This window comes from Caulobacter sp. GW821-FHT11A05 (genome assembly GCF_058809015.1).
This window is the reverse complement of sequence record NZ_JBXASF010000001.1, coordinates 503,763-561,433: the sequence shown is the minus strand read 5'-3', so window position 1 is coordinate 561,433 and position 57,671 is coordinate 503,763. Positions and strand designations below refer to the sequence as shown.

Genomic DNA, 57,671 nt, shown 5'->3' with positions numbered 1-57,671 from the left:
CAGCCTGGGCGATGTCGGCTGGATGGACGAGGAGGGCTTCCTCTACCTGACCGACCGCAAGAGCTTCATGATCATCTCCGGCGGGGTGAACATCTATCCGCAGGAGATCGAGAACCTGCTGGTCACCCACCCCAAGGTCACCGACGCGGCCGTGGTCGGCGGGCCGCACGAGGAGATGGGCGAGCAGGTCATCGCCGTCATCCAGCCGGCCACCGGCAAGGGCGATCCGGAGCTGGCGGCCGAACTGCTGGCCTTCTGCCGCGCCAACCTGTCCCATGTGAAGACGCCGCGGGTCATCGATTTCATGGAGGAGCTGCCGCGCCACCCGACCGGCAAGCTCTACAAGCGGCTGATCCGCGACGCCTACTGGGGCAAGACGGACGGCAAGATCGTCTGAACTGTACAGAGGCGTCAAATCGGCGGCCTATGCACAGCGTGAGTAGCTTTTGCGGATGCTGTCGTGACGCGTGAGGAAGCGCACAGTCTGGTCATGGGGGTGCTGTCGCACCCGGAGCTCGACCGCATCCAGGGTCACCCGCGCTTTGGCGAGGTCTCGCTGCGGGCCATGGACGGCTGGGGGCCGCACGCCGAGGACAGCCAGTCGATGACCCGCACCCTGCGAGACATCGGCCATTACATGGCCGGCGTCTGGGCCATCCAGCTGACCCAGGCGCCGGGCGGCCTGACCCACGCCTCGCTGTCGGAGATCGTCGCCCCGATGGGCATGGGCAGCCGCACGCGGGTGCACGCCATGCTGGCCTATCTGCAGTTCATCGGCCTGATCCGCCCGGCCCCGAAGAGCGGCGACGGCCGCCTGCGCCACTACGAACCGACCGCCGGCCTGACCACCCTGTTCCGCGCCCGCTTCCGCCGCGAACTGACCATCCTCTCCGACCTGGATCCCGAGATGACGCAAATCCTGGCCCGTTGGGACGAGCCGGGCGTGTTCGAGGGCCTCGTCAGCGCCCATGGCCGGTTCATGAACGCCGGCTTCATGACCTACGACCCGGAAGCCTCGAACCTGGATGTCTTCTCCCACCGCAACGCCGGCCTGATCATTCTCGGCCAGCTGATGGCCGCGGCCCATCGGCCCGGCGATCCGTTTCCACCGCCCGGGCCCATCGCGCTGAACATCTCCGAGATCGCCCGCAAGTCGGGGGTCTCGCGGGCCCATGTGCGGGGGGTGCTGAAGGCCGGCGAGGCCAAGGGCTTCCTGATTTCCAGGCCGGACGGCGTCACGGCCTTCTCGCCAGAGTTGCTTCACAATATTGAACACCTCATGGCTTCCTATGCACTGAGCATGGGATGGTGTGCCCGGGAAGCCATAAGAAGTGACCCGATTTGAGGGGTGTAACTTTTTTGAACGATTTCGGCTTTTCTTGAAGAATAACCCGGTTACGGTGCCGGATTAACGACGTTCGTCTGAGGGGGCGGGCCTGACTATTCCCTTGCGGAAAGCGCCGTGCGTCCCTCCCAAGTAGAGTTGGAATTCGCGTGAGTGTTGAACTTGGCCGGGAGAGCGCCGGCGAGATGGCCGCGCTGGTCTTCGACGTCCTGGCGCAGGACAGGCTCGATGCGATGATCGCCCACCCCGACTTCGGCGCGGTCAGTCTGGTGCTGATGGACAACTGGGCCCCGCACGCCGAGGACGACGCCTCGATGACCCGCACCCTGCGCGATGTCGGCCACTACATGGCCGGCATCTGGGCCCTGGCCCTGCACGGGTCGCCCGAAGGCCTCAGCCACGCCACCCTCAGCCGCCTCGTCGAACCGCTGGGCTTCGGCAGCCGCACCCGCGTCCACGCCATGCTGGTCTATCTGCAGGTCATTGGCCTGGTCCGTCCGACGGCGGCGCAGGGCGATGGCCGCCTCAAGCGCTACGCCCCGACGCCGGCCCTGGAGGCGCTGTTCCGCGCCCGCTTCCACCGCGAGCTTGGCCTCTGCGCGCCGCTGGTCCCCGAGGTCGAGGCCGTGCTGGCCCGCTGGCAGGAGCCCGGAGTCTTCGAGGCCTTCATGGCCGCCACCGGCCGCTTTATGGCCGGCAGCTTCCTGGCCTACGACCGCAAGGCCCCCAACCTGGACGGCATCTCCCAGCGCAACGCCGGCTTGACCGTGCTCGGCCAGCTGGTGGTTCTGGCCGACGCCGGCTTCCCGCCCCCCGGCCCCATAGAGGTCAACCTCAGCGAACTGGCCAAACGCAGCGGCGTCTCGCGCCAGCACGCCCGCAACATCCTGAAGGTCGGCGAGCAGGCGGCCTTCTGGCGGACTCAGGCCGACGGCCGGCTGGTGTTCAGCGAGGCGTTCGACCTGCAGATCCGCGTGCTGCTGGCCTCCTATGTCCTGCACCTGGCCTGGTGCGCCCGCGACGCCCTGGCGGCGGTCGATGTTCAGGTCCGCGCTGCCGGCGCGCTCTGACGCGTCGCCGACGGAGCGGTCGACGGTTCCTCCGAGATGATCCTGGCTTCCAGCCGGGCGGCGGCCTCCGAGATGACCCGGACGCGGCTGGGCGTCAGGTTGGCTCGCTGGGCGCGTTCCCTCGCCGCGTCCAACGCCCTCGGCGTCGGACCATGCAGGTCGAGCATGTAGGCGACCTCTTCGAGGACGGCCTTTTCAAACTGCCGCTTGCGGGTTCGACCAAACATCCGCGCCGCCCCTCCCGTCGGCGGAGCAGCTCGGTTATCCGGTCCGGCCGCCGGGCGGCAGTGGAAAAAATTTGAACGATCAGCCCTCGTCGATGCTGATCACCCGGCGCACGTCATCGCCGATCAGGCCGATGGCCGAGGGATTGCGCACGCCCGGCAGGGCGACGACGTCGAACAGCTCGCGCACCACCCCTTCGATCCGCACCCATTCGACGGTGTCGCCGCTCTCGGTGTCGATCACCAGGATGCCGCAGCGGGCGACCGCGTCGCGGCTGGCCAGGGCCGCGTCGAGCGGCAGGCCCTGGAAGGTGCGGTTCTCACGGGCCTGCGACAGGCCGACCAGGGCGTATTTGCCCATGAAGCTGAGGCCCCGGGCGTAGCCGGGACAGAAGGCCACCGACTTGAAGGCCTTGGTGTCGGGATCGATGAAGCCCAGCTCGCCGGCCCCGGAGTTGAGCACCCACAGCTTGCCGTCATGGACGCGCGGCGAGTGGGGCATCGACAGCCCCTCGACCACCCGCTGGTTGGTGGTGACGTCCATGATCATGCCGCCGTCCGAGCGGCGGTCGCGCCAGCCGTCCGAGACGTCGGAGGCCGAGACCATGGTCACGTAATGCGGACGGCCGTTCTCCATGGCCAGGCCGTTCATGTGGCAGCGGTCTTCCGGCGCCAGCTTGGTGATGAAGGGCGGCTGCCAGAGCGGCTTGAAGCTGTAGCCCTCGCTGATGGTGGCCAGGCAGGAGAACAGGGTGTTGACGAAGACGATATTGCCGTCGGCGTCGAAGGCGATGTCATGGGCGTCGACGTCGCCGGTGATCCAGCTGACGCGCGGGGTGTAGACCGCGTCGTGCGGGCCGCTCATCTGGCCGGGCGGCAGGACGTTGTCGAAGCGGTAGATCTGGTAGTGGGTGGCCAGGGCCAGCTTGCGGGCGTCCGGGCTGGCGGCCAGGCCCATGCAGCGGGCGAAGGTGCGCTCGAACACGGCGATGCGGCCGGGCTCCTTGATGCCGAGCAGGAAGATCTTCCCCGCCTGATAGGTGGTGAAGGCGATCGACGAGCCCATCCGCGCCAGCCAGTCGGGGAAGCCCCGCGAGGTGGTCAGGGCAAAGGCTTCCTGGGGCGGAGCGGCGGCGGGCGTCGTCGTGGCGTCGGTCATGGCCGCACACTTGGCACAGCCGACAGAGGCTGACGAGTGGAAGAATTCGGTACGATCGATCAGAGCAGCCAGCCGGCGGAATCTCCGGTGACGTCGCCGTTGACCTTCATCTGGTAGTCGGCCTTGCCGTCGCCGGTGACGTCCAGCTTCAGGGTGGTGATGCCGCCGGCGAAGCTGAGGGTCATCTCGCCTGCGTGCTTGCCGAAGGCGCCGACCAGGGTGAAGGCGTCGTCCGCCCCGCCGGCGATGGCGTCGATGCCGGACAGGTCGATCAAGTCGCTCTCGGCGGTCGAGAAGTCGTAGACCTGATCGGTTTCCAGTCCGCCGCCGAGGGCGTGGGCGACCACGAAGGTGTCGGCGCCCAACCCGCCGCGCAGAAGGTCGCCGCCCAGGCCGCCAATGATCACATCGTCGCCGTCGTTGCCGTTGAGGGTGTCGTTGCCGGTCAGTCCAGACAGGGTGTTGGCGCCGCTGCCGCCCTGGATGTTGTTGGCCAGGCTGTTGCCCACGCCGTCGATGTCGCCGCCCAGCAGCTCGAGTCCTTCGAGGTTGTCGGCCAGCACCCAGCCGTCCAGGCCGGTGCGGACGATGTCGTAGCCCTCGCCCGGCGCCTCGATCGTCTGATCGCCCGCGTCGTCGACGATGTAGACGTCGTTCTCGCCGCCACCGGTCATGACGTCGGCCCCGGCCCCGCCGTCGAGGTAGTCGTTGCCCGCCCCGCCCGTCAGCACGTCGATCCCGCCGCCGCCATCGAACCGGTCATTGCCCAGGCCGCCGAGCAGGTCATCCGCCCCGAGCCCGCCGAACAGCTTGTCGGCCCCGTCGCCGGCGCTCAGGTCGTCGTCGCCTTCGTCGCCCTGCAGCCAGTCATTGCCCGCCCCGCCAATCAGGTCGTCAGCCCCGGTCCCGCCGTACAGCAGGTCGTTGGCGTCGCCCCCGTCCAGGGCGTCCGCGCCGCCCAGCCCGCTGAGCACGTCCTTGCCGCCCATCCCGCTCAGGCTGTCGCCCCCGCCCCCGCCCCGCTCTGTCTCGTCGGTCCCGTCGCCGATGAAGCTGACCAGGCCCGAGTGGCCGAAGATCACATAGGCCGAACCGGTCTGGCTGCCGAGCGGGTCGGTGCGCGGGGCGCCGACGATCAGGTCATCGTAGCCGTCATCGTTGACGTCTCCCGCCGAGGACACCGAGGCCCCGGTGAAGTCGCTGGCCGCCACCCCGGCGATCTTGAACCCGCCGGCCCCATCCAGGCTGGAAAGGTCGAGGCTGGCCTGGAAATCGCCATCGAGGGCGGTGTCCTTGCCGAACACCACATAGCTCGCCCCGGCGCCGTCGGCGTTTCGGGCGCCGATGATCAGGTCACCCACGCCGTCGCCATTCACGTCGCCGGCCGAGGCGACCGAAATGCCGGCATAGTCGCTCGCGGCTGCCCCGCTGATCCGAAACCCGTTGATTCCGTTCAGGCCGTTCAGGTTGCCCGCCAGGTTCCCGTTGGCGGCCGTGTCCTTGCCGAACACCACATAGGCGGCGCCGGAATTGACGCCGTTCACGTCGGCGAAGGGAGCCCCGATGATCAGGTCGTCTATACCGTCGCCGTTGATGTCCCCCGCCGAAGCGACCGACCATCCACTGTGGTCGCCCCCCGCCGCGCCCCGGATCGCAAAACCGTTGGCGCCGCTGAGGTCGAGGGTGGCCCCGAAGGCGCCATCGGTGGCCGTATCCTTGCCGAACACCACAAAGCTGACGCCGTTGTCCCCGCTGCCCATGTCGGAATCCCTGGCCCCGATGATCAGGTCGTCGATCCCGTCGCCATTGACGTCCCCCGCCGAGGCGACCGAATAGCCGGCCAGGCCGGCCGTCAGCACGCCGTTAATCTTGAAACCGTTCGCGCCGTCCAGGGTGGAGAGGTCGAGATTGGCCAGGAAGTCTCCGTCGGCGGCCGTATCCCTGCCGAACACCACATAGGCGGCGCCGGTGCTTGTTCCGTTCGGGTCCGCGGCCCAGGCGCCGACGATCAGGTCATCGATGCCGTCGCCATTGATGTCCCCCGCGGAAGCCACTGAGGCGCCGAAGAGATCGACGGCGGTCTGGCCGGTGATCTTGAAGCCGTTGGTTCCATCAAGGGCGGCGACGGAAAGGTTTGCCGCGAAGGCGCCGTCGACGGCGGTGTCCTTGCCGAACACGATATAGGCGGAGCCGGGCTGGCCGCTTCCATAAGGCGCGCCGATGATCAGGTCGCCGACCCCATCACCGTTGACGTCTCCCGCCGAGGCGACGGACCAGCCGCTGTTGCCGAGGCTGATATCGCCGTTGATCTGAAAGCCGTTGGCTCCGTTCAGCATGGAAAGATCGAAGCTTAGCGGGAAGCCGGCCGCCGTGCCGAAGACCACATAGCTGGCCCCGCCGTTGCTGCTGACAGCATCGTTCGCCTTGGCCCCGACAACGAAATCGTCGATGCCATCGCCGTTCACATCGCCCGCTGCGGCGACCGAGAAGCCAAAGAAATCAGCCGCCGCCTCGCCGTTGATTGTGAACCCTTCGGAGCCGTCCGCGCTGAGCGCGGCAATGTCCACAACTGCTGCAAATCCGGCCACGGCGATATCCCCCCAAGGGCGCCGACGCGCCGTTCGGGGCGGACGTTGGCGGCGGGGTTCATTTCAATCAAATTCCGTTTTGCCCTTCTGATATACGCTGGACGTATGGATCGCCTGGACCCCCATTCCCTCGAAGTCTTCCAGGCCGTCGTCGAGACCGGCTCGGCCACCCTGGCGGCGCGCCGGCTGAACCTGACCCAGCCGACCATCACCCGCGCCGTCGCCCAGCTGGAGCAGGCCACCGGCCTGGTGCTGTTCGAACGCGGCCGGTTCGGCATGCGGCCGACGGCCGAGGGGACGCTGTTCGCCGAGGAGGTTCGCCGCAGCTTCTCGGGCCTGGATCGGGTCGCCGCCTCGGCCCGGGCCATCCGCCAGGGCGTTCGCGGGCGGATCGTCGTCGGCGCCATCCCGATCTATGCCGACGGCTTCGTGGCGCGCGCCATCGGCCGGCTGGTGGAAGGCGCCAGCGATGTGGACGCCCGTGTCGAGATCGATCCGCCGCAGGACATCCTGCGCAAGGTGCTCCATGGCCAGGCCGACCTCAGCGTCCTGGCCGGCGCCTTCGCCGATCACCCCGAACTCGAGGTCCATGTCCTCGGCCAGCGGCGGCTGATGGCGCTGATGCGCGCCGACCATCCGCTGGCCGGCCGCAACGAGGTCGGGGTGGCGGAACTGGCGGAGACCGACCTGGTGCTGCTGGCCGATCCCAACCCGCACCGCGCCCTGGTCATGCAGGTGTTCGCCAGCGCCGGCCTGCCCATCCGGCCACGCCTCGAGGCGGTCACCCAGCGGGGCGCCGCCCGGTTCGCCCTGTCGTCGGGCGCCGTCGCCCTGGTCGACCAGGAACTGGCGGCGGAGCTGGTTCGCCTGGAGCCCGGCGTGCGGGCCGCGACCTTTACCGCGGCGCCGCCCTGGGACGTGGTGGCCATCCGCTCCCGCGACCGGACCCCGACCCTGCTGGGCGAGGCGGCTCTGGCGCGGCTGAAGGAGGCGGCGGCCCAGGTCGGCGAGCTCTAAAGGAGTCCCTTCAGGCGGCCGCCACCCTTGCCGCGCGGGCGGCGGCCATGTCGGTCATCACCCGGGCCGTGTGCTCGTCGGCGGCGAAGAAGGTTTCCAGCACCAGCTCCGACAGGGTGACGTCGACCGCCGTGCCGAACAGGGTGGTGGTCGACAGGAAGCTGAGCGGTCCCTGCTCGCTGGCCATGCGCAGGGGGATGGCGACACCGCCGTAGTCGGCGCCATGGGCCCGGCCGACGGCGGCCGGCGGGGCGGGATAGCTGGAGAGCTCGGCCAGCAGCTCGGCCAGTTTCGGATCGGCGCTGATGGCTAGGTCGCGGCGCAGGCGCTCCAGGATATGGGCCCGCCATTCGACCAGGTTGAGGATGCGCGGCGCGAGCCCCCCGGGGTGCAGGCTGGCCCGCAGGACGTTGATCGGCGGCGTCAACAGTTCGGGCGCCAAGCCGGTCATCAGGTGCTGGGCCGCGTCGTTGGCGGCCAGCAGCTGCCAGTGGCGGTCGACCAGCAGGGCCGGATGCGGCGCGTGGCCGGCCAGGATCAGGTCGACCGCGCGGCGGGCGGCGGCCAGGCCCGGGTCGTCCAGCGATCGCTGCGGGAAGACGGCGGCGAAACCAGCGGCGGTCAGGAGCTGGTTGCGCTCGCGCAGCGGCAGCTCCAGCCGTTCGGCCAGGTTCAGCACCATCTCGCGGCTGGGGCGCGAGCGGCCGGTCTCCAGAAAACTCATGTGGCGCGGCGAGATTTCGGCCTCGAGGGCCAGGTCCATCTGGGTCATGCGCCGCCGGCCGCGCCAGTCGCGGACGAGATCGCCGAAGGTTTGAGAAGTGCTCATGCGACGGACCCTAACCGGCTTGCCGCCGCCTCTCCATTACCCGCGCGGTAATCGACCGGCCCCGGCGCGCCGCCGATGCTTCGACCCATTGGCGCAATCCCGCGCCGCAGGAGACCGGTCATGACCGACGCCACCCACCTCACCGACCGCTACATCGCCAGCTGGAACGCCACCGACCCGGAGGACCGCCGCGACCTGATCGCCGGCGCCTGGACCGAGGACGGCGCCTATCTCGACCCGGTGATGGCCGGGACCGGCCACGAGGGCATCGACACCATGCTGGCCGGAGTCCAGGCCCGCTTCCCGGGCTTCAGGCTCAGCCGCACCTCGCCGGTCGACGCCCACAACGACCGCATCCGCTTTTCCTGGGCCCTGGGTCCCGAGGACGGTCCGTCGGTGATCGAGGGGATCGACATCGGCGTGGTGTCCGGCGACGGGCGCCTGGCCTCGATCACCGGCTTCCTGGACAAGGTCCCGGGCTGACCGTGAAGCGGCCGGCGTCTTGAGGCCGTCCTTCAAGCGTGGCACACCCTCAAACAACTGTTCAACAAAAGGGGCATGCGCCATGATGGAAGTGGATTTCAAGGACGTCGGCACGCTGGTCGGCCAGGAGGTCGGGGTCAGCGACTGGGTCGAGATCACCCAGGAGCGGGTCAACCAGTTCGCCGAGGCGACCGGCGACCACCAGTGGATCCACGTCGACGTCGAGCGCGCCAACCGCGAGATCGGCGGCCCGATCGCCCACGGCTACCTGACCCTGTCGCTGATCCCCTTCCTCGGCGCCGGCCTGATGAAGGTCAATGGCGTCACCCGCGGCATCAACTACGGTTCCGACAAGGTGCGCTTCACCAACATGGTCCGCGTCGGCAAGCGGGTGCGCATGCGCCAGAAGCTGCTCAGCGCCGAGCCCAAGTCGGGCGGCATCCAGATGAAGAACGAATGCACCATCGAGATCGAGGGTGAAGAGCGTCCGGCCTGCGTGGCCGAGACCATCTCGGTGATCTACGGCGGCTGATCGCCGGATCATCCCTGTACGGAGAATGGCCGCTTCCTTCCGGGAGCGGCCATTTTTCTTTCTGACTCTACCGCCGGTTAAGAATTGCGACAGTCTGTCGCAGATAACTCAACCGGAAGGCGGGAAAGGGTTTGCGCCAAATCCGGCGACCGTCGTTACCCGAACAGGGTTAACCACCCTTGATAGTTGTATCGTAGCACATGCCGCTCAACCTTCGCGGTGGGAGGGGGCTGACCTGGATCAGCCCAGGGCAGCCCCTGTTCATTCAGGAGTGGTGGCATGCCTATCACCTACAGCGTCCAGTCCGGGGCGACGTTTCCGACCCCGAGCGACGACCGCCGCGTCATCGTCGGGGACTTCGACAACGACGGCGACAGCGACCTGATCGTCCAGTCGAGCGCCAACGGCAGCGGCTTTCTCTACTTCCGCAGCAATGGCGACGGGACCTTCACCAACATCGTCGGCGCGGCTTCGCCGATCCATGGCCTGGTCCTGCCCAACCACAACGGCGCCAACTACCACGCCGCGGATTTCGACGGTGACGGCGATCTCGACCTGTGGGCGGCCGTGTCCGGGACCAACGGCAGCTATTTCCGCAACAACAACGGCGATTTCGTCTCGCAGCCGGCCCTCTCGTTCCCGGACCTGGCCGACACGACCGGCTATGCGGTCGGCGACTTCGACGGCGACGGCGACGCCGACATCCTAGGTCAGACGCCCGGCATCTTCGGGCTGCTGGGCAGCTTCGTCTATTGGCAGTCCAACGGCGACGGGACCTTCACCGAGCTCGCCCAGGCCGACTCGCCGTTCCAGGGCCTGACCCTGGCCGACCTCAGCGACCAGTCCGCCCATGTCGCCGACTTCGACGGCGACGGCGACCAGGACGTCTGGGTCTCCTCCTCCCTGTCGGTCGGCAACTATTTTGAAAACAACGGCGACGGGACCTTCAGCGCCCTGGTGAAGCTGGGCCTGGTGATCCCGCAGGCCGGCTCGCGGGTGACGGTCGGCGACTTCGACAGCGACGGCGACGCCGACATCCTGGCCCAGCTGGGCGTCAACGGCAGCCCGTTCGTCTATGTGCGCAGCAACGGCGACGGCACCTTCACGACCGAAACGGACCTGGCCCAGACCCCCTTCGCCGGCCTGACCCTGCCCGATAATGTCAATGGCACCTTCCATGTCGGCGACTTCGACGGCGACCGCGATGTCGACCTGTGGGCCGCCAACGGCGGGGTCAACGGGACCTACTTCATGCAGGACGGCGCCCCGCCGGCCCTGGCCGACGTGGTCATGGCCTCCGTGGCCAGCGACGCCAAACTGGCCCTGACCTTCACCGAAGCGGTGACCAAGGGCGACGGCGACATCTATCTGGTCAGCCTGCCCAGCGGGGCGGTGGTGGCCACACTGGCGGTCGGCAGCGCCGAGGTCACCGGCGGCGGAACCGACTGGCTGATCGACTTCAACGCGGCCCTCAACCCGGGCGGTCTCTACGCCATCCGCTTCCAGACCGGCGCCTTCGTCGACGTCGACGGCGCGGTGACCATGTCCGGCGACGGCGGCGAGGGCTCCACCGTCCTGGTGCCGGCCGAGGCCCATAACGACGCGGTGGTCATCCGCGAGGACCTGACCCTCAACGGCAACGTCAAGATCGACAACGGCTCCGGCGCCGACGAGGGGGTGACGGCGATCACCGCCGTCAACGGCCAGGCCGCCCATGTCGGCTCGCAGATCGTCCTGGCCTCCGGCGCCCTGTTGAAGGTCAACGCCAACGGGACCTTCACCTACAATCCCAATGGCCAGTTCACGGCCCTGGCGGCCTCGCCGTCAGGGGCCACCAACACCAAGACGACCGACAGCTTCACCTATGCCGTCAACGGCGGCGACACCGCGACGGTCGTCGTCACCATCGTCGGTCGCGACAACGCCGACGTGGCCGTCGGCAGCGCCGGGGCCGACGCCATCAAGGCGGGCGTGATGAACGACGTCGTCGACGGCCTCGACGGCTCCGACACCCTCTGGGGCCAGGACGGCGACGACACGCTGAACGGCAGCGCGGGCGGCGACAAGCTGTACGGCGGGACCGGCAACGACGTCGCCAACGGCGGCGACGGCAACGACCAGATCTGCGGCGACGACGGCGACGACCTGCTCAACGGCCAGGGCGGCAACGACACCATCACCGGCGGGGCCGGCGGCGACATCATGAACGGCGGCGTTGGCAACGACGTCTACATCGTCACCGACGCCGGCGACCTGGCCAACGAGGCGGCCGGCGAAGGCTACGACATCGTCCGCTCCTGGATCGCCGACTACGCGCTGAGCGCCAACGTCGAATCCCTGCAGCTACAGGGGACCGGCGACCTCAACGGGACCGGCAACAGCCTGGGCAACATCATCCAGGGCAACCTGGGGGCCAATGTGCTGGACGGCGGCCTGGGCGTCGACACCATCAGCGGCGGCGGCGGGGCTGACACCCTGATCGGCGGGCTGGGCAACGACATCCTGTGCGGCGGCGGCGGCGGCGACCGGTTCGTCGTCCGCGAGGAGTCAGTCCGCAGGCCGGTGCTGGAGATCGACACCATCAACGACCTGATCTTCAGCCACGGGGACCGGGTCGACCTCTCCGCCATCGACGCCAATCGCCAGGTGGACGGCGACCAGGCCTTCACCTTCGTCAGCACGGTGACCACCGGGCTGGCCCAGGCCACCCTGACCTACGACGCCACCTCGGGTTTCACCCTGCTGCGGCTGTTCGTCGACGGCGCCGGCGGCGACGATTACCAGCTGCGGATCGCCGGCAACGTCGCCGGCTCCACGGGTCAGGTCCTGGTCGGCGGCGAATCCGCCGGGACGGGAGGCTGGATCCTGTAACGGTTTGCCCGAGGCCGGTGTCGCCCCCCCGAACTGTAACACCGCCTCGGTCATCGGAGCCCTTCCGCGCCAGCGTTCCCCGGGCGCGGAAGGGCTTCTCGATCTTCAGGCCGCCTGGGCCTGCCCCAGCGGCGGCGGGCGCAGGCAGAAGCTGTAGTCGCCGTCGTAGGGCGTCGGGTGCCAGGCGGCGGCCAGGGCCGGATCGACGTCCGGCGCGAAACGGGCGTGGCAGTGGCCATGGGTCACCTGCCGCTGGGCGCCAGGCAGGTCGGCCAGGATGGCATCGAGGGCCGGCGAGACGGTCTGCAGCCGCACGCGGGCCGCGCCCAGGCCCTTGGCGTTGTCGACCAGGGTGCGGACCAGGGCCGGGACAGCCGCCGCCTCATGCTCGGCCGGGGCGATCAGGTCGACGATGTCGAGGCAGGGCTGGTCGATCTCGGTCTGTTTGGCGAAATAGGCCAGCAGATAGCCGGCCAGCCGACCGTCATGTTCGTAGCCCAGCAGGACCGGTCGCCGGGTCAGGTCGGGATCGGCCAGCCGCCAGCGCAGGCTGGCGCTGTCGCGGGCGGCCAGCAGCCGGCCGTCTTCCTGCAGCCGGGCCCACAGGCCGTCGAAGCGGCCGTCGACCTCCTGCTCGAACAGCACCCGGACGCCCGGCCGCAGCCGGGTGACCGCGCCATGGCGCAGGCGCTCGCTGATGAACCGCTCGCCCCGGGCCCGCACCCCGTCGAAGCCGCGCAGGTTGCTGACCTTCCACAGCAGCCGCTCGCCGATGACGCCGGGCAGGTCGACCCACCAGCTGTACTTCACATTGTGGGTGGCGCTCGGCCAGGCCTCCAGCGCGTAGTGCCGGTAGTGGCCGGCCGAGACGGCGTTGGCGTTGAACAGATAGATGGCGAAGCGGCCCGGCTGCTCGGCCAGGGCCCGCAGCACCATGCGGCCGGCCCCCTTGGCGCGGGGATGGGCCAGGAAGGTGTGGCCGGTGGCGCCGCGGACCTGTTGTGTGCCGAAATGGAACCGCTGCACGAAGTTGCCAAGGAAGGCCGAGACCTCACCGTCCTTCTCGCAGACCCAGCCCGCAGGACCCGCGTCATCGCCCTCACGCGCCCCGGGCGGCCCTTGGGCCAGCCAGGCCCAGCCGGCCGGGCTGCGCTGCGGCCACCAGGCCCAGTCGCACAGCGCGTTGACGGCCGGCACATCGCCGGCTTCGAAAGGTCGAAGGTCGTAGGTCACCATTGCTCCAGATCGGGGCGGCAGAACGCCTTACACCGCTCTGGAGCAATGGCCGTGCCGGAATAGTGACCCTATGGTAACCGGCGCGTTAACCTCAGCTCTTGAAGCTCTTCTCTTCGCCGTGGCGGGCTTCGAAGGCGCGGATTTCCGCCTCGGCCTTGTCCTTGGCGTAGCCATAGCGTTCCTGGATCTTGCCCAGCAGCTGGTCGCGCTTGCCGGCGACCTCGGTCAGGTCGTCATCGGTCAGCTTGCCCCACTGCTCCTTGGCCTGGCCGGCGATCTGCTTCCACGAACCTTCGATACGGTCCCACATGGGATGTTCCTTTCGCGCTTGCACGCTTGGCCGGCGATGATCGCCGGCCGGATCATGAAAACCCCTTCATGTTGCGGTCCGTTCCGTTGACCGGGCGCGACGGGTCGGGCCAAGGTCGCGCCACATGCCGGATGCCCGGCCCTTCCACGCCCCCTATCCCCGCCTCAAGGGTGTCTCCATATGAACCGTCGTGAAGTCCTGGCGGCCAGCGCCGCCGCCGCAGCCCTCCTTCCAGGTCAGGTCATGTCCGCAATCAAGTCGAAACCCGTGCCGCCCGTCGTCAAGAAGGAGCCGAAGGTCATCGAACAGCTCGGCCGCAAGCGGACCGACAACTACGCCTGGATGAAGGACGACAACTGGCAGCAGGTCCTGCGAGACCCGACCATCGTCAAGGCGGACGTGAAGGAGCACCTGACCGCCGAGAACGCCTACACCAAGGCCATGCTGTCCTCGACCGAGGACCTGCAGACCAGGATGTTCGAGGAGATGAAGGGCCGCATCAAGGAGGATGACGCGAGCGTCCCCGCCGGCGACGGGCCCTGGGAATACTACACCCGCTTCAACAAGGGCGGTCAGCATCCGCTCTACTGCCGCCGGCCGCGCGGTAAATCCGACGGCGAGCAGGTCCTGCTCGACGCCGACAAGCTGGCCGAGGGCAAGGCCTTCTCCGACGTCGGCGCCACGGCCCACACCAGCGACCACAAGCTGTTCGCCTATGCCGAGGACAGCCAGGGCTCGGAGTTCTTCAAGATCTTCGTCAAGGACCTGGAGACCGGCCAGCTGGTCGGCGAGCCCATCGAGGCGGGCTATGGCGACCTGACCTTCTCGCCCGACGGCGCCTGGCTGTTCTGGACCAACCGCGACAAGGAAGGCCGCCCCGACAAGATCTTCCGTCGCCCGGCGCGCGGCGGCGAGACCAGCCTGGTCTACCAGGAGGCCGACGACGGCATGTTCATGGGCGTCGGCACGACGTCTTCGGACGCCTTCATCTCCATCGGCATCGGCAACCAGGAGACCAGCGAGCTGCGGCTGATCCCGGCCGACAAGCCGACCAGCGAGCCCGTGGTCTTCGCGGCCCGCCAGACCGGCGTCCTCTATGACGTCGAGCACTGGGACGGAAAGTTCGTCATCCGCACCAACGCCGGCGGCGCGGTCGACTTCAAGCTCTGCACCGCCGAGCCCGGCAAGACCGAAGCCAAGGACTGGAAGGACTGGATCGCCCACCGCCCCGGCAACTTCATCGTCGGCATCGGCGCCTTCAAGGATCACCTGGTCCGCATCGAGCGGGTCAACGCCAACAACTCCATCTTCATCACCAGGCGGTCCGACAGGTCCGAGCACGCTATCGCCGTCGACGAGAAGGCCTATGTGCTGGGCATCGAGGGCGGCTTCGAGTTCGACACCCCGGTGATGCGCTACACCTACACCTCGCCGACCACGCCCCGGCAGTGGTTCGACTACGACATGGAGACGCGCGCCCGCACCCTGCGCAAGACCCAGGAGATCCCCTCCGGTCATGATCCGGCCAAGTACGTCGTCGACCGCGTCTACGCCAAGGCCAGCGACGGCGCGCAGGTGCCGATCACCGTCCTGCGCCGCAAGGACGTGAAGCTGGACGGCAAGGCGCCACTGCTGGTCTACGGCTACGGTTCCTACGGCATCCCCCAGGAGCCGGGCTTCTCGATCCGCAACTTCAGCCTCGTCGATCGCGGCTGGGTCTGGGCCATCACCCACATCCGCGGCGGCTCGGACAAGGGCTGGGGCTGGTTCCAGGACGGCCGAAAGTTCAAGAAAAAGAACACTTTCACCGACTTCATCGCCTGCACCGAACACCTGCAGAAAAACGGCTACGGCAAGCCCGCCAAGACGGTGGCCTACGGCGGCTCGGCCGGCGGCCTGCTGATGGGGGCGGTGGTCAACATGCGGCCCGACCTCTACTCGGGGATCATCGCCGCGGTGCCGTTCGTCGACGTCATCAACACCATGAGCGACACCAGCCTGCCGCTGACGCCGCCCGAATGGCCCGAGTGGGGCAATCCGATCGAGGACCCCAAGGCCTACGACTACATGATGAGCTACAGCCCCTACGATAACGTCGGAGCCAAGGCCTATCCCAGCGTGCTGGCCACCGGCGGCCTGTCGGACGGCCGCGTCACCTACTGGGAGCCGGAAAAGTGGGCGGTGAAGCTGCGGGAGAACACCACCAGCGGCAAGCCGATCCTCCTGAAGATCAACATGGAGGCCGGCCACGGCGGCGCCTCGGGCCGCTTCGACTTCCTCAAGGAGATCGCGCTGGACTACGCCTACGCCGTCTGGGCCGTCGAAAAGGGATGGGAAAAGGCTTGATCGTCAGAGACGCCACGGAGGCCGATGCGCGGGCCCTGGCCGCCATCTACGGCGACGCCTGCCTGCACGGCTTCGGCACCTTCGAGGAGGCGGCGCCGGCGCCGGCCGAGATGGCCCGCCGGCTGGCCGAGGTGAAGGACCTCGGCCTCCCCTACCTCGTCGCCGAGGACGGCGGCCAGGTGGTCGGCCTGTGCTACGCCAAGCCCTTCCGGCCCCGCTCGGCCTATCGCTTCACCGTCGAGGACAGCGTCTATGTCGCCCCCGGCCAGGCCGGCAAGGGCGTCGGCCGGGCCATGCTGGCCGAGCTGATCAAACGTTGCGAGGCCATGGACCTGCGCCAGATGACGGCGGTGATCGGCGACAGCCTCAACGCCGGCTCGATCGGCCTGCACGCCGCCCTGGGCTTCGAACACACCGGGGTCTTCAAGGCCGTCGGCTGGAAGCATGGCCGCTGGGTCGACATCGTCTTCATGCAACTGGCCCTCAACGGCGGCGACAGCGCCGATCCGTCCGGCCAGGGCCAGACCCTGCGAGAGTCCTGAGCCTGGCCGGCGGCGGCATGGTCCTCGTCCGCTCGAAAATCGAATGATCAGGGCGCGTCGGCCAGTCGGCCGATGACCTGGGCCAGGGCGGCGACGTCATAGGGCTTTGTCAGCCAGGCGGCGTCGCCGGTTTCCTCCGGGGCCTCCTGGCCGGTGGCGAAGACGATGCGCAGCTCCGGCCGCAGGGCGCGGGCCTGGGCGGCCAGGGCCTCGCCGCTCATCCCCGGCAGGCCAAGGTCGGTGAACAGCACGTCGATGCGCACCGGGCCCTCCAGCACCGACAGGGCGCCCGGCCCGTCGACAGCCTGCTCCACGGCATAGCCAAGGGCGGCGATCATCTCGGCCGCCGCCTCGCGCACCAGGGCGTCGTCCTCGACTAGCAGCACCGTCGGCCGCGCCCCACCCAGCGCCTGCATCACCTTGCGGGCCAGCGCCTCGCGGCCATAGGGCTTGGACAGCAGGTTGACGCCCTGGTCGAGGCGGCCGTGGTGGACGATGGCGTTCTCCGTGTAGCCGGAGGTGTAGAGGATCGGCAGGCCGGGGCGCAGCTTCTGGGCCCTGCTCACGAAGTCCCGGGTCTTGATCTCCCCCGGCATGATGACGTCGGTGAACATCAGGTCGATGGCGCTCTCGCCCTTCAGCAGCGCCAGCGCCGCCTGTGGGCCGTCGGCCTGCAGGGTGGTGAAGCCCATGTCCGCCAGCATGGCGACGGCGGCGTCGCGCACCGCCTGTTCGTCCTCGACCACCAGCACCGTCTGGCCGCGTCCCGCCGGGGCCAGAGCCTGGGTGGGCGGACGCTCGACGGCCGCCTTGCGGGTGCGCGGCAGGTAGAGCTTCACCGTCGTGCCCTGCCCCGCCTCGCTGTAGACCTTCACATGGCCGCCCGACTGCTTGGCGAAGCCGTAGACCATGGAGAGCCCCAGGCCCGTGCCCTTGCCCTCCCCCTTGGTCGAGAAGAAGGGCTCAAAGACCCTGGCCAGGGTTTCGGCGCTCATCCCGGCCCCGGTGTCCGACACCGCCAGCATCACGTACTGGCCGGTCTTCACGTCCGGTTCCTGGCGGGCGTAGTCGTCGTCGAGGGCGGCGTTGGCGACCTCGACCGTCAGCCGGCCGCCGCCGGGCATGGCGTCGCGGGCGTTGATCGCCAGGTTGAGGAGGGCGCTCTCGACCTGGGCCGGGTCGGCCAGGGTGTTCCACAGGCCGCCGGCGATGATGGTCTCGACCTCGATCCCCTCGCCTAAGGTGCGGCGCATCAGCTCGGCGATCTCCCCGACCAGGCGGCCGAGGTTGATCGGCTGCGGCTCCAGCGGCTGGCGGCGGGCGAAGGCCAGCAGGCGGCGGGTCAGGTCGGCGGCCCGCTCGGCTCCATGGATGGCGTTGCGCAGGCGGCGGCGGGCCTTCTCGTCGGTGACGGCCGGCTCGATCAGCTCGAGGTTGGCGCGGATGATCTGCAGCAGGTTGTTGAAGTCGTGGGCGACGCCGCCGGTCAGCTGGCCGACCGCCTCCATGCGCTGGGAGCGCCGCAGCTGCTGCTCCTGCGCCTCGCGCTCGGTGACATCGCGCGCCGAGCCGACGATGCGCTCGACCCGGCCCGACTCGCCGCGCACCGGCGCCAGCACAGATTCCCAGATGCGCCGGCCTCCGGGCAGGGGCAGCTCGTCCCGGGTCGCCAGCGGCGAGCCCTTGTCGACCACCCGCTGATAGTAGGCGCTCAGCGCCCGGGCGGCGGGGGCCGGGGCCAGTTGCTCGACGGTCTTGCCGCGCATGCGATGGGCCTTCAGGCCGGTGGCGGCTTCCAGGGCGGGGTTGAGGTCCTCGAGTGTGAACTGGCCATTGTCGAGCACCCCGATGACAAAGACGTAGTCGGCGGTGTTGGCGAAGACGGCGCTGTAGAGGGCGACGCTTTCACGTTCGGCGTGCTGGGCGGCGTCGCGGTCGGCCAGGGCCTGGCCCAGCTGGTGGTTGGCGCGCCCGAGGCCGAACACCGTCCAGGCCAGACCGCCCAGGGCGACGGCGGCGAAGATCAGCCCGATCAGGAAGCTCAGGGACTCCTGGGCGTCGGCCCGTTTCTGGCGCTGAACCAGCAGGTCCTTTTCGTTGGCGATCATCTCGACGACCAGGGCGCGGATGCGGTCCATCTGCACCTTGCCACGGCCGGTCTCGAGCAGGTTGTGGGCGGCGGCGACGTCGTTCTGGCGGACCAGCAGGTTGGTCCGTTCGATGATCGCCATGCGCAGGGCCAACGCCCGCTCGATCTCCTGCACCAGGGCGCTCTGTCCTGGACTGTCGGCGACCATCCCCCGCAGACGCTCGCCCTCCTGGGGCAGGCGCCCGGCGGCCGCCAGATAGGGTTCCAGGTAGGTCTCGTCGCGGGTCAGCAGATAGCCGCGCTGGCCGTTCTCGGCGTCCTGGACCAGGGAGTAGAGGCCCCGGACGGTGTCGAGCACCTCGAAGGTGTGGCGCTCCCAGCGGCGGCTGTCGCGCAGGGCGGTGACGTGGTTGAAGGCCATGTAGGCCGTCAGCCCCGCCAGGACGACGACCAGCACGATGGGAATCAACAGGACGCGGTTACGAATCACCGCAGGCCGCCTCGCCGCTTTGCACTGTCCACTAACGCCAGACCCATCGCTCGTCTCCGAGCCAAAGGGCTATCAGGTCCGTCCGCTTTAATACAGCGCCCGGCCGGTAAAGGCCTCGAAGGCGGCGGCGTCGCCGGCGAAGACGTTGAGATCGACGGGCCCGGCGACGCCGTCGACCTGGCCGCGATTGTGGAACTGCCAGAAGGTCCAGGGCCGGCCGCCGAACGGCGGCATGACGATCTTGCGCTTCCACAGCGGCCTTTGCGGCAGCGCCCCACCGTAGGCCTTGTGGAAGTCGGGGGTGACATAGAGCACGGCGGGGCGGCCATAGCGGGCCTCGACCAGCGACAGGAAGGCGGCCAGCTCGCGGCGCAGGTCGGCCTCGGCGGGCGGGGTTCCGCAGTTGCCGCCGAACTCCAGGTCGACGGCCGGCGGCAGGGCGTCCGGCAGGGCCGGCACGGCAGCCAGGAAGTTGCGCGCCTGGTCGGCCCCCGGCCGGCAGAAGGTGAAGAAGTGATAGGCCCCGACCTTCAGACCCGCCGCCCGGGCCGCCCGCCAGTTGGCGGCGAACCGGCGATCGCGGTGGTCGCCGCCCTCGCTGGCCTTGAGGTAGGCGAAGGTGACGTCGTCAGCGGCCACCGCCGTCCAGTCGATGACCCCCTGGTGGTGCGACACATCGATGCCGCGCACCGGATAGCGGCCGGGGTCTGGCTCCCAGTTCCGGAAAGCGCGCCAGCCGGCAAAGGCGGCCAAGGGCAGGACGATGAGGGCGAATACGAGGGCGAGACGGATCATGTCGCGCAAGAAACGGCGGGCGCATGCAGGGCCGCGAGGCCGGTCCAAGGAGAGATGAAGGAGATGGCTGGGGAACTAGGACTCGAACCTAGAATGACGGTACCAAAAACCGCAGTGTTACCATTACACCATTCCCCAGCAGGAACGGCGCGAGACCCCATGGGCCTCGGCAAGGTGGGGGGAGATAGCGCAGGCGCACCCAGGATGCAACGGGTGTATTTCACGTGTTGCGGCCCGTGATCGGCTCCTCTATAAGCCCGCTCCTCAAGTCGGAGTGTGGCTCAGTCTGGTAGAGCACCGCGTTCGGGACGCGGGGGTCGCAGGTTCGAATCCTGCCACTCCGACCATTTCCCCCAAATCCAGAAATTCCCCGCCCCGGAGCGCGCAACCGCCCGGAACTAAAGCGGTTTGTTGCGTCGTCTTCATTTGACCGCAACGCGCCAACCGTTAAGCGTGGCGATAACGTTTGGAGCCCGGCGGACGGCGGAACCGAAAACACTTCCGCCCGTCAGGTTCCGGAGATTGGGGATATCGATGAAACAGTTCCTGCTGACCATCGCCGGCGTCTTCGTCGGGCTGGTGTTGTTCATGGTCGTCATGCCGATGATCCTGATCTTCGGCCTCGTCGGCCTGGCCCAGAAGAGCAGCGAGGGCCCGGCGACGCCGGCCGCCGCGGTGCTGGAGCTGGACCTGCGCAGCGGCCTCACCGACCAGGATCCGCAGAATCCTTTCGCCCTGTTCGGCGGCAGCGGCCATTCGGTGATCTCGGTGATCGAGAAGCTGAAGGCCGCCGAGAAGGACGACAAGGTCAAGGGCGTGTTCGTGCGCCTGCCCGAGGGCGGCATGGCCCCGGCCGCGGCCGACGAGCTGCGCCAGGCCTTCCTGCGCTTCCGGGCCAGCGGCAAGCCGATGATGGCCCACAGCCAGGGCCTCTATCCCAGCGGCGCGGTGACCTCGACCTACATGCTGGCCGCCTCGACCGGCGACGTCTGGATGCAGCCCGGCGCCGCCTTCCAGGCCACCGGCATGGCGGTCGAGGACATGTTCTTCAAGCGGGCCTTCGACAAGTACGGCGTCAAGGCCGACTTCGAGCAGCGCAAGGAATACAAGAACGCCGTCAATCCCTACCTGCACGACAACTACACGCCGGCCCACAAGGAGGCGCAGCTGTCGTGGATGGGGTCGATCTACCGCACCAGCCTGGTGACCGCCGCCGCCGACCGCAAGCTGGCCCCGGAGGCCGTGGTCTCGGCGATCGAGGGCGGCCCCTGGTCGGCCACGCAGGCCAAGGAGCGCAAGCTGATCGACCACGTCGGCCAGGTGAAGGAAGCCTCCGACGCCCTGCTGGCCAAGGCCGGCAAGAACGCCAAGCTGATCGATTTCGACGACTACACCGCCAAGGCCAGCGACAGCTCCGGCCAGACCATCGCGGTGATCGGGGCCGAGGGCGCCATCATGACCGGGACCTCCGGCGGCGGCAGCCCGTTCGGCGGCGACGCCTCGGTCTGGTCCGACGACGTGGCCAAGGCCATCTATGAGGCGGCCGAGGACAAGAGCGTCAAGGCCATCGTCTTCCGCGTCTCCTCGCCCGGCGGCTCCGACACCGCTTCAGAGCAGATCCTGGCGGCCGTGAAGGCGGCGCGGGCGGCCGGCAAGCCGGTGGTGGTCAGCATGGGCACCTATGCGGCCTCCGGCGGCTACTGGATCAGCTCGCAGGCCGACTCCATCGTCGCCCAGCCGACCACCCTGACCGGCTCGATCGGCGTCTACGGCGGCAAGTTCGTGCTCGGCGACGCCCTGGGCCGGTTCGGCATCGACGTCCGCGAGACCAGCGTCGGCGGCGACTACGCCAGCGCCTTCGGCACCGAGCAGGGCTTCAACCAGGGCCAGAAGGCGGCCTTCGGCGGCTGGATGGACACCATCTACGAGGGCTTCGTGCAGCGGGTGGCCGAGGGCCGCAAGATGCCGGCCGAGAAGGTTCGCGAACTGGCCAAGGGCCGGGTCTGGACCGGGGCTCAGGCCCGCCAGCTGGGGCTGGTCGACCGCCTGGGCGGCTTCTACGACGCCGTCGACGAAGCCAAGCGCCTGGCCGGCATCAAGGGCGAGGTGAAGCTCAAGGTGATGGGCGGGCCGAAGTCGCCGTTCGAGGCGCTGGAGAAGCTGTTCGGCGTCAGCTCGGCCTCGCTGAAGACCCTGGCCGCTGCCGCCTGGATCTTCGGCGACCCGCGGGCCGAGGCGGTCATGGACCATCTGGCCGAGACCCGCCTGCGCGAACGCGGGGCCACGGTGATGGCCCCGAGCCCACGTCTCGACCGGTAACGGCTCGGGGCAGGATTGAAGGTTGAGGGGCCCCGGAGCGATCCGGGGCCCTTTTTCTGGCTGCGGGGCCAGCCTGGGGGACTTCCCCCCGAATGGCGAGGGCAGCGCGCGCGTTGCGCGGCGGGTGGGGAAGTCGGCCGCCGGCCTTCGGGCCCGTCCGGTTAGCACTCCACGCTGCTTCCCGGTTCCAGAAGGAAGGAATGACCGCCGGGCCTGGATCCTCGGATGCCCACGCAGCCGGGGAGCAGGTTGGCGCTGTTGCTCGCCGCCCCCGCGCTGCGCATCCGCTCGCGCGCCAGAGACCCTGAAGACAGTCAGGCCACCCTCGGCCCTGAAGCCGGTGACCGCCTGCCCCACCTGGCCCGCAACGCGCGCCTGCCACCATCCAGACAAAAGGAAAGGCCGGCGAGGTTTCCCTCGCCGGCCTCCCTTCAGACCAACCTGACGGTCAGGCCTTAGAAGCGCTTGGTGATGTTGAAGAACATCCGACGACCGCGCATGTCGTACAGGTTGAGGGCCGCCGTACCTTGGCGGAACTGACCCGACGATTGCGACGGCGGACGCTCGTCGAACACGTTCTGAATGCCGGCCGAGAACGTCCAGTCGTCCATCTTCCGACGGATCGAGAAGGCGTGGTAGGCGGTGAACTCGTCGTAGCGCTTCAGGTAGATCGGAGCGCCAACGACTTGAACCGACTGGCCAGCGACAGGGAAGAAGTTGCCGGTGGCAACGTTGTACTGGACCGGATTGGTGCAGCTGAAGGTGCTGCCGACCTGAGCGCCCGTGGCCGTGACCACGCGACGGCAGGTGCTGCTGTACCGCGTCGAGGTCCCGGTATCGCCGACCTGATCGCTGTCCGACTGCTTGCCGATCATGTCGACCGTCCAGAAGGCGGTCCAGTCGCCACGGTCGAACCGCAGGGACATGTTGCCCGTGAAGTCCGGCTCGGTGGTCGTACCGTTGTAGTCCTCGACAGCCGCGCCACCCAGCAGGGTCGTGGTGTCCTTCGTCTGCCAGGTGAACTGGCTGTCGAAGGTCAGGCGGCCGAAGTCGAACTCATGCGTGTAGCGCACGGTCAGATCGATACCCCGGTTGACCTGCTCGGCGACGTTCACGTAGCTGTTGTTCAGTCCGACGATTTCGTTCGCACGAGCAACGATCGGCGGGATCGGGTTGCCGAGCGGGTCGCGCGGCTGGCCGGGGTTCCGCGTGATCAGCGAGCAGAACGGATTGTTGATGCCGTTCGGATCCGTATAGCACTGGTTGGCGATATTGGCCGCGCCGAACTGACGGATTTCATCCTCGACCAGGAAGTCGAAGTATTCCACCGCCACCGACAGGTCGATGAAGCTGGGTGTCCAGATCAGGCCCACGGTATAGGCTTCGGACGTTTCCGCGTTGAGGACGCCCGCGCCGCCACCGGTGGTGACCAGGACGCTGGATGTGCCGGCGGACGAGATGTACTCCCGGTCAACCCCGGCAGCCTCGCAGTTGGCCCGCAGGATGTCGTTGTCGCTATCGACCCAATTGATGCAGGGATCGACGGCGGCCTGGTTGGTGAAGCTGGTCTGGTCGGCCAGGAAGAGTTCGTACAGCGCCGGGGCGCGGAACGAGGTGCCCTTGGTGGCGCGGATGCGCCAGGCCGGCGTGATCTGCCAGTTCAGGCCCACCTTGTAGGTGTCGCCGCTGCCGTAGGAGTCGTAGTCGACGTAGCGACCCGAAACCTGGAGGTCGAGGCTTTCGATGCCCGGCAGACCCTTGAGGATCGGGACTTCCAGTTCGGCGAAGACTTCCTTGGTCTTGTCCGAGCCGGCGGTGCGGCCGGCCGAGGTCGAGCCCCACAGGTTGCCGTTACGCTCGTTGGCCCCGGGCGTGTCGTCGATTTCGTCCTTGCGGAAGCTGAAACCGACGGCCGCGCCGACCGGACCCGCCGGCAGGCTGAACAGGTCGCCCGAGACCGAAGCTTCGAACAGGTCCTGAACGTAGGTGGTGTTGCCGTACTCGTGCTTGAACAGGAAGGCGCGCTCGGCATCGTTGAAGTTGCCTTCGAGGATGCGTTGCAGGGACCAGTCGATGCCACCCGGCAGCTGAGCACAGCTGTAGCCCGACTTGTTCGACGCGTCACCCGGATCGAAGCAGGCGGCGGTCCCGGACGGAGCCGGATAGAAGGTCCCGAGCAGCGGCCCGTTCGGGCCGTCGGGATCGGTATCCGGATCGCGGATGCCGGAGAAGCCACCGGTCACGGCCAGGACGCGGTCGTTGTAGATGATGTCGGTGCCGTAGTCGGCGTTCGAGTCGCTGTGCTGGTAGAAGGCGTCCCAGCTGAAGCGGCCGATGTCGCCACGCAGGCCGACGACGCCACGCCAGTAGTCGACCTTCTGGTCGCGGTCGGAGGCCAGCGGGGTGATCGGCAGCAGCGCGCCACCAGTCGGGTTGAAGTTGGCGCGGAACGTCGCGCTGGTGCCCGTGTACCCGCCGGTCACTGACGGGAAGAACTGACGCGAACCGTACTGTTCGGATTCACGACGGTTGTAGAGGAACTCGCCATAGACCTCGAGGTTCGGCAGGATGTCGAAGCCGCCGGAAGCGTAGAACGAGGTGTTCGTCACCGGGCTGAGGATAGACGCCCGGGCGTAGGGCGAGGCGTCCTGGTGCGCGTAGGGGAAGGTGACCGGGAAGCCGGCGCGAGCCTGGCGAACCAGATCGAAGCCCGCAACGCCGGTCGGGGCGTTCTGGCCCTGCGTGATCCCGGGGTAGGTGACGTTCGCATCCTTGTACATCAAGTCACCGAAGGCGCCGGTGCGGATGATGCGCGAGAACAGGTTGTAGCACTTCAGCGAATCCGGAGCCGTCTGCGACGGATCGGTGTTGGCGAAGTCGAGGCGGGGGCCGCCCCGGGCGGTGTCGTTGAAGTAGTCGGCGGCGCAGGCGGTGTCCTCACGGTCCCCGCGACGCAGAACCTTGCTCTCCTGGTAGTTCAGCGAAGCGTTGAGGTAGCCGCGGTCCCAGGTTTTGCCCCAGGCGGCCGACGCACGATACTGCTCGCCACCTTCTTCGAAGGGGATGTTGCCGTAGACGTTGAGTTCGATCCCATCGAGGTTCGACTTGGTGATGATGTTGATGACGCCGGCGACGGCGTCCGAACCGTAGATCGACGAGGCGCCGTCCTTCAGGATCTCGAAACGCTCGACGATCGAGTTCGGGATGACGTTCAGGTCGACTGGGCCGACGGTGCCGCGGGTGCCCGAGGGGCCGACGCGCTTGCCGTTCAGCAGAACCAGGGTGCGGGTGGCGCCCAGGCCGCGGAGCGAGATGGTGTTGGCGCCGGGACCGCCGTCGGTCACGAAGCCGGTCAGCTGGTTGTTCACCTGGAACGAGCCAGAGGCCACCGACGACTGCTGCAGGATTTCAGCGGTGTCGACCAGGCCTTCGAGCGAGGACTGCTCGGAGGTGATCACCTGGATCGGCGCGGAGCTGTTGAACTCCGAGCGCTTGATGCGCGAACCGGTGATGACCAGGGCCGAGACGTCGCCCTCTTCCTCTTCATCTTCGTCGTCCGCGGCAGGCGCGGCGGCGGGAGCCGCGGCCGGTTGGGCCATGGCGACAGTCGGCGCGACCAGAGCGGCGGCCGAGAGGCCGGCGATCAGAGTCGTTCCGAGCAAAAACTTGCGATCCAGCATTTTGAGCACTTTCCCCAGTAGCCCGATGATCCCCTCGGCCGCACAGGCGACCGATCGCGAAACACGAGATTCCGCGCGGTATCCCGGACACTAGGCAGCTTGCGGCCCCCTGCCAACAATGATGACGGCATTGCGGCCATTCGTCATTGGGGCGTTACAATCTCGCCACAGTCGCCTCATCGAACGCCGGTTTGGGACACATTGCGACAGGTGCGCCTGAGGGAAACTTAACTTGGCGCACGGCCATTTCCGGATAGATTGCCTCCCAAACGCCACCAGATTGGGAGTGAAAGCGTGCCATCAGCCAGACGGGCCGCAGCATTCTCCTCCGGTGCGAGCGCCTTAATCCTTGGGGTTTCATCGTGAAATTGTCATTCAGAGTACTAGGGGTCCTCGTGGCCGCCACCATCGCCGCGGGCGTCGGAGGGCTGGGCCTGGCGGTGGCTCAGAGCCCCGCCATCACCCCGCCAACGGCCGAGGATTTCAGCAAGACGCCGGCGATCCGCAACGTCACCATCTCGCCGGACGGCAAGCACATCGCCGCCATCCGCTCGGATGACGGCGTCCGCAGTGTGGTGTCGATCTGGTCGGTCGAGCATATGGACAAGCCGGCCGTCAACATCGGCTGCGGCGACCGTGGCGATTGCCAGGGCGTGCTGTTCGTCAAGAACGACCGTATCGGCGTCACGGTGCGCCAGCTGGTCACCGAGGGTATCGACAAGGATTACCGCTTCCGCCTGATGATCACCGACCTGGAAGGCAAGGACTGGAAGACCACCACCGGCGACCAGGACCAGAGTTCGAAGGAAGCGGCCCAGGTCCTGGACCTGCTGCCGCGGGATCCCAAGAACATCCTGGTGATGAACCGTGAAGGGGCGTTCAAGCTGAACGTCTACAACGGCACCCTGGCCAAGATCTACAACCGCTCGGACAAGTTCGGCGGCGAGCAGACCGACAATAACGGCGAGATCCGCGCCCGCGCCACCACCGACTATGAAGGCGGCCGCCTCTACGTCAGCCAGTATGTGCGCGACCCGAAGACCGGGGCCTGGAGCGAGCTGTTCCGCTTCTTCGCCGCCGACCGGGCCCGCATGGACCTGATCGGTTTCACCGAAGATCCCAACATCGCCTACGTCCAGACCAACCAGGGCCGGGACAAGTCGGCGATCATTCTCTACGACATCAACGCCCGCAAGCCGCTGGAAAGCGCCTTCGAGATCAAGCTGTTCGACGCCACCGGCGTGCGCACCTCGAACGCCGCCAAGGATGTCGGCCGCCTGCTCGGCTTTACCTATGACGGGGCCGGCAACGAGGACTTCTGGGTCGACCCGCAGCTGGACGGCCTGCAGAAGGGCCTGCGCAAGGCGCTGGGCGTCAAGACCACCAAGGTGGCCTGGATCGATCCGGCCAGCGGCGACAAGGCCACCCTGTCGGTTCCCGACGGCTTCGACGTCAAGCTCAACAGCTGGTCGGACGACATGAAGTACGCCATCGTCGTCAAGACCGGCGCCAAGGTCCCGCCCGAGTATTACCTGCTTACCGACGGCGGCAAGCTGACCCTGCTGGGCAAGCAGCGCCCATGGCTGACGACCGCCAAGCTTCAGGCCCTGGGCGAGACCCGGCTGATCCAGTACCCGGCCCGCGACGGCCTGATGATTCCGGCCTTCCTGACCACGCCGAACGCGGCGCTGTACGGGGCCGGCCCCTATCCGACCATCGTCGTGCCGCACGGCGGCCCCTGGGGACGGGATGACCTGTCCTGGGATACGACCGGCTGGACGCAGTACTTCGCCTCGCGCGGCTACGCCGTCGTGCAGCCGCAGTTCCGCGGCTCGCTGGGCTGGGGCCAGAAGCTCTGGCGGGCCGGCGACAACGAGTGGGGCCAGAAGATGCAGGACGATATGGACGACGGGGCCAAGTACCTGGTCGCCCAGAAGATCGCCGCGCCTGACCGCATCGCCATGCACGGCTACAGCTATGGCGGCTACTCGGCCATGGCGGCCTCGGTCCGTCCGGGCGGCATCTACCAGTGCGCCGTCGCCGGCGCCGGCGTGGCCGAGCTGGATCTGTTCCGCGAACGGCTGAACCAGGGCTGGCTGAGGGAGGCCCAGCGGCCGACCATCGGCGGCCTGCAGCCGCTGGATCACGCCGACAAGGTGGCGATTCCGGTCTTCCTCTATCACGGGGAACTGGACATCACCGTGCCCAAGACCCAGTCCGAACGGTTCGTGGCCGCCGTCAAGCGGGCCGGCAAGCCGGTCAAGTACCTGGAGCTCAAGAACATGGGCCACCAGGTCAACAAGTGGGAGCCCGGCCAGGTCGGCGAGGTGCTCGGCGCCATCGACACCTACCTGCGCACCGAGTGCGGTCCCGGCGGCATCTAGCACCGTCAGGGCTGAGGCGTTCGAAAGGGCGGGGAGCCATCCCCGCCCTTTCTTTTTGCCCGGGTAAAACTCAAGCCTGCAGGGCGGCCTCGCGCAGGATTCGCAGGGCCGGCTCGAAGCCCGGGCCGTAGCGGCGCCACAGGTCGATGTTGCGGTCGTGCAAGGGCTCGCGCACCTGCACGGCCGAGGCGGTCGAGACGCCGACGGCGTTGCGGTGGAAATCGAGGCATGCTGGGTCCCAGGGTAGGCCGCAGAAGTCCAGGGCGGCGCGAATCTGCCCCTCCGGATCGGCGACCAGGGCCTCATAGTCGATGACCCGGTAGCGATCGGCCGGCAACAATCGCTCCCAAGCCTGACTGAGCGCCTCCAGCCCGGCCACGTAACGGGCCGTGTGTTGCAGGTCGTAGGCGTAGTCGTGGAACACGGACGCCGCCCCGAACAGCTGTCGGTAGTTGCCCAGCACCGTATCGGCCGGAGCCCGGCGCATGCGCAGGATGCGGGCGTTGGGCAGCGCCCGGGAAATCATGCCGGCGAAGATCAGGTTGAACGGCCGCTTGTCGGTGAAGCGGGGCGTTGTCCCGGCCAGGGGCGCGGCGGCCTCCAGATAGGTCGCCCCGATCATCGCCGCCGGCGCGCCCGCCGTCCGCCGCATGACCTCGGCGGTCGGCGCCCGCTCGCCCTGGACGCCCGCCGCCCGCAGCGCCAGCAACGGCATGGCCCGCAGTTCGCCGGCCGAGGTGACGGCGGGGTGGCTCGACAGGATGCGGTCCAGCAGGGTGGTGCCGGAGCGCGGCGGGCCGACGATGAAGATCGGGGCCTCGGAGGGATCGCCCTGCCCTGTCGGCCCGCCGGCCCAGGCCGCCGGCGCGGCCTCGAAGGCGGCCAGCGCCGCATCGATGTCGTAGCGCCGGGCCCGGCGACGGGCGGCCTTGGCCCGGTCCAGGGTCGCCAGGGCGGCCGGCGCGTCGCCGTGCGCCTCCTGCCCCCGCGCCAGGGCGTGACCGAGGCCGAGGCTGCGCTCCTCATCGCCCGCCGCCGCCTCCAGCAGCCGGCTCAGGCTGGCGAGCTCGTCGGCCGTGGGCCGCCAGCCCGGCAGGCCCGACAGGTTGAACCAGGCCTTGTCGTCGGCCGGGGCCAGAGCCAGGACCCGGCGCAGGGCGGCTTCGGCCTCGGCGAAGGCGCCGACATGCTGGCCCCCCCAGGCGAGGTTCTTGAGAATGGCGACATCGTTCGGCGCCAGGGCCGCGGCCTGACGGAACAGGGCGACGGCCTGCTCGAAGTCCGAGGTGCGGCTGAAGATGTGGCCCAGCCGGTCGAGGGTCTTGGCATCGAGGCCCGGCAGGCTCAGCGCCGCCTGCGCGCCCGCCCGGGCGCCGGCGATGTCGCCGTAGGTCAGCCGCTCGAGCGCCAGCCGGGCCGCCAGCGCCGGGTCACGCGGCGCCAACCGGACGGCCTGTTCGAAGGCGCGGACTGCGCCGGCATGGTCGCGCCGCGCGCTGGCCGCCACGCCCTGCTCCCGCCACTGCTCCGCCGAACCGCTCATGGGGCCGTTCCTCGCCGGGGATGGCCCGTACGGTCAAGTCCCGCTGCGTCCATGCGGCTGGGCAGGGCCCAAACGAAAGGCGGCGGGCCATTGGCCCGCCGCCTCCGTTACTCACAACACTCTGGGCTGATTAGAAGTCCAGGGTGAAGCCCATGAAGACGTAACGACCGAAGGTGTCGTAGGTCTGCGGGTAGGTGTTGCCGTTGCCGGTCGTGCCGACGCTGGCCGACAGTTGCGGATCGTTGTCGAGCACGTTGTTCACGCCGACGCGGAAGCTCGCGGTGTCGGTGGCCTTCCAGGAGGCGAACAGGTCGAAGTAGTGCTCGGCGTCGAAGTGGCTGTCGACGCGGCCAGAGTCAATGCCCGGATGGCCGTAGCCGCCGGCGTTGATGCTGAACAGATCGACTTCGCCGTAGAAGCGCCAGGTGGCGGCGACGTCGACGCCCCAGGGGGTGTCCCAGCCGGCGCGGAAGCGGTGACGCCATTCGGGGTTGGGGATACCGCACTGATTGCCGTAGTAGCCGAGGCAATCATACGCGATCGCGCCCTCGCCCGGGTCGTTGTGCAGCTCTTCGAGCCAGGTGCCGACGAAGTTGAAGCTCAGGCCACCCATGTCGCCGATGTCGATGCCGTAGTTGGCGACCAGGTCGATACCCGAGGTCGTCAGGCCGCCCGTGTTGATGGTGAAGTCATCAACAGAGCCGCCTTGCGTCCAGAGCGCGCCCGATGTCGGGTTGCGGTGGACCCGCGAACAGGCCGTGTCGGAGCCGCCGAAGTAGCAGGCTTCCAGGGTGTTGTCGGCCCCGAAGGTGTCGATACGATCCTCAACCTCGATGTGGAAGTAGTCGAGCGACACGTTCAGGCCGGACACGAAGCTCGGCGACCAGACGATGCCGAAGGTGTAGGTCGACGCGGTTTCCGGGACCAGGTCGGGGTTGCCACCGCCGAAGAAGTTGTACTGGCCGGCCGGGCTGTCCAGGTCAGAGTCGCCATACTCGCCAACCGGAACGTTGGCGCCGGCGACCGGGTTGTTCGTGCAGCGGTCGAGGCTGGCTTGCATGACGCCGGTGTTCCCAGCGTCACCGCAGGGATCGCCGTCGATGTCGAACAGGCTCAGGCCTTGGGCCTGGAACAGTTCGATGACGTTCGGCGCGCGAACCGCGCGTTGGTAGCTGGCGCGGAAGCGGAGACCGTCGATCGGCGCCCAGTCACCGGCCACCTTGTAGGTGTCGGTGTTCAGGCCCGAACCGTAGTCCGAGAAGCGGTAGGCCGCTTCGATGGCCAGCAGCTTGGCTCCCGGAGCGTCTTCGATCAGCGGAAGGCGGGCTTCCATGAACAGGTCGTAGACTTCGGTCGCGCCGCTCAGGCCGATGGTCGGGCCGCCCTGGCCGGCGAGGTCGCCGGTCGAGAAGGCCAGATCGGTTTCGGACACCAGTTCGTCACGGCGGTACTCGGCGCCGAACGCAAGCTGCAGGCCGCCCGTGGCCCACGGGGTCTTGACGCCGTATTCGGCCAGGTCGCCGGCCACCGAAGCGGTGACGATCTGCTGGGTGGTCGAACCCTGCTGAACGCCCGGGACCTGCAGGTAGTTGAGCGCTTCGTCGGTCACGCCGTCGACGTCGAACACGTTCCAGGGCACGCAGTTCGGGTCAGTGCCGTCTACGACCGAACGACAGGTCGGCACGTTACCGACGCTGACGACGTCCAGGGCCCGGCTGATGCGGGTGACCGAGAAGTCGTTGCGGTAGATGCGCGACAGCTGCACCCGGCTGTACTGGCCGGCCACGTCATACGACCAGGCGTCGTTGATCTGGCCGCGAACGCCCAGAACGCCGCGGTAGGATTGGTACCGCAGGTCGTCCTGACGACCGCCGCCTTCAACGTTCCGGCGACCCAGGTAGAAGTCCCGCGGCGCATTGGCCGCGACGTCAGCCGCCGAGCAGCTGAAGGTCGCGCGTTGCTGGGCGCTGAGGAAGGGGTTGCCACAGTTGGTGACGTAGGGGGTGCCGTAGAAGGCGCCCGACGGGGCGATCTGGGCGACCGTCGAGTAGTCGGTGAACATCAGCTGAGTGAAGACCTCAGCGTGATCGTTCACTTCGTAGCGGCCGATGGCGCCGAGCGAGTAACGCTCGTCCGGGCGCTGGTAGTAGTTGATCGGACCGAAGTTGTACTGGTCGGTCGCGCCGTTGAACGGCTGGAAGGTGTTCCCGGTGTTCTGGTTGAGCGTGTAGCTCGTGCCGCCGATGTTGAACCGGCCCGGGAAGGCAGTGCTCGACCCGCCGCAGGTGAAGGCGTCGGGGCCGGCGCCGCCGATGGAGCAGGCCGAGAAGTCGCGGTCGGCTTGCATGATGGCGTCGTTGTTGCGGTAGCTGACGTAGGCGGTGATGTTGCCTTTGTCGTCGGGCGAGCTGACGCCCATCATCACGCTCAGCTCCTTGCCGTAGCCGTCGATGACGTTGTCATCGGGCAGCTGGAACTGCGACGGGTTGGTCAAAGCGCGGGCCGCGATCACTTCGCGAATCTTGCCATCGCCGTCGAAATCATTGTGGTGCTGGTAGAAGCTGTACTGGCCCGAGACCTGAACGCCTTCGAAGTCCTTCTTCATGATGAAGTTGACAACGCCGGCGAGCGCGTCCGACCCGTAGACGGCCGAGGCGCCGCCGGTCAGGATTTCAACCCGCTCGACAAGCTGGGTCGGGATCTGGTTGAGGTCGGCGGCGACGTCGTTCGGCGAGCCGTAGGGCATCCGACGACCGTCGATCAGCACCAGGGTCCGCGAGGAGCCGATGCCGCGAAGGTTGACCGTGGCCGTCCCGGAGGCGCCGTTGGCGACCGTCGAGTTCTGCGCGGCGAAGGCCTGCGGCAGTTGGTTGACCAGGTCTTCGACCCGGCTGACGCCCTGAGTCGTGATGTCCTCGGAGGTCACCTGGGTGATCGGGCTGGTGGTCACCAGGTTCGGCTGCGGGATGCGCGAGCCGGTGATGAACACTTCGTCGACTTCGGTGTCGTCCTGGGCGAAGGCCGGAGCGGCGGTCGCCAGGGCGGCGAAAGCGGCGCCGCAGATCATCGTGGACGCCAGCAGACGACCGCGCGTGGTTTGGATTCTCAACTTAGTCCCTCCGAGCCAGCGCGCCGCTGTGCGGTCGCGCTTCCCCTCAAAAGCATGAATTCGGGCCTCCCGGACGCACTTGTGCGGCCGGTTACGTCAGCAATAGGCCCGCGCCTGAACAGCGGTCAACGCTCATTGCCGATCCGTAATGATATCGCCGTCAGAATGTCGCATCCGCGCCACAGCCGGCGCGTATCGGGGCGCGTTTGGCCGCAAATGGCGGCCTGTAAGGCAAAAACGCCCTATTCGACCCTTCCAAACCGGGCCTTCGCGCGGCGCTTCCGAGGCGAGATGGTACAAGGAAGCCACGAACGCTCCCCTTGCGGCAGGTCGGCGCCGACTCAGCGGACGCCCTTGACGCACATCCAGCGGGTGCGGTGGTGGTCCATGAGGTTGTTGACGAAGCCGGTGATCTTCGGATTCACTAGGTTCTTGTTGATGTAGAAATAGAGCGGCGCGATCGGCGCGTCGTTGAGCATCATGGTCTCGGCGTCGCGCAGGTAGTCGGCCCGCTTGCCGGCGTCCGGCTCGTTGTCGGCCTTGGCCATCAGGGCGTCGTAGGCCGGGTTCTTGTAGTCCCCATAGTTCTGCGGCCCGTAGTTGGACCGCTCCAGGTCCAGGAAGCTGGTCGGGTCGTTGTAGTCGGCGACCCAGGCGGTGTCGGCGACCTGGAAATTGCGCACCCGGTAGTCGGCGTAGGAGACCTGGGTCTCCTGCTGGGCCAGGGTGACCATCACCCCGACCTGTTTCCAGTCCGACTGCAGGGCCGGGGTGAACTGCATCGGGTCGGCCGAATTGCGGTGCTTCAGTTCGAAACGCAGCGGGTTGTCCGGCCCAAAGCCGGCCTCGGCGAGCAGCTGGCGGGCCTTCGCCTGACGCTTTTCCAGCGACCAGCCGGCCCAGTAGGGTCCGGGCGAGGGCTTGTAGTTGGCCACGCCCGGCGGAACCTTGGTGTAGGTCGGCAGCTGGCCGCCGCGCAGCAGGCCGCTGGTGATGAAGTCGCGGTCGACGGCCATGGCCAGGGCCTGGCGCACCCGCACGTCCTTCAGGGCCGGGACCTTGCTCTGCGGCGTACGGTTGAAGGCCAGGTAGGTGACGCCCAGCCAGGTGTTGGTGCGGACATAGCCCGGAAGGGTCCTGCGCAGCCGTGCGATGCGGTTGGACTGGATGTCGGTGTTGATATCCAGCTCGCCGCGGGCCACCCGCCGCTCGGCCGAGATCGCATCGGTGGTCGGGTACCAGTAGATCTCGTCGATGCAGACGCTTCCCGCGTCCCAGAAGCGCGGGTTCTTCACCGCGTGGACGCTGTCGCCCAGCTTCCAGCCGGCCAGCATGTAGGGGCCGTTGCCGACCATCTTGCCCGGCCGGATCCACTGCTCGCCGTATTTCTCCACCACATGTTTGGGCACCGGATAGAGGACGTGGTGACGGGTCAGCTCCGGCAGGTAGGGGGCCGGGTGGTCAATGGTGATCTGCAGAGTGCGCGGATCGATCGCCCGCACGCCCAGCGCCTCCACCGGGGCCTTGCCGCTGTTCACCGCCTCGGCGTTCCTGATCAGGAAGATCAGCGAGGCGTACTCGGAGCCGGTGTTGGGATCGAGCACCCGCCGCAGGGAGTAGACGAAGTCGTCGGCGGTAACCGGCACGCCATCCGACCACAGCGCCTGGCGCAGGTGGAAGGTCCAGGTCAGGCCGTCCGGCGTCACCTCCCAGCGCTCGGCCATGCCGGGAATCATCGAGCCGTCGGCGGCCGACTGGGTCAGGCCGATGAACAGGTCGCTCTGGATGCGGTCTTCCCAGGTGCCGGTCGAGGTGTGCGGATCCAAGGTCGCCGGCTCGGAGGCGTTGCCGATGGTCAGGCAGATCTTCCCCTGCGGACAGGGCGGCCGCGACACCGGCTGCTGGCCGCACCCCGAGAGAGAGATGGCCGCCAGGGTGAGGCCAACAAGCGCCACACTGCCGAGGAAGAGATTGCGGATCACGCTGGCTCGGCCTTCAATGGCGGCTGTTCTGGAGTCGGAGACGGTCATGACGCTACGCCCCGCAGGGATGGGAATGGGACTGGCCGCGGCCGGTCTGGTGATTCTTCTGGCCGGGGGCGCCGCGGCGCAATCCAAGCCCGGCGAACGGGCCGGCGCCCTCAAGGCCGTCGTCGATTGCCGGGCCGTCGCCGATTCGGCCGAACGCCTGGCCTGCTACGACAAGGCGGCGGAGGCGCTGGACGCGGCCGAGGCCAAGGGCGACGTGGTCGTCGTCGACCGCGGCCAGATGCGCGAGGCCCGCAAGGCCGCCTTCGGCTTCAACTTCCAGATGCCCAGCTTCATGACCCAGGGCGCGAAGGAAGAGGAACTCACCCGGCTGGAGGCCACCGTCGGCTCGGCCCGCCAGGACCCGCACGGCAAGTGGGTCATCAAGCTGGATGACGGGGCGGTCTGGAAGCAGATCGACAGTGAGAAACTGCGCAAGGTTCCGGCCGGCGCCCAGGTCACCCTGCGCACCGCCACGCTCGGAAGCTACTTCCTGACCGTGAAAGGCATGGGCACGATCCGCGCCAAGCGCGAGAACTGAGCGGCCGCCAATTTGCCGCTCACCCCGGCGCAGGCCGGGGTCCAGGTGACAGAGCGCCATGATCGGCGGACCCATGCCTCACCGGTCCTTCGGATCGATGGCGTCCCGCAGGCCGTCGCCGATGAAGTTGAAGGCCATCAGGGTGACGATCATGGTCAGCGACGGGAAGATCAGCAGCCACGGCGCCATCTCCATGTCCTGCGCCCCGTTGGCGATCAGGGTGCCGAGGCTGGCCATCGGCGCCTGAACGCCGAGGCCCAGGAAGCTGAGGAAGCTCTCGGCGATGATGATCGCCGGGATGGTCAGGGTGACATAGACCACCACCGGGCCCAGCAGGTTGGGCACGATGTGGCGCAGGATGATGTCGTAGGAGGTCAGGCCCGCCGCCCTTGCGGCCTCGATGAATTCCTTCTGCTTCAGGCTGAGCGTCTGGCCCCGCACGATGCGGGCCATGGTCAGCCACTCGACGGCGCCGATGGCCAGGAAGATCAGGAAGATGTTCTTGCCGAAGGTGACCATCAGCAGGATGACGAAGAAGATGAAGGGCAGGCTGTAAAGGGTGTCGACGATGCGCATCATCACCTCGTCGACCTTGCCGCCAAGGTAGCCGGCGGTCGCGCCCCAGGCGACGCCGATGACCAGCGACACCGCCGTCGCCACCACGCCGATGCCGAGCGAGACGCCCAGGCCCGCGAACAGCCGGGCCAAGAGGTCGCGTCCCAGCGAGTCGGCGCCGATCAGGTGGCCGCCGACGCCCGGCGCGGTCCAGACGTCGGTCTTGGTCACCGTGTCGTAGGCGAAGGGGACGAACAACGGCCCGAGGACGGACAGCACCACCATCAGGGCCAGCACGATCATGCCGGCCACGGCGGCCTTGTTGCGCAGCAGCCGGCGGCGGGCGTCATCCCACAGCGAGCGGCCCTTGATCGCCTTGTGCAGCAATTCGGCGCGTTCGGGGGAGCCTGGGATGGACATGCTCATGACAGCCTCACCCGGGGATCTAGCGCCGCGTACAGCAGGTCGGCGATCATGTTAAGGATCAGGATCAGGGCGGCGTAGAAAATGACCATTCCCATGACCACGGTGTAGTCGCGCTGCAGGGCGCTGATGACGAAGAACTTCCCCAGCCCCGGCAGGTTGAAGATCTTCTCGACCACCAGCGAGCCGGTCAGCAGGCCGGCGCAGGCGGGCCCCAGGTAGCTGACCAGCGGCAGGATGGCGGCGCGCAGGGCGTGCTTGCGGACGATCAGGCTCTCGGGCAGGCCCTTGGCCCGGGCCGTGCGCACATAGTTGGAGCGCAGCACCTCGATCATCCCGGCCCGCACCAGCCGCGAGATGATGGCGATCTGCGGCAGGGCCAGCACGGTGACCGGCAGGACCATGTTCTTCCAGGACGGAAACTCGACCCCCGCCACCTTGGTCCAGCTCCAGCCGGCCAGCGGCAGCCAGCCGAGGATCGAGCCGAAGGCCAGCACCAGCAGCGGCGCGGTGACGAAGGTCGGGATACAGACTCCGAGGATCGCGATGCCCATGGTCGCGTAGTCGATCGAGCGGTTCTGCCGCAGGGCGGCGATCACCCCCAGGAACACGCCGATGATCGAGGCGACGATGATGGCGGACAGGCCCAGCCACAGGCTGACCCGGTAGTTTTCGCCCAGGATGTCCAGCACCGACTTGCCGCGGTATTTCAGCGATGGGCCGAAGTCGCCCCGCGCCACGTCGGCCAGGTAGAGGCCGTACTGCACATGCAGCGGCCGGTCGAAGCCGTACTTCTTCTCGACCACCTTCTGAACCTCGGGGGTCATCTGCCGCTCGTTGACGAACGGGCTGCCCGGGGCGGCGCGCATCATGAAGAAGGCCAGGGTGATGACGAGGAACATCGTCGGGATGGCGATCAGCAGGCGTCGGGACAGGAATCGCAGCATGACGGCCTTCGAATGGCGGAGCGCCGGGAACGCAAACTCCGACGACTGACTTCAGTTCGGCGGAACTGTCACGTTCCAAAAAATTCAGGTTTCCCGCCCGGCCGGGACCGTACGGGCGTTGCGTAGTGTCGGTTCCGCCCCGATGTTGTCAACGAAGCCCCATCCAGGATGAACGCAGCATGACCGATATCCGTCAGGTGACCCCCGATTTCGCCGTCGCGCCGCAGCTGGCGCCCACGGACATGGCGGAGGCGGCCAGCCGCGGCTTCAAGCTGGTGATCAACAACCGCCCCGACGGCGAGGACCCCAGCCAGCCGTCCAGCGCGCAGATGGAGGCGGCCGCGCGCGCCGCCGGCATGGACTATGTGCACATTCCGGTGCGCGGCGGCCCGACCCCCGACCAGGTCGACCTCAACCGCGAGGCCGTCGACGGCGCCGGCGGTCCGGTGCTGGCCTTCTGCCGATCCGGCACCCGCTCGATCGTCACCTGGAGCGTCGGCCAGGCCCTGGCCGGCCGCCAGGACCGCGCCACGCTGGTCGATCAGGGCGCCGCCGCCGGCTACGACCTGTCGGCGGTGCTGCCGGGCTAGAGAAGCCCCTGCCCTTCCAGCCAGGCCTTCAGCGGCCCCAGCTGGCGCTCGTAGTTGCGCCAGCGGCCCGAGGCCCGCCTGTACAGCGGCTCGCGCACCTGCCAGACGCTGGCGGTGCGGACATTGCTGTCGGTCTGGTGAAAGGCCAGGCAGGCGTCGTCCCAGTCCAGGCCGCAGAAGGCCAGCAGCCGTTCGGTGTGCGGCCGGGGGTCCTCGACGAAGGCGTCGTAGTCGAGCTCGAGGATGTCGTCCGGCCACAGGCTCTTCCAATGGGCCGTCAGCCGCCGCTCCTGGGCCAGGTAGTGGCCGGCGTCCATCAGGTCCATGGCGTGGGCCATCGACGGATCCAGGTGGAGGAACCAGGCCGACAGGGCGTTGTCGAGCGGTTGGCGACGGGTGTGGACGATGCGCGCGTCCGGGAACAGTCGCTTGATCAGGCCGACATGCAGAAAATTGTCCGGCCGCTTGTCGGTGAGGACGTCGGCGTCCGGGAACAGCTGCGCCAGGTCGGCCTGGTAGCGGCGGGCCAGCGCCTGCCCCCCCTCCTCCGTCAGCCGGGCGAGCGCCGCCGGGTAGGGTTGCAGCGCCTGGCGCACCAGCGTCGGCAGCAGGGTCAGTTCGCCGCCCGAGGTGACGCGCGGATGGCTGGCTAGCACCTGTTCGACCAGGGTCGAGCCCGAGCGGAACATGCCGAGGATGAAGATCGGCGGCGGACGGGCGCCGGCCGCCGGCGAGGCCGGTGGATCGGCCCGCGGGAAGGCGGCGATCAAACCCTCGACCAGCGCCTCCTGGGCGGCGCGGTCGTAGCGGGCGGCCGGCGCGGCGGCGCGGGCGTGACGGTTGGCGGCGCCATAGGCCTCGAACGCCTCGTCGTAGGCTCCCACGCCATCAAGCAGCTTGCCGAGCGCGAAGGCCAGGCTGGCGCGGTCCTGCGGGTGCAGGTCCGGCCGGACCAGGGCGCGGCGCAGGCGGTCGATGACCGGATCGGCCGGATCGCTGACCGGCCGCAGCTGGGCGGCGCGGGCCAGGGCCTCGGGATGGTCGGGCTCGACCGCCAGCAGACGCTCGTAGGCGGCCAGGGCCTCCTGCCGCCGCCCCCGGTCCTCGTGCAGGTTGCCGAGGTTGAGCAGGGCCGGAACATACCCGGGATTCAATTTCAGGGCGGAAGCCAGCTCCCGCTCCGCCAGGTCCGGCCGGCGCAGGTCGTCAGCATAGATGACGCCGCGATTAAGGTGGGCCTCCTCCGGGCCGCTCAAGCCATGAGCCAGCGCCTTGTCGTAGGCGGCCAGGGCCTCGTCGAAACGCCGGGCCCGGCGGTACATGAGGGCCAGGTTGTACCAGCTGTCCGGCAGCGCCGGCCGCAGGCCGAGCAGACGTTCGTAGGCGACGATGGCCTCAGGGACGCGGCCGGCGCGGCGCAGCTCGCCAGCCTGGGCTACGAGGGATTCGAGGGAGGCGTCGGCCATGGCCGCATTAAGGGCCAATCGGCGAACGCCTCAAGCCGCTACTGCCCGCCGAGCGTGACCCGGGCGGCCATCGCCGCCGGTTCCGGCTCGCAGGAGGCCAGCACCAACTGCGCCGCCATGAGACAGAGAATCGCGAAGACGACCCGCTGGAGCCGTTTTGAGACAAAGATCATCGCATCCAGGGCCATTCTACGCACCTTCCCACCAGTCTGGACCCCAGGTCCGCAACTTTCGGGCCGGTAACGCACGCCTCGCGGGCAAGTCGTTTGTCTGTGATGCGAATTGCCCTAGTTATGGAACCTCAGCGTCTCGGGGGCGCGGAGTTTCGTATGGCAGGAGCATTCTGGGCGTCGGACTTCACTGTGTCCGGCGGACGGATCCGGGTTCACAAGACCGGCGCCGACATGGCGCTGGATGGCGCCCTCATGGCCGAAGGCCTGGTCTGGTTCGCCTACTATGTGCCGGTCCGCCTCAAGGCCGCCTGGATGCGCCTGACCCGGCCGGGCCCCGCCGTCTGGTTCGCTCCCGACAAGCCCCGCCCCTGGTACCTGGTCTGGGCCGCCGCGGCCTGGGCCGGAGCCCGCATCGCCCGCACGCCGGAAGAGGCCCTGGCCGCCTTCTATTTCGACGACAGCGCCCGGGGCGCGCCACCCAACACCGGCCCGACACGCCGCTTCAACTGGCGCTGCACCGACGTCACCAAGAGCCATGTGGCCCGGGTGTTCGAACAGGCCTTCGGCTATCCGCTGCTGGTCGACCCGGCCACCGCCGAGGGGCCGCTGGTCGAAAAGGGCGAGGACAACGGCACCCACGACGGCCGCATCGTCCAGGCCCCCTGCCCGGCCCTGCCCGGCAAGAGCTATCAGAAGCTGATCGACAATACCGAGGGCGACCTCGTCGCCGACCTGCGCACGCCCTGCGTCGGGGGCCGGCCCGCCTGTGTCTTCATCAAGCGCCGGCCGGTGGCCGACCGCTTCGCCAACCACAACAGCTCGACAACCCTGACCACCCCCGAGGCGGTGTTCTCACCGGCCGAACTGGAGGCCATTTCGGCCTTCTGCCAGGGCATGGGGTTGGACTGGGGCGGCCTCGACATCCTTCGCGACAAGGACGGCCGTATCTACGTCGTGGACGTCAACAAGACCGACATGGGACCGCCGATTGCGCTGCCCCTCAGGGACAAGCTGAGCGCGACACGCTTGCTCGCGGCGGCTTTCCTGACTCTAATTAACGAAGAACCCGGGACGGGCGCCGCCGCATGATTCCTTTCGTCAGAGAGATCGAGTTCGACTACGGGGCCTGTGACCGGGTCTCCCCGCTCATCCGCCGCGTGGTCGCTCGCAACCCTGGGCCGTTCACCTTCAAGGGCACCGGCACCTATATCGTCGGCACGGGCGACGTCGCCGTCATCGATCCTGGCCCCGACATGGACGACCACCTGGAAGCCATCCTGGCCGCCACGGCCGGCGAGCGGATCACCCACATCTTCGTCACCCACAACCACGCCGACCACTCGCCCCTGGCCCGCCCGCTGGCGGCCCGCACCGGCGCAACCATCTACGCCTGCGCCAAGCAGGGGGTGGCGACCGAGTCGGAAGTGCGCATGGAAGCCGGCGACGACCGCAATTTCCGTCCCGACATCGGCCTGTGCGACGGCGGCGTCTTCTCGGGCGGCGACTGGACGCTGGAGGCGATCCCGACGCCGGGCCACACCTCCAACCACATCTGCTACGCCCTCTTGGAAGAGAACGCCCTGTTCAGCGGCGACCACATCATGGGCTGGTCGACGACGGTGATCAGCCCGCCGGACGGCGACATGGGCGACTATTTCGCCAGCCTGGACAAGATCAAGGCGCGGGCCTTCTCGACCCTGTGGCCAACCCACGGCCCGCCGGTCACCGACCCGGCGCCCTTCGTGCAGGCCTACATCGACCACCGCCGGGCCCGCGAGGCGCAGATCCTCGACGCCCTGGCCCGCGGCCATACGCGGATCAAGGCCATGGTGCCTGAGCTCTACAAGGACGTGGACCCGCGCCTGCACCCGGCCGCCGCCCATTCGGTGATGGCCCATATGGTCCAGCTGGTCCACGAAGGCCGGCTGGTCACCGACGGCGAGCCGGGGCTGGACAGCGACTACCGGCTGGCGACGGCCTAGGCCGGCCAACACTCCGCAGGAGCGAAGATTGCAAGGCGACGCGTTCGACCTGGTCCTGTCCTATCCGCAATGGCAGGGATCGGGGCGCTCTGAGCACCTGCGCCGGGGCGCGGCCGCCGCCGCCGAGGTCTGCGGCCGCTACGGGCCGCTTGCCCAGGTTCCGGACGCCGGCGAGGGCGAAGCCAAGGGCGGGATCAATCGCTGGACCGCCATCCTGGAACAGTTCCGGTCCGCCCAGGCGATCCTCGATGACGCGCGGCCCAAGCGGGTCCTGACCGCCGGCGGCGACTGCGCCTGCGACGTGGCCGTCATCGACTACCTGCACCGGCAGTATCCGGACCTGACGGTGATCTGGGTCGACGCCCATCTCGACGCCAACACGGCGGCCACCTCGCCCAGCGGCAATTTTCACGGCATGCCCGTCGCTGCGCTGATGGGCTCGGCCCCGGCCGATCTGCGGGCGCTGCTCGCCGCGCCATTGGCTGCCGCGCAGTTCCGCTATGTCTCGGCGCATCTGGGCGATGACGGCGACTGGGCGTTCCAGCGCGACAACGGCTTGTCCTGGCTCGAACCTGGCGAGCCGGTTTCCGGGCCGATCCATATTCACTTCGACCTGGACGCACTCGATCCGGCTGCGTTTCCGCACATCGCCTATCCGGAGGGCAGGTTGCCCCTGGAAGCCGGCCTTGCCGTGGTGCGCGCGGCGGCCCGCTCCGGGACGCTTGTCGGCCTGACGATCACCGAGTTCGCCCCGGCCGACGACGTCGCCGCGATTGATGGCGGCCGCTTCCTCGAGCGGCTGTGCGAGGCGGCCGCAGGGACCGGTTCCTAAGCCGCCAGGTTCAGGGCCGCCGTCAGCCGGCCGATGCGGCGGCAGTTGGCGCCCATGTCGCCGCTTCCGACCCGGCTGATCGAGCGGATGTCGATGCGCGAGCCGACGCCCTGGGGCCGCACCCGCACCGCCACATCGTCCTTGAAGCGGTAGATCAGGCTGGTGGCGGTGGCCTCCAGGCGGCCGGCGCGCGGATCGTCGGTGACGATGGCCAGGCCCTCGGCGACCATCGCCGCCTTGATGGCCGCGAAGGCCTGGTCGGGTTGCATGGAGACCATGGCCGGGCGGGCCGCGCCGCAGGTCTCGCTGTTGATCTCGGCGATCGGCCGGCCGGCGAAGGTCCCGGCGTCGAGTGGCACGACGGGGTTGGGCTCGACGATGTTGGCGTCGGGCCCGCGCGCCGACATGATGTTGGCGGTGAACAGCAGCGGCTCGGACCAGTCGGTGGCGACGTCGTGGATGCGCGGCGACTGCGCCTCCCACCAGCCCAGGGCGGCGAAGCCGGCCAGGCTGGCCAGGGTGACGAACACCGCCAGCAGGGCCTTGCGCCAGTGGCGCTTCCAGCCGGCGATGGCGGCGATCAGGAGGCAGATGAAGCTGACCAGCACACTGACCAGGGCGGCGGCCGGGGCCCAGCCCAGGTTGGGGGCCGGACCGGCGGTGAGCACCGACTGGTAGCCGTCGCGCCAATCCCACTGGCCCGCCCACATGCCGGCCGCGCCAACCAGGACGATCAGCGCCGGCGCGAAGGCGAGCGCGACGGCCAGGGTCAGGATGTGGTCGACCAGACCGGCCTTGGCCTTGGCCTTCTTCTTGCCGCCGGCCGGGACCGGGGTGAAGGACAGCGGCGGCTCGTCGCTGGCGACAACGCTGGAGGCGCTGCTCTTGAGGCTGGCCGGGAAGGCCAGGGCGTCGTCCGACGTCTTGGCGCGGTCGACCTGGCTCTTGACCAGGGTGGCGCCGCCCACCGCCGCCGCCACCGCGCCGAGCGGCGTCATGTCGGGCATGCTGGGCAGGGCGGCCGGGACGTCCTCGTCGTCGAGCTTCTTCGGCTTCGTCGCGACATGCTCGGTGCGCGGCGGCTCGGCCGCGCCGCCGGGCGTCCAGGTCAGCGGCAGGTCGCCTTCCGGAATGACATCGGAAGCCGGCGGGTCAGCCGGCGGCGCCGGGGCGGGCTCGACGGCCTTCACCTCGGCCTTCGGAGCCGGCGGCGGTTCGCGCACCGGTTCGACCCTCAGGGGCTCGTCCCGGTGGGTGTCGTCGCGGGTGAACAGCATGCCGCCGGCGGCCGCGGCGGCGGCTCCGGCGATCAGGGCCTCGGCCAGCGGCGCGGGGCCGCCGGCCGGCAGGGCGACGGGCTCCGGCGGAGCCGGATCGGTCGCCTCGGCCAGCTGCGGCTTGACCAGGGTCTCGATGCGGTTCTCGGCCTCCTCGGCCGAAGCGACGTGGGGCGGCTGGACCGCCTCGACCTCGGGCTCGGGGATGACGTCGTCGGCGTGGGCGTTGAAATCCCCGGCGCCGACCGTGGCTTCAGCGGCGGTCGGGGAGCCGAGGTCCTCCGCCTCCGCGCCGGCCGCCGCTTCCTCAAAAGGGTCGGCGGCCTCCGGCGTCGTTACCTCGGGGGCGGGCGGTTCCGGCGCGTGAAGCACCGGATCGGGCTCGCTTCGCAGGGCCATGCTCGGCGTGGCGGCGGCCGCGGCGGCCATCGCCGCCATCAGCGGCACCTCGGGCAGCACATAGTCGGCGAACCGGGCGCGCAGCACCTTCTTGTCGATCTTGCCGGTGGCGCCCAGCGGGATGTCGTCGACGAAGACCACGTCGTCGGGCATCCACCACTTGGCGATCTTGCCGGTGAGGAAGTCGATGAACTCCTCCTTGGTCGCCGTCTCGCCGGGCTTCAGCTTGACCAGCAGCAGCGGCCGCTCGTCCCACTTGGGATGCAGGATGCCGATGACCGCCGCCAGCTCCGCCTTGGGGTGGCCCATGGCGATGTTCTCGATGTCGATGGTGCTGATCCACTCACCGCCGGACTTGATGACGTCCTTGGCGCGGTCGGTGATCTGCATGAAGCCTTCGGGGTCGATGGTCGCCACATCGCCGGTGTCGAAGAAGCCATCGGGGTCGAGGATATTGCCGCCGGCCCCCTTGAAGTATTCGCCGACCACGAACGGGCCCTTGACCATCAGGTGGCCGAAGGTGTGCCCGTCGTGCGGCAACTGTTTGCCCTCATCGTCGGTCAGCTTCATCTCGATGCCGTAGGGCGGGCGGCCCTGCTTGAGCTTGTAGGGCATCTGTTCGTCGTAGGAGAGCTTGGCCACCCGGGCGTTGGGCGAGCCGAGCGTGCCCAGCGGCGAGGTCTCGGTCATGCCCCAGGCGTGCAGGACGTCGACGTCGTAGCGTTCCTTGAAGCCCCGGATGATGCTTTCCGGACAGGCCGAGCCGCCGATCACCACCTTGGTCAGGTGCGGCAGCTTCAGGCCCTTGGCGTCCAGCTCGGCCAACAGCATCTGCCAGACGGTCGGCACGGCGGCGGAGAAGGTCACCTCTTCGCTGTCGAGCAGTTCGTGGATCGAGGCCCCGTCCATCTTGGAGCCGGGCATGACCATCTTGGCCCCGACGGCCGGACAGGCGAAGGCGGTGCCCCAGGCGTTGGCGTGGAACATCGGCACCACCGGCAGCACGGTGTCGACGCCCGACAGGCCCAGCACATCCTTCTGCAGGCCGACCAGGGCGTGGATGACGTTGGAGCGGTGGCTGTAGAGCACCCCCTTGGGGTCGCCCGTGGTGCCCGAGGTGTAGCAGAGGCCGCAGGCGGTGTTCTCGTCGAAGCCGCCCCAGGCGCAGTTTTCCGACTGGCCGGCGATGGCGGTCTCGTAGCAGTGGGCGCCGCCCCACTTCATGGCTGGCACGCCATGGATCTTGAAGCCCGGCATGTGGCTCTGGTCGGTCATCACCACCACATGCTCGACGGTCGGGCACTGGGCGAGGATGGCTTCCAGGATCGGCACGAAGGTCAGGTCGACGAAGATGATGCGGTCTTCGGCGTGGTTGATGATCCAGGCGATCTGGTCGGGGTGCAGGCGCGGGTTCAGCGTGTGGCAGACCGCGCCGATGCCCATGATGCCGTACCAGGCTTCCATGTGGCGGGCGGTGTTCCAGGCCAGGGTGGCGACCCGGTCGCCGAGGGTGACGCCCAGCTGCAGCAGCAGGTTGGAGACGCGTTTGGCCCGGCTTTGAATCTGGGCGTAGGTCGTGCGGACGATCGGTCCCTCGACCGAGCGCGAGACCACCTCGACATGGCCATGCCAGTTCTTCGCGTGGTCCAGGATCTTGTCGACCGTAAGGGCCTGGTCCTGCATGAGGCCGCGCATTCGTCTTCTTCCCTGTCCTGGTGAACCCTGTTGGCTTGCAGGCTAAAGGGCGCCGCCGGGTTAGGCAAACGGGCGCCTCCTACGGGGGAAAGGTAAGGTTACCGTCCTCCAGGACCAGCCGAACGGTCCGGCGCACGCCGGCCCGGTCGACGGTCAGCTCGATCTGCTCGCCGGGCGGACCCTGCAGCGCCGTCGGCAGGCCGGTGAGCGGGCCGCCCGACCATGCGGTCACCCTGTCGCCGGGCCGCAGGCCAGCCCGGGCGGCCGGTCCGTAGGGGTCGAGAGAGACGACCCGGCAGACCGATCCGGTCAGGACCAGCTCGACCCCGGCCCGTCCGCCGCTGGGGGCCGCTTCGGCCGCGAACGCCGAGCCGACCGCCAGGGATGCGCCGCCGGCCGCCAGTCCGCAGAGCACCATGCGGCGCGACCGCTTCGTCTGCATGGATATCCCGTGTTCTCAAGCCCCGCCGTAGACTCGCCGCCAACCGCCGCGCCGTCAACCTCGCGCCGGCGGTCAGGCGGCCTCGCGGATTCGGTGGAGTTCGTCGGCCAGCTGCCGGATGTTGACCGGTTTGCGGACGATCGGGCAGTCGGTATAGCGCCGGTCGAGCTTTTCGTAGCCAGTGCAGAACACCAGCGGCACGCCCTGCGACCGCAGATGTTCGGCCAGGGGATAGACCAGGATGCCGCCGAGGTTGACGTCCAGGATGGCGGCGTCGGGAAGCGGGTTCTCCGACAGCAGCCAGGAGGCTTCCTCGATGGTGCCGGCCGGCCCGAGAATCTCCCAGCCGAGGGTGGCCAGGTCGGCGCAGAGCTCCAGGGCGATCAGGGTCTCGTCCTCGACGACCAGCACCCGGCCGCCGACGGTCTGCGGGCAGGGTTCGGCCAGGACCTCGGCGGCGGCCGGCGGGGTGGCGGCGACCTCCAGGCGATAGACCGCCTCCGGCAGGGTGGCGACCAGACGCAGGCCCGACGACGCCCAGTCCATCTCCAGCGCCCCGCCCAGCTGCCGCGTCGCCACCTCCCGCACCAGGGTCGAGCCGAAGCCCTTCGATGAGGGCGCGACGATGGGCGGCCCGCCCAGCTCGGTCCAGCGCAGCTCCAGGTCCTGGTTGTCCAGCACCACCAGCTCGACCTCGACCCGGCCGTGTTCGGCCGACAGGGCCCCGTGCTTGACGGCGTTGGTCGCCAGTTCATGGATCAGCAGGCTGACCGGCTGCACGAAGTTGGGCCCGAGCACGATGGCGGGGCCGATGATCTCGATCTGGCCGGGTCGCTGGTAGGGCGCCGTCTCGTCGGTGATGATCTGGCTGAGGATCGCCCCTTCCCAACGGTTCTGGGCCAGCAGGGAATGGGCCCGGCCGAGGGCCGAGACCCGGCCGCGCACGGCGGCGATGAAGTCCTCCTTGCTCTCGGCCCGGGTCAGGGAGACCAGGGCCTGGACCACGGCCAGCACGTTCTTGGCCCGATGGTCCACCTCCCGCGCCAGCAGGTGGAGCGCCTCCTCGTTGGCCTTGCGGTCGGTGATGTCGCGCAGGATCACCGTCGCCAGGTTGGCGCCGCCGACCTCGATCTGAGAGATCGAGGCCTCAAGGGGGAACTCCTCGCCGTTGGCCCGCAGGCCGCTGATGGCCCCCAGGGCGCCCATCTTGCGATTGGTGACGCCGGTCTCCTTGAAGCGGCGGATATGTTCGGCGTGGCCGGCGCGGAACCGCCGGGGAATGAAGCGCTCGATCGGCTCGCCGATCACATCGGCCGCATCGACCCCGAACATCCGCTCGGCCGCCGGGTTGAACAGCATGATCCTCTGCTGCTCATCGACAGTGATCAGGGCGTCCATGGCCGACTCGACGATGCCCTCCATGCGCCGGCGGCTTTCGAGCAGCGCGTCCTCGGCCGCCTTGCGTTCGGTGATGTCGCGCAGGATCACCGTCGCCAGCCGCTCGCCCCCGACCTCGATCTGCGAGATCGAGGCCTCGATGGGGAACTCCTCGCCATCGGCGCGCAGCCCGTTGATGGCCCCCAGCGAGCCCATCTGGCGCGTCGTCACGCCGGTCTCGGTGAAGCGGTGGATATGGGCGGCGTGCTCGGACCGGTAGCGCTCGGGAATGAAGCGGGTGATGTGCTGGCCCAGCGCCTCAGAGGCGGAAAGGCCGAACATCCGCTCGGCGGCCGGGTTGAAAAGGACGATGAGCTGAGCGTCGTTGATCGTGATGATCCCGTCCATCGCCGACGCGACGATGCCCTCGAGCCGGCGCATCGTCTCGACGGCGTCGCGAGACCCTTCTGAACCTTGTGACATGAGACCGCCCCTCGGACTGCGGACGCCCAGCCTAAGCGTGTTCTTCCGAGAAATACACGCGCATTCGTTGCACGAAACCATTGCGGTCCACAGGGCGCCGGCCGGCCGATCGAACGAGAGGCTTGCTAGACGGGCTCCTCAACGACGCCCGAGATCTCCGTCACCGTGGCGGCCGCAAGCAGGGATGTGATCAGGTTCGCCGGCTCAACGGGCTTTGCAACCACGCCGTCGAACCCTGCCTGCGTGAGGCTGACGACCATGTCGGCGTCGGCATCGGCGGTGAAGGCCAGCACCGGCGTCGTCTCGTTCAGGCGACCGCCCTCGCGCATCTGCCGAAGAGCGTCGGGGCCAGCGAGGCGGGGCATGCGGACGTCGAGCAAAATCACGTCGAAGGGATGTTCGTCAGCCTGCGCGACCGCCTCGACGCCGTCGCAGGCGGTGGTCACCTCGGCGCCGATTCCCCGCAGGAACAGCTGGACCAGTTCGCGGTTGGCCGGATGGTCGTCGGCGACCAGGACGCGCAGGCCCGGCGCAGCTTCGGCCTGCTCCGCCTCCGCCATGGTCGGTTCGACGGCCTCGGCCAACTCCACCGGCAGGTTGAACCAGAAGCGACTGCCTTTACCGGGCTCGTTCTCGACGCCGATCTCGCCGTCCATAGCCTCGATCAGCCCCTTGCAGATCGCCAGGCCCAGACCCGTGCCGGAAGCCGCCCGGGTGCTGGAGGCGTCGACTTGCGAGAAGCGGCGGAATAACAGGGCCAGGCGATCGGGCGGAATGCCGGCGCCGGTGTCGGCCACCTCGACGCACAGTCGCCCGGCCTCCAGCCGCAGCCGCAGAGTCGCCCCGCCCTGGTCGGTGAACTTCACGGCGTTGCTGACCAGGTTCAGCAACACCTGGCGCAGCCGGTCGGGGTCGGCGAGCACGACCACATCGTCCGCCAGGTCGCAGTCGAGGGCCAGGAAGATGTCCTTGGCGCCGGCCTGCGGCGCGAACAGTTCCAGGGTCCCCCGCGCCAGCTTGGCCGGCGAGATCGGTCGGGGGCGGATAGCGACCTGGCCGGCCTCCAGCTTGGAGAAGTCGAGGATGTCATTGACCACCGCCAGCAGGGCCTCGCCGGCATCGGTCACCCGCTCGATATAGCCCCGGGCCAGGGCGCCGACGTCTGACTGCGCCGCGGCCAGGCGGGTAAAGCCCAGGATGCTGGTCAGCGGCGTGCGCAGTTCGTGGCTCATGTTGGCGAGGAAGTCGGCCTTGGCCGTCGCCGCCGCCTCGGCCACGGCCCGGGCCTCGACCAGTTCGGCTTCCAGGGCCTTGCGGACGGAGATGTCGCGTTTCACGCCGATGACTTCGTGCGGCTCTCCACGCTCGTCACGGGCCAGGGTGCGGCGGCTCTCGACCCACAGCCAGCGGCCGTCCTTGTGCCGTACGCGGTATTGCAGGGTCACGCCGTCCGGCAGCCGGCCCGCGAACAGGTCGCCATGCGCCGTCTCGACCATGGCCACGTCGTCGGGGTGGATGTCGGCGGCGGCGTCGGATCCGATCAGCTCGGCGACGGTGTGGCCACTCAGGCGCTCGACGGACGGCGAGAGGTAGAGGAACCGATGGTCACGGCTGAAGCAGGCAATGGTGTCGGCGGTGTTGTCGGCCAGTTGGCGGTAGTGGGCTTCACTCCTGGCCAGGGCCATCTCGGCGACGGTCTGGTCGGTGATGTCCATCATGGTCCCGAACAGGGCGGTGACCTGGCCGTCCGCTCCCCGCTCGCTCACCGCCGAGCCGGCCACATAGCGGAAGTCGCCGTTGGGCTGGACAAGCCGGGTGATCCCGCCCTCCCAGCCGCGGCCCGTCGCCAGGGCGGTGGCCAGGCGGCCGTCCGCCACCGTCTTGTCGTCGGGGTGGACCATGCGCATCGCCGCCTCAAGGTCGGGCTCCGGACCGACCGGGAGGCCGAACATCAGGAACATCTGGTCGGACCAGAAGATGCGGTTGGTGATGGTGTCCAGCCGCCAGTAACCGACCCGCGCAACCTGCTCGGCCATGCCGGCGCGACGGGCCTGTTCGCGGGCGTCGGCCAGGGCGGCCAGCAAGGACGTCTGCAGCCGGCGACGGTCCACGTGCTGGGCCGCGACCGCCAGGCCGAGGAAGGTGCAGACCGCCAGCAGGGCCTGCAGCACCATGATCCTTTCGGTCTGGCTGACGCCAGCCAGTTGAAGGGGTCCCTCGCCGGCCAGGGTCATGCCGGTCGCCGTCCCGGCCAGCAGCAGCAGGGCCAGCGCCGTGCCCGGCCGTTCCAGCTCGCGGGTCACCAGGATCAAGGCCGGCGGGATCAGAAACAGCAGCGGGTAGCGGCCCTGCGCGAAGACCAGGGCGGTGACGGCCACGAAGGCGGCCAGCGCCAGCAGGCCCCGGAGGGTGAATGGCCGCTCCGCGAAGTCGACCCTGGCCGCGCCCAAGGCCAGCAGAGCCGGTGTCAGGATCAGCAGGCCCAGGGCGTCCGCCGAGGCCCAGACGGCGAAATTTGCCAGGAAACTTCGTAGACCAAAGGCGTTCAGGGCCAGCGAGGCCAGCAAGGCCGCCGTCACCGAGGCGGCCGGCGCGACCAGCAGCAGCACCCTCAGGTGCGGCCAGTGGGCGAAGTCGACATGGCGGCCGCACCAACGCCGCAGCACGATCGCGCAGGTCGAGATCTCCAGGGCGTTGCAGGCGCCCAGCGCCAGGGCTGGCCAGACGCCGTCCCGCATGACCAGGCTGCCCGCGATGTTGCCGCCCATCGCGGCGATCAACAGCATCGGCCATCGGCGGGTGTCGACCATCAGCAGGACGGCCAGGGTGACGGCGTTGACCACCCAGATCGGCTCGATGTTGCCGAACTCGCGGGGGATCAGCAGCATCAGCACAGTCAGGAGAAATGAGGTCGCCGCGACCGCCGCCACCAGGCCAGCGACGCGCAGGCGCGCGATCCAGCGGGACATTTTCGTCGGGACGTCCCCGGCCGACATGGCGTTCTCTAGCATGTTCGGAGAACGCCGCTTCGCCGGTGTAGAAACGCTTAACAAATCCCTTCTCGCGACCGCCGCGGCTGCGACAATCCGTCCCGCGAAATTGGGGGTGGGCGGCTCCCGGCTAGCGGCTCAGCACCGTCACCAGCGCCTCGGCCGCCGGTTCGAAATCGCCATCGCTGTCGACCCGCCGCCAGGTCATCTCGCCAAGGTCGCGGCTCAGCTGCATGTCGAGCACCTCGCCCGTGGCGTCGGAGGCGTCGCCCGTCCGGCCGGCGATGCGGTCGTGCAGCAGGCCGGCCGGGGCCTCCAGCCAGAGGCCCTCGAAGGGGACGCCGGCCTTGCGGGCGAGATCGGCGGCGGCGGCGCGTTCCTCCGGCTTCATGAAGACGGCGTCGAGGATGACGGCGCGGCCGGCGGCCAGGGCCTTGCCGGCGTCCTCGAACAGCTGGCTGTAGACCCGGGGGCTGACGCCCGGGGCGTAGGCCTCCGGCGGCAGGCGGTCGAGCGGGGCGGCGCCCCACAGCCGCTTGCGGATCTCGTCGCTGCGCAGGATGACGGCGCCGGGCGAGGCGCCCAGGCCCGGCGCGGCGATGCGGGCGAAGGTCGACTTGCCCGAACCCGACAGGCCGCCGACCGCCGCCAGCACCGGTTTGACCGGTTCGAGATGGGCGATCGCCGCGGCCAGATAGGCCCTGGACGCGTCGACGTCACCGCCGTGGGCCTGGACGTGGCAGCGCACGCCGGCCCGCACCGACAGGGCCAGCGGCAGGGCTTCCAGCCCGCTCCACAGTCCGCTGGGCAGCAGACGCGCGCCCTCGTCCAGCCAGGCCGACAGCACCCGCACGGCGGCGTCGCGGCGGCGGCGGAAGTCGAGGTCCATCAGCAGGAAGGCGACGTCGTAGAGGACGTCGATCTCCGACAGGGTGTCGTTGAACTCGATGCAGTCGAAGAGGATCGGCCGGCCGTCCTCGAGCAGGATGTTGCCCAAGTGCAGGTCGCCATGGCAGCGGCGGACCCAGCCCTCTTCCAGCCGTTCGGCCAACAAGGTCTCTAGACGCGCCCGCTCGGCGTCCGTCGCCGCGATCAGCGCCTCGACCGGTTCCTTGCCCAGCTTGGGAATCAGGTCCTTCATCAGGGCCGCGTTGGAGCGGATGGTGTAGCTCATGCCGCCGGCCGGCTCGGCGTCGCGGGTCACCGGCGCCTCGGCGTGGAAACGGGCGATGGCCCGGCCCAGCTGGTCGCTGAGCTCGCCATCGACGGCGTAGGGCTGCTCGGCCAGCACGGCGGTCTCGTCGAAGCGGCGCATCTCCAGCACCGATTCCACTCGCTCGCCCGAGCCATCCAGCTCCAGGCCGCCGCCGGCGGTCCGGGTGATGGCTCCGACCCGCCGGTAGATGTCCGGCGCGGCGGCGCGGTTGAAGGCCAGTTCGCGCTCCAGCGCCCAGTGACGCAGGGCGGCGGTCTCGTAGTTGAGGAAGCCGAAATTCACCGGCTTCTTGACCTTCAGGGCCAGCTCGCCGGTCAGATAGACCCGCGCGCAGCTGGTCTCGATGATGCGGTCGGCGCGGGCTCCCAGCCAGGCGGCGATCTCGGCTTCCTGCTGGACTTCTTCGGGCGTCGGTTGGCTCATGACCGCTGCATATCACAGGCTCCGCGCCGGCGTCGCCTCGCCGATCCCTTGCGGGATATGGGAATTCCCCCTACGAGGGAAAAAATCAGCATCCAGTTAGAGGGCGCATGGGGGACCGGGGGGACGGCACGCGCAGCGCGCGCAAACGCCGCGACATCCTCAACGCGGGCCAGGCGGTCTTCCTGCGGGAAGGCTACGCCGGGGCCGGCATGGAAGTGGTGGCCCGCGAGGCCAGCGTCTCGACCGCGACCCTGTACGCCCACTTCCCCAGCAAGGGCGACCTGTTCGTGGCGGTGGTCGAGGAAGCCGTCGCCATCCTGGCCGAGGACATCGAGCAGACCCTCGACTTCGCTGGCGGGGCTCGGGAGCGGCTGATGGCCTTCGCCATGGCCTATGGCCGGTTCTACGCCGATCCCCTGTCGCGGGCGGTGTTCCGGCTGGTGACCGGTGAGCGCCGGCGGTTCGCCAACCTGGCCGACCATTTCCGTAGCCGTTCCCGCCACCAGTTCGGCGGCAGCGCCATCACCCTGATCGGCAAGCTGGCCGAGGAAGGCCTCTTGAAGGTCGACAAGCCCTCTTGGGCGGCCGGCCAGCTGCTGGGCATGATCGAGCACGTCACCCTGGTGTTCGGCCTGGTGGCCGGCGACGAGGCCATGCCCCAGCGCCCCCTGGAAGATTTCTGCGCCGACGCGGTCGAGACGTTCCTGGCCCGGTACGGAGTCTAGGGGTAGAGCCGCGAGGTGCTCCAGCCCTCGCCGGACCGCACGAAGACCAGCCGCTCGTGCAACCGGAACGGCCGGTCGCGCCAGAACTCGATGCTCAGCGGCGTCAGCCGGAAGCCCGACCAGTGCGGCGGCCGCGGGACCTTGCCGAGCCCGAAGCGCAGGCCCATCTCGGCGACCCTTTTCTCCAGGGCAAATCGATCGGGCAGCGGCCGCGACTGGTCCGAGGCCCAGGCCCCCAGCTGGCTGTGGCGGGCCCGGGTGGCGTGGTAGGCGTCGGCTTCCGCCTCTGAAACCTGTGCGACGGTCCCGCGAATCCGCACCTGGCGGCGCAGGGACTTCCAGTGGAACAGCAGGGCGGCCTTTGGGTTGGCGGCCAGTTCGCGGCCCTTGGCGCTTTCCAGGTTGGTGAAGAAGGTGAAGCCGGCGGCGTCCACCCCCTTGAGCAGCACCATGCGGGCGTCGGGCAGGCCGGTCTCGTCGACGGTGGCCAGGGTCATGGCGTTGGCGTCGTTGGCCTCGGACTCCACCGCCGCCTTCAGCCAGGCCTCGAACAGGACGATCGGATCGGCCTCGGGCAGCAGCGGCAGCGGGGCGGCGGCGGTCACCTGGGTGACGTAGTCGTCTTCGCTGGGCGAGGCGGGGATCAGGGTGTCGTCGGCCATGGAGGCTATGTAGCGCCGCCCCCCGCGCGCCGCCACGCTTAACCCGGAATTGACTCTGTGCAGGCCAGGGTGAGCCCAACGAAAAAAGGGGCCATGATGGTGGCGGCAAGGACGATGGACCCCCGCCGGGCGCGGGCGGTGCTGGGCGTGCGCGGCAGCGTCGACGAGGCGGGCCTGCGCGCCGCCTTCCGCCAGGCCGTCAAGGCCGCCCACCCCGACCGCCCCGGCGGCGACGCGGCCAGGCTGCGCGAGGTCGTCGAGGCCTATGGCCTGCTCAAGGCCGCGCCGGCCGCCGCACCTGTCCATGTCCCCCTCCCCGTCTCGACCGCACCGGCCCTCGACACCCTTGAGATCAGCCCCGCCCTCGCCGCCTCGGGCGGCCGCGCCTTCGCCCGCCTGGCCGACGGACGCCGCCTGGCGGTGGAGCTGCCGGCCGGCCTGCGCCCCGGCGACAAGGTCCGGGCCGGCGAGGCCGTGCTGACCGTCACCGTCAAGGGCGGCGACGGCCTGACCCTGCGCGGCGACGACCTGTGGCTCAGCGCCGAGCTGCCGCACCTGTCCGGCGGCCGCCTGCCGGTCGCCACCCCCGGTGGTCCCCGGGAGATCTGGATCGGCCGGCGCGACATCGCCCGAGGCCTGGTCCGCCTGACCGGCCAGGGCCTGCCGGCTCGGGGTCCGCACGCCGCCGGCGACCTGATCGTCACCCTCAAGGCCCCGCCGCCGCCGCCCGAAAGCGGGGCCCGCAGCCGCCTCAAGGCCTTTCAGGCCGCCTGGGCCCCTGCCCCGGCCTTGTAGGCTTGGTCGTTTGCGGTAAGACGCCAGCACGATGTCGCACAACACCTTCGGCCATCTGTTCCGCGTCACCACCTGGGGCGAAAGCCACGGCCCGGCCCTCGGCTGCGTGGTCGACGGCTGTCCGCCCGGCATCGAGCTGACCGAGGCCGACATCCAGGCCTTCCTCGACAAGCGCAAGCCCGGGACCAGCAAGCACGTCACCCAGCGCCGGGAGAGCGACACCGTCCGCATCCTGTCGGGCGTCTTCGAGGGCTTCACCACCGGCACGCCGATCTCCCTGATGATCGAGAACGAGGACCAGCGGTCCAAGGACTATGGCGAGATCGCCCAGGCCTTCCGCCCCGGCCACGCCGACTTCACCTACATCGCCAAGTACGGCCGGCGCGACTATCGCGGCGGCGGCCGCTCCAGCGCCCGCGAGACCGCCGCCCGCGTCGCCGCCGGGGCCATCGCCCGCAAGGTCATCCCCGGGGTCAGCGTCCGCGCCGCCCTGGTGCAGGTCGGGCCGCACGCCGTCGACCGGGCCGCCTGGGACTGGGCCGAGACGGCCAACAACCCCTTCTTCTGCCCCGACGCCGCCACGGCCGCCAAATGGGACGGCTACCTCGACAGCATCCGCAAGGCCGGCTCCTCGATCGGAGCCGTCGTCGAGGTCGAGGCCGAGGGCGTTCCGGCCGGCTGGGGCGCGCCGATCTACGGCAAGATCGACGCCGAGCTGGCCGCCGCCCTGATGTCGATCAACGCCGCCAAGGGCGTCGAGATCGGGGCCGGCTTCGCCGCCGCCGCCCTGACCGGCGAGGAGAACGCCGACGAGATGCGGGCCGGCAACGATGGGCCGACCTTCCTCAGCAACCACGCCGGCGGCATCCTGGGCGGCATCAGCACCGGCCAGCCGGTCATCGCCCGCGTCGCCTTCAAGCCGACCAGCTCCATCCTCACCCCGCGCCGCACCCTCAACGAGGCCGGCGAGGAGATCGAGCTGCGCACCAAGGGCCGCCACGACCCCTGCGTCGGGGTGCGCGCCCCGCCGGTGGTCGAGGCCATGACCGCCTGCGTCCTGGCCGACGCCTTCCTGCGCCACCGGGGCCAGGTGGGCTAAATCGCCTGCGACCGCTGGTCGCAGACGATTGGTTTACTCTCCCCGTTTTAGGCTCATTCCAGGGAGTTCCCCGGAGTGGGCTCATGGGCAAGGACCCGACGAAAACAACGGTGCCGACCGGCGCGCTGATGGCCATGGGCTGGTTCTTCGAGAACAGCCTGGACACCTTCGTCACCATCCAGGGCGACCACGTCTACAGCGCCAACGCCACCTGGCGCCGGCTGACCGGCTGGACCCCGGCCGACACCTTCGGCAGGCCCTTCTGGTCCTTCGTCCACCCCGAGGACATGGAGGCCGGCCGCGCCGCCGTCGCCGCCCTGGCGCTGGGCGAGCGGGCCGAGGCCGAGCACCGGCTGTCGACCAAGGCCGGCGACTGGCTGTGGGTGCGTAGCCATGTGGTGCGCGGCGAGCAGGACTGGATTCTGGTCATCATCCGCGACCTGACCGCCGAGCGGCAGCGCGAGGCCGACGCCAAACAGGCCCGGCGCACCGCCCAGATGCTGCGCAGCTCGGCCGGGGTGACCGTCTGGCGCTATGACCCGGACACCGACCGCTACGAGATCAATCCCGACTTCAGTCGGCCGCTCGGCCAGTCCAAGGCCGACAAGCAGGTCGACGGCGACCATGTGCGCCAGACCGTCCACCGCCAGGACGTGACCGCCCTCGACGCCGCCTGGCGCCGCTCGGTCGAGACCGGCGAGGCGCACCACCACGAATACCGGGTGCGGTCCGGCACCGGCTGGGCCCACCTGCGGGTCGCCTGGCAGGGCCTGAAGCCGTCCGCCTCCGGCCGCTGGGAGATGCTCGGCATCGCCCAGGACGTCACCGAACTGGTCCAGGCCCGCGACGCCGCCCTGCGCGACCAGCAGGCGGCCCGGGCGGCGACCGACGCCAAGAGCCAGTTCCTGGCCAACATGAGCCACGAGATCCGCACCCCGATGAACGGCGTGCTGGGGGTGCTGCACCTGTTGAAGGCCGAGCCCTCGGCCGAGAGGCGAACCCAGCTGATCGCCGAGGCGCTGAGCGCCGGGGTCAATCTCTCGGCCCTCCTCAACGACATCATCGACTACGCCGACCTGGAGTCCGGCCGGCTGGTGCTGGCCCGCGAGGCGGTGGAGGCCCCGGCCCAGCTGGCCATGGTCATCGACCTCTTGCGGCCCCAGGCCGAGGCCAAGGGGGTGTCGTTGGAGGTCAACATCTCCCCTGGCGTGCGGCCGGCGACGGTCGACCCCGGGCGGCTGCGCCAGATGTTCCTGCATCTGGTCGGCAACGCCGTGAAGTTCACCCAGGCCGGGCATGTGCGGGTCCGGCTCAGCGCCGTCGGCGAGGGCCAGGACCAGCGGCTCTGCCTGGAGGTGGCCGACACCGGCGTCGGCATCGCCGCCCACGCCCAGGCCGAGCTGTTCGAACACTTCCGCCAGGTCGACAACAGCGCCACCCGCAAGTTCGGCGGCGGGGGCCTGGGCCTGACCATCACCCGCCACCTGGCCCAGCTGATGGACGGCTCGGTCGGTTTCCGCAGCGCGCTGGGCGTCGGCTCGACCTTCTGGCTGGAGGTGGCCGCCCCGGCCAGCGCTGAAACCTCCGTCCC

General features: G+C 69.0%; 42 protein-coding genes and 2 tRNA genes (2 of these 44 cut by a window edge). 21 read left to right on the top strand and 23 right to left on the bottom strand.

Annotated features, from left to right (window positions below):
* The 3 genes from AC1RSK_RS02495 to AC1RSK_RS02485 form a co-directional block, all read left to right on the top strand.
* Positions 1 to 397 carry the 3' end of an acyl-CoA synthetase gene (locus tag AC1RSK_RS02495; protein ID WP_492905211.1) on the top strand. 1,139 nt of this gene lie to the left of the window's left edge, so only the last 397 of its 1,536 coding nucleotides appear in the window; its start codon lies beyond the left edge, outside the window; the stop codon is at positions 395 to 397.
* A gap of 63 nt (positions 398 to 460) precedes the next feature.
* Positions 461 to 1,345 carry a hypothetical protein gene (locus AC1RSK_RS02490; RefSeq protein WP_492905209.1) on the top strand — a complete coding sequence of 295 codons (885 nt, stop codon included), beginning with the start codon at positions 461 to 463 and terminating at the stop codon, positions 1,343 to 1,345.
* 149 nt (positions 1,346 to 1,494) lie between these two features.
* Complete coding sequence (locus AC1RSK_RS02485) at positions 1,495 to 2,415, top strand: hypothetical protein (RefSeq protein WP_492905207.1); 921 nt, start codon at positions 1,495 to 1,497, stop codon at positions 2,413 to 2,415.
* Here the strand turns inward: AC1RSK_RS02485 and AC1RSK_RS02480 are convergent.
* From AC1RSK_RS02480 to AC1RSK_RS02470, 3 genes are all read right to left on the bottom strand, one after another.
* Positions 2,388 to 2,642 carry a hypothetical protein gene (locus AC1RSK_RS02480; RefSeq protein ID WP_492905206.1) on the bottom strand — a complete coding sequence of 85 codons (255 nt, stop codon included), beginning with the start codon at positions 2,640 to 2,642 and terminating at the stop codon, positions 2,388 to 2,390. The genes AC1RSK_RS02485 and AC1RSK_RS02480 overlap by 28 nt on opposite strands.
* A 79-nt stretch (positions 2,643 to 2,721) precedes the next feature.
* On the bottom strand, positions 2,722 to 3,798 hold the full coding sequence (locus tag AC1RSK_RS02475; protein ID WP_492905204.1) for a TIGR03032 family protein: 1,077 nt from the start codon (positions 3,796 to 3,798) through the stop codon (positions 2,722 to 2,724).
* A gap of 59 nt (positions 3,799 to 3,857) precedes the next feature.
* Positions 3,858 to 6,365, bottom strand: a complete 2,508-nt coding sequence (locus AC1RSK_RS02470) for a hypothetical protein (protein ID WP_492905202.1) — start codon at positions 6,363 to 6,365, stop codon at positions 3,858 to 3,860.
* Positions 6,366 to 6,491: 126 nt separating this feature from the next.
* Between AC1RSK_RS02470 and AC1RSK_RS02465 the strand changes: the two genes are divergently transcribed.
* The gene (locus AC1RSK_RS02465) at positions 6,492 to 7,403 is read left to right on the top strand and encodes a LysR family transcriptional regulator (RefSeq protein WP_492905201.1); all 912 of its coding nucleotides are present in this window, start codon (positions 6,492 to 6,494) and stop codon (positions 7,401 to 7,403) included.
* Positions 7,404 to 7,413: 10 nt separating this feature from the next.
* Here AC1RSK_RS02465 and AC1RSK_RS02460 read toward each other — a convergent pair whose 3' ends face one another.
* The gene (locus AC1RSK_RS02460) at positions 7,414 to 8,232 is read right to left on the bottom strand and encodes a helix-turn-helix domain-containing protein (protein ID WP_492905199.1); all 819 of its coding nucleotides are present in this window, start codon (positions 8,230 to 8,232) and stop codon (positions 7,414 to 7,416) included.
* A gap of 120 nt (positions 8,233 to 8,352) precedes the next feature.
* Here AC1RSK_RS02460 and AC1RSK_RS02455 point away from each other — a divergent pair, with 120 nt between their 5' ends.
* The 3 genes from AC1RSK_RS02455 to AC1RSK_RS02445 all read left to right on the top strand — a co-directional run bounded on the left by AC1RSK_RS02455 (position 8,353) and on the right by AC1RSK_RS02445 (position 12,118).
* Positions 8,353 to 8,715, top strand: coding sequence for a nuclear transport factor 2 family protein (locus AC1RSK_RS02455; protein WP_492905197.1), 363 nt, complete (start codon positions 8,353 to 8,355; stop codon positions 8,713 to 8,715).
* An 82-nt stretch (positions 8,716 to 8,797) separates the two neighbouring features.
* Positions 8,798 to 9,247, top strand: coding sequence for a MaoC family dehydratase (locus tag AC1RSK_RS02450; protein WP_492905196.1), 450 nt, complete (start codon positions 8,798 to 8,800; stop codon positions 9,245 to 9,247).
* Between the two features lie 279 nt (positions 9,248 to 9,526).
* On the top strand, positions 9,527 to 12,118 hold the full coding sequence (locus tag AC1RSK_RS02445) for an FG-GAP-like repeat-containing protein (protein ID WP_492905194.1): 2,592 nt from the start codon (positions 9,527 to 9,529) through the stop codon (positions 12,116 to 12,118).
* Between the two features lie 105 nt (positions 12,119 to 12,223).
* On the opposite strand, the gene AC1RSK_RS02440 is transcribed toward AC1RSK_RS02445, so the two are convergent.
* Together AC1RSK_RS02440 and AC1RSK_RS02435 are read right to left on the bottom strand one after the other, a co-directional pair.
* Positions 12,224 to 13,351 (bottom strand): GNAT family N-acetyltransferase, encoded by a 1,128-nt coding sequence (locus AC1RSK_RS02440; protein ID WP_492905192.1) that lies wholly within the window; start codon positions 13,349 to 13,351, stop codon positions 12,224 to 12,226.
* A 94-nt stretch (positions 13,352 to 13,445) separates the two neighbouring features.
* Entirely contained in the window at positions 13,446 to 13,664 is a 219-nt protein-coding gene (locus AC1RSK_RS02435; protein ID WP_492905191.1) for a CsbD family protein, read from the bottom strand.
* 180 nt (positions 13,665 to 13,844) lie between these two features.
* Between AC1RSK_RS02435 and AC1RSK_RS02430 the strand changes: the two genes are divergently transcribed.
* Together AC1RSK_RS02430 and AC1RSK_RS02425 are read left to right on the top strand one after the other, a co-directional pair.
* Positions 13,845 to 16,010 carry a S9 family peptidase gene (locus tag AC1RSK_RS02430; protein ID WP_492905190.1) on the top strand — a complete coding sequence of 722 codons (2,166 nt, stop codon included), beginning with the start codon at positions 13,845 to 13,847 and terminating at the stop codon, positions 16,008 to 16,010.
* Positions 15,995 to 16,552 (top strand): GNAT family N-acetyltransferase, encoded by a 558-nt coding sequence (locus AC1RSK_RS02425; RefSeq protein ID WP_492905188.1) that lies wholly within the window; start codon positions 15,995 to 15,997, stop codon positions 16,550 to 16,552. Before AC1RSK_RS02430 ends, AC1RSK_RS02425 begins: the two co-directional genes overlap by 16 nt.
* Before the next feature lie 47 nt (positions 16,553 to 16,599).
* On the opposite strand, the gene AC1RSK_RS02420 is transcribed toward AC1RSK_RS02425, so the two are convergent.
* The 3 genes from AC1RSK_RS02420 to AC1RSK_RS02410 all read right to left on the bottom strand — a co-directional run bounded on the left by AC1RSK_RS02420 (position 16,600) and on the right by AC1RSK_RS02410 (position 20,064).
* Entirely contained in the window at positions 16,600 to 19,131 is a 2,532-nt protein-coding gene (locus AC1RSK_RS02420; RefSeq protein WP_492905186.1) for a CHASE3 domain-containing protein, read from the bottom strand.
* A gap of 87 nt (positions 19,132 to 19,218) precedes the next feature.
* Positions 19,219 to 19,926: a GH25 family lysozyme gene (locus tag AC1RSK_RS02415; protein WP_492905185.1), complete on the bottom strand. Its 708-nt coding sequence runs from the start codon at positions 19,924 to 19,926 to the stop codon at positions 19,219 to 19,221.
* A gap of 64 nt (positions 19,927 to 19,990) precedes the next feature.
* Positions 19,991 to 20,064, bottom strand: a tRNA-Gln gene (locus AC1RSK_RS02410).
* Between the two features lie 132 nt (positions 20,065 to 20,196).
* Between AC1RSK_RS02410 and AC1RSK_RS02405 the strand changes: the two genes are divergently transcribed.
* Positions 20,197 to 20,273, top strand: a tRNA-Pro gene (locus AC1RSK_RS02405).
* Positions 20,274 to 20,460: 187 nt separating this feature from the next.
* The gene (sppA, locus tag AC1RSK_RS02400; protein WP_492905184.1) at positions 20,461 to 22,245 is read left to right on the top strand and encodes a signal peptide peptidase SppA; all 1,785 of its coding nucleotides are present in this window, start codon (positions 20,461 to 20,463) and stop codon (positions 22,243 to 22,245) included.
* Positions 22,246 to 22,700: 455 nt separating this feature from the next.
* Here the strand turns inward: sppA and AC1RSK_RS02395 are convergent, their stop codons facing one another.
* Positions 22,701 to 25,925 (bottom strand): TonB-dependent receptor plug domain-containing protein, encoded by a 3,225-nt coding sequence (locus AC1RSK_RS02395; protein WP_492905182.1) that lies wholly within the window; start codon positions 25,923 to 25,925, stop codon positions 22,701 to 22,703.
* 395 nt (positions 25,926 to 26,320) lie between these two features.
* On the opposite strand from AC1RSK_RS02395, the gene AC1RSK_RS02390 reads away from it, so the two are divergent.
* The gene (locus AC1RSK_RS02390) at positions 26,321 to 28,309 is read left to right on the top strand and encodes an alpha/beta hydrolase family protein (RefSeq protein ID WP_492905181.1); all 1,989 of its coding nucleotides are present in this window, start codon (positions 26,321 to 26,323) and stop codon (positions 28,307 to 28,309) included.
* A 70-nt stretch (positions 28,310 to 28,379) separates the two neighbouring features.
* On the opposite strand, the gene AC1RSK_RS02385 is transcribed toward AC1RSK_RS02390, so the two are convergent.
* From AC1RSK_RS02385 to AC1RSK_RS02375, 3 genes are all read right to left on the bottom strand, one after another.
* On the bottom strand, positions 28,380 to 29,852 hold the full coding sequence (locus tag AC1RSK_RS02385) for a sulfotransferase family protein (protein WP_492905179.1): 1,473 nt from the start codon (positions 29,850 to 29,852) through the stop codon (positions 28,380 to 28,382).
* 130 nt (positions 29,853 to 29,982) lie between these two features.
* On the bottom strand, positions 29,983 to 32,961 hold the full coding sequence (locus AC1RSK_RS02380) for a TonB-dependent receptor plug domain-containing protein (RefSeq protein WP_492905177.1): 2,979 nt from the start codon (positions 32,959 to 32,961) through the stop codon (positions 29,983 to 29,985).
* A 341-nt stretch (positions 32,962 to 33,302) separates the two neighbouring features.
* A complete protein-coding gene (locus AC1RSK_RS02375; protein WP_492905176.1) occupies positions 33,303 to 34,943 on the bottom strand; it encodes a peptide ABC transporter substrate-binding protein in 1,641 nt (546 codons plus the stop codon).
* A 73-nt stretch (positions 34,944 to 35,016) separates the two neighbouring features.
* Here AC1RSK_RS02375 and AC1RSK_RS02370 point away from each other — a divergent pair, with 73 nt between their 5' ends.
* The gene (locus AC1RSK_RS02370) at positions 35,017 to 35,529 is read left to right on the top strand and encodes a hypothetical protein (protein WP_492905174.1); all 513 of its coding nucleotides are present in this window, start codon (positions 35,017 to 35,019) and stop codon (positions 35,527 to 35,529) included.
* Between the two features lie 78 nt (positions 35,530 to 35,607).
* On the opposite strand, the gene AC1RSK_RS02365 is transcribed toward AC1RSK_RS02370, so the two are convergent.
* Together AC1RSK_RS02365 and AC1RSK_RS02360 are read right to left on the bottom strand one after the other, a co-directional pair.
* The gene (locus tag AC1RSK_RS02365) at positions 35,608 to 36,510 is read right to left on the bottom strand and encodes an ABC transporter permease (protein WP_492905172.1); all 903 of its coding nucleotides are present in this window, start codon (positions 36,508 to 36,510) and stop codon (positions 35,608 to 35,610) included.
* Complete coding sequence (locus AC1RSK_RS02360; protein ID WP_492905170.1) at positions 36,507 to 37,454, bottom strand: ABC transporter permease; 948 nt, start codon at positions 37,452 to 37,454, stop codon at positions 36,507 to 36,509. Before AC1RSK_RS02360 ends, AC1RSK_RS02365 begins: the two co-directional genes overlap by 4 nt.
* Positions 37,455 to 37,633: 179 nt before the next feature.
* Between AC1RSK_RS02360 and AC1RSK_RS02355 the strand changes: the two genes are divergently transcribed.
* The gene (locus AC1RSK_RS02355) at positions 37,634 to 38,044 is read left to right on the top strand and encodes a TIGR01244 family sulfur transferase (RefSeq protein WP_492905169.1); all 411 of its coding nucleotides are present in this window, start codon (positions 37,634 to 37,636) and stop codon (positions 38,042 to 38,044) included.
* Here AC1RSK_RS02355 and AC1RSK_RS02350 read toward each other — a convergent pair.
* Complete coding sequence (locus AC1RSK_RS02350; protein WP_492905167.1) at positions 38,041 to 39,510, bottom strand: sulfotransferase family protein; 1,470 nt, start codon at positions 39,508 to 39,510, stop codon at positions 38,041 to 38,043. The two genes, AC1RSK_RS02355 and AC1RSK_RS02350, sit on opposite strands and share 4 nt — an antisense overlap.
* Before the next feature lie 38 nt (positions 39,511 to 39,548).
* Positions 39,549 to 39,698 carry a hypothetical protein gene (locus tag AC1RSK_RS02345; RefSeq protein WP_492905165.1) on the bottom strand — a complete coding sequence of 50 codons (150 nt, stop codon included), beginning with the start codon at positions 39,696 to 39,698 and terminating at the stop codon, positions 39,549 to 39,551.
* A gap of 141 nt (positions 39,699 to 39,839) precedes the next feature.
* Between AC1RSK_RS02345 and AC1RSK_RS02340 the strand changes: the two genes are divergently transcribed.
* The 3 genes from AC1RSK_RS02340 to AC1RSK_RS02330 are packed head-to-tail and all read left to right on the top strand — an operon-like array spanning position 39,840 to position 42,497.
* Positions 39,840 to 40,772, top strand: coding sequence for a hypothetical protein (locus AC1RSK_RS02340; protein WP_492905163.1), 933 nt, complete (start codon positions 39,840 to 39,842; stop codon positions 40,770 to 40,772).
* The gene (locus tag AC1RSK_RS02335; RefSeq protein ID WP_492905162.1) at positions 40,769 to 41,665 is read left to right on the top strand and encodes an MBL fold metallo-hydrolase; all 897 of its coding nucleotides are present in this window, start codon (positions 40,769 to 40,771) and stop codon (positions 41,663 to 41,665) included. The genes AC1RSK_RS02340 and AC1RSK_RS02335 overlap by 4 nt, the downstream gene beginning before the upstream one ends.
* A 28-nt stretch (positions 41,666 to 41,693) precedes the next feature.
* Positions 41,694 to 42,497 (top strand): arginase family protein, encoded by an 804-nt coding sequence (locus tag AC1RSK_RS02330; protein WP_492905160.1) that lies wholly within the window; start codon positions 41,694 to 41,696, stop codon positions 42,495 to 42,497.
* Here AC1RSK_RS02330 and AC1RSK_RS02325 read toward each other — a convergent pair.
* The 5 genes from AC1RSK_RS02325 to AC1RSK_RS02305 all read right to left on the bottom strand — a co-directional run bounded on the left by AC1RSK_RS02325 (position 42,494) and on the right by AC1RSK_RS02305 (position 52,799).
* Positions 42,494 to 45,868: a long-chain-fatty-acid--CoA ligase gene (locus tag AC1RSK_RS02325; protein ID WP_492905158.1), complete on the bottom strand. Its 3,375-nt coding sequence runs from the start codon at positions 45,866 to 45,868 to the stop codon at positions 42,494 to 42,496. The two genes, AC1RSK_RS02330 and AC1RSK_RS02325, sit on opposite strands and share 4 nt — an antisense overlap.
* A gap of 79 nt (positions 45,869 to 45,947) precedes the next feature.
* Complete coding sequence (locus tag AC1RSK_RS02320; RefSeq protein ID WP_492905156.1) at positions 45,948 to 46,310, bottom strand: PDZ domain-containing protein; 363 nt, start codon at positions 46,308 to 46,310, stop codon at positions 45,948 to 45,950.
* 72 nt (positions 46,311 to 46,382) lie between these two features.
* A complete protein-coding gene (locus tag AC1RSK_RS02315) occupies positions 46,383 to 48,170 on the bottom strand; it encodes a PAS domain S-box protein (protein WP_492905154.1) in 1,788 nt (595 codons plus the stop codon).
* A gap of 125 nt (positions 48,171 to 48,295) precedes the next feature.
* The gene (locus AC1RSK_RS02310) at positions 48,296 to 51,139 is read right to left on the bottom strand and encodes an ATP-binding protein (protein ID WP_492905152.1); all 2,844 of its coding nucleotides are present in this window, start codon (positions 51,137 to 51,139) and stop codon (positions 48,296 to 48,298) included.
* A 151-nt stretch (positions 51,140 to 51,290) separates the two neighbouring features.
* A complete protein-coding gene (locus AC1RSK_RS02305) occupies positions 51,291 to 52,799 on the bottom strand; it encodes a bifunctional aminoglycoside phosphotransferase/ATP-binding protein (RefSeq protein ID WP_492905150.1) in 1,509 nt (502 codons plus the stop codon).
* 107 nt (positions 52,800 to 52,906) lie between these two features.
* Here AC1RSK_RS02305 and AC1RSK_RS02300 point away from each other — a divergent pair, with 107 nt between their 5' ends.
* Entirely contained in the window at positions 52,907 to 53,524 is a 618-nt protein-coding gene (locus tag AC1RSK_RS02300; protein ID WP_492905148.1) for a TetR/AcrR family transcriptional regulator, read from the top strand.
* Here the strand turns inward: AC1RSK_RS02300 and pdxH are convergent.
* Entirely contained in the window at positions 53,521 to 54,186 is a 666-nt protein-coding gene (pdxH, locus tag AC1RSK_RS02295) for a pyridoxamine 5'-phosphate oxidase (RefSeq protein WP_492905146.1), read from the bottom strand. The genes AC1RSK_RS02300 and pdxH overlap by 4 nt on opposite strands.
* Before the next feature lie 114 nt (positions 54,187 to 54,300).
* Here pdxH and AC1RSK_RS02290 point away from each other — a divergent pair, with 114 nt between their 5' ends.
* The 3 genes from AC1RSK_RS02290 to AC1RSK_RS02280 form a co-directional block, all read left to right on the top strand.
* The gene (locus tag AC1RSK_RS02290; RefSeq protein ID WP_492905144.1) at positions 54,301 to 54,981 is read left to right on the top strand and encodes a molecular chaperone DnaJ; all 681 of its coding nucleotides are present in this window, start codon (positions 54,301 to 54,303) and stop codon (positions 54,979 to 54,981) included.
* 31 nt (positions 54,982 to 55,012) lie between these two features.
* Entirely contained in the window at positions 55,013 to 56,080 is a 1,068-nt protein-coding gene (aroC, locus tag AC1RSK_RS02285) for a chorismate synthase (RefSeq protein WP_492905143.1), read from the top strand.
* A gap of 83 nt (positions 56,081 to 56,163) precedes the next feature.
* Positions 56,164 to 57,671: the 5' portion of a PAS domain-containing hybrid sensor histidine kinase/response regulator gene (locus AC1RSK_RS02280; RefSeq protein ID WP_492905141.1), read on the top strand. It continues 463 nt past the right edge of the window; 1,508 of the gene's 1,971 nt are visible here — the first part of the coding sequence; it begins with the start codon at positions 56,164 to 56,166; its stop codon lies off the right edge, out of view.

Excerpts from the sequence above, each read along its gene's own strand:
- AC1RSK_RS02480 (WP_492905206.1), bottom strand. The coding sequence starts at position 2,642 with ATGTTTGGTCGAACCCGCAAGCGGCAGTTTGAAAAGGCCGTCCTCGAA.
- AC1RSK_RS02475 (WP_492905204.1), bottom strand. The coding sequence starts at position 3,798 with ATGACCGACGCCACGACGACGCCCGCCGCCGCTCCGCCCCAGGAAGCC.
- AC1RSK_RS02465 (WP_492905201.1), top strand. The coding sequence starts at position 6,492 with ATGGATCGCCTGGACCCCCATTCCCTCGAAGTCTTCCAGGCCGTCGTC.
- AC1RSK_RS02460 (WP_492905199.1), bottom strand. The coding sequence starts at position 8,232 with ATGAGCACTTCTCAAACCTTCGGCGATCTCGTCCGCGACTGGCGCGGC.
- AC1RSK_RS02455 (WP_492905197.1), top strand. The coding sequence starts at position 8,353 with ATGACCGACGCCACCCACCTCACCGACCGCTACATCGCCAGCTGGAAC.
- AC1RSK_RS02450 (WP_492905196.1), top strand. The coding sequence starts at position 8,798 with ATGATGGAAGTGGATTTCAAGGACGTCGGCACGCTGGTCGGCCAGGAG.
- AC1RSK_RS02445 (WP_492905194.1), top strand. The coding sequence starts at position 9,527 with ATGCCTATCACCTACAGCGTCCAGTCCGGGGCGACGTTTCCGACCCCG.
- AC1RSK_RS02435 (WP_492905191.1), bottom strand. The coding sequence starts at position 13,664 with ATGTGGGACCGTATCGAAGGTTCGTGGAAGCAGATCGCCGGCCAGGCC.
- AC1RSK_RS02430 (WP_492905190.1), top strand. The coding sequence starts at position 13,845 with ATGAACCGTCGTGAAGTCCTGGCGGCCAGCGCCGCCGCCGCAGCCCTC.
- AC1RSK_RS02425 (WP_492905188.1), top strand. The coding sequence starts at position 15,995 with ATGGGAAAAGGCTTGATCGTCAGAGACGCCACGGAGGCCGATGCGCGG.
- AC1RSK_RS02415 (WP_492905185.1), bottom strand. The coding sequence starts at position 19,926 with ATGATCCGTCTCGCCCTCGTATTCGCCCTCATCGTCCTGCCCTTGGCC.
- sppA (WP_492905184.1), top strand. The coding sequence starts at position 20,461 with ATGAAACAGTTCCTGCTGACCATCGCCGGCGTCTTCGTCGGGCTGGTG.
- AC1RSK_RS02395 (WP_492905182.1), bottom strand. The coding sequence starts at position 25,925 with ATGCTGGATCGCAAGTTTTTGCTCGGAACGACTCTGATCGCCGGCCTC.
- AC1RSK_RS02385 (WP_492905179.1), bottom strand. The coding sequence starts at position 29,852 with ATGAGCGGTTCGGCGGAGCAGTGGCGGGAGCAGGGCGTGGCGGCCAGC.
- AC1RSK_RS02370 (WP_492905174.1), top strand. The coding sequence starts at position 35,017 with ATGGGACTGGCCGCGGCCGGTCTGGTGATTCTTCTGGCCGGGGGCGCC.
- AC1RSK_RS02365 (WP_492905172.1), bottom strand. The coding sequence starts at position 36,510 with ATGAGCATGTCCATCCCAGGCTCCCCCGAACGCGCCGAATTGCTGCAC.
- AC1RSK_RS02360 (WP_492905170.1), bottom strand. The coding sequence starts at position 37,454 with ATGCTGCGATTCCTGTCCCGACGCCTGCTGATCGCCATCCCGACGATG.
- AC1RSK_RS02355 (WP_492905169.1), top strand. The coding sequence starts at position 37,634 with ATGACCGATATCCGTCAGGTGACCCCCGATTTCGCCGTCGCGCCGCAG.
- AC1RSK_RS02350 (WP_492905167.1), bottom strand. The coding sequence starts at position 39,510 with ATGGCCGACGCCTCCCTCGAATCCCTCGTAGCCCAGGCTGGCGAGCTG.
- AC1RSK_RS02345 (WP_492905165.1), bottom strand. The coding sequence starts at position 39,698 with ATGGCCCTGGATGCGATGATCTTTGTCTCAAAACGGCTCCAGCGGGTC.
- AC1RSK_RS02340 (WP_492905163.1), top strand. The coding sequence starts at position 39,840 with ATGGCAGGAGCATTCTGGGCGTCGGACTTCACTGTGTCCGGCGGACGG.
- AC1RSK_RS02335 (WP_492905162.1), top strand. The coding sequence starts at position 40,769 with ATGATTCCTTTCGTCAGAGAGATCGAGTTCGACTACGGGGCCTGTGAC.
- AC1RSK_RS02325 (WP_492905158.1), bottom strand. The coding sequence starts at position 45,868 with ATGCGCGGCCTCATGCAGGACCAGGCCCTTACGGTCGACAAGATCCTG.
- AC1RSK_RS02320 (WP_492905156.1), bottom strand. The coding sequence starts at position 46,310 with ATGCAGACGAAGCGGTCGCGCCGCATGGTGCTCTGCGGACTGGCGGCC.
- AC1RSK_RS02315 (WP_492905154.1), bottom strand. The coding sequence starts at position 48,170 with ATGTCACAAGGTTCAGAAGGGTCTCGCGACGCCGTCGAGACGATGCGC.
- AC1RSK_RS02310 (WP_492905152.1), bottom strand. The coding sequence starts at position 51,139 with ATGTCCCGCTGGATCGCGCGCCTGCGCGTCGCTGGCCTGGTGGCGGCG.
- AC1RSK_RS02305 (WP_492905150.1), bottom strand. The coding sequence starts at position 52,799 with ATGAGCCAACCGACGCCCGAAGAAGTCCAGCAGGAAGCCGAGATCGCC.
- AC1RSK_RS02300 (WP_492905148.1), top strand. The coding sequence starts at position 52,907 with ATGGGGGACCGGGGGGACGGCACGCGCAGCGCGCGCAAACGCCGCGAC.
- pdxH (WP_492905146.1), bottom strand. The coding sequence starts at position 54,186 with ATGGCCGACGACACCCTGATCCCCGCCTCGCCCAGCGAAGACGACTAC.
- AC1RSK_RS02290 (WP_492905144.1), top strand. The coding sequence starts at position 54,301 with ATGGACCCCCGCCGGGCGCGGGCGGTGCTGGGCGTGCGCGGCAGCGTC.
- aroC (WP_492905143.1), top strand. The coding sequence starts at position 55,013 with ATGTCGCACAACACCTTCGGCCATCTGTTCCGCGTCACCACCTGGGGC.